This window comes from Bacillus sp. CDB3 (assembly GCF_002081505.1).
Lineage (GTDB): Bacteria > Bacillota > Bacilli > Bacillales > Bacillaceae_G > Bacillus_A > Bacillus_A cereus_AT.
This window is the reverse complement of the sequence record NZ_ALBR01000091.1, coordinates 57,672-104,943: the sequence shown is the minus strand read 5'-3', so window position 1 is coordinate 104,943 and position 47,272 is coordinate 57,672. Positions and strand designations below refer to the sequence as shown.

Here is a 47,272-nt window from a genome sequence, read left to right as displayed (position 1 = left end):
AAATGTATGTTCTTTGAAAACTAGATAACAGTGTAGCTCATATTTTTTAATTTTAGTTTGGTTAAGTTAGAAAGGGCGCACGGTGGATGCCTTGACACTAGGAGTCGATGAAGGACGGGACTAACGCCGATATGCTTCGGGGAGCTGTAAGTAAGCTTTGATCCGAAGATTTCCGAATGGGGAAACCCACTATACGTAATGGTATGGTATCCTTACCTGAATACATAGGGTATGGAAGACAGACCCAGGGAACTGAAACATCTAAGTACCTGGAGGAAGAGAAAGCAAATGCGATTTCCTGAGTAGCGGCGAGCGAAACGGAATCTAGCCCAAACCAAGAGGCTTGCCTCTTGGGGTTGTAGGACATTCTATACGGAGTTACAAAGGAACGAGGTAGACGAAGCGACCTGGAAAGGTCCGTCGTAGAGGGTAACAACCCCGTAGTCGAAACTTCGTTCTCTCTTGAATGTATCCTGAGTACGGCGGAACACGTGAAATTCCGTCGGAATCTGGGAGGACCATCTCCCAAGGCTAAATACTCCCTAGTGATCGATAGTGAACCAGTACCGTGAGGGAAAGGTGAAAAGCACCCCGGAAGGGGAGTGAAAGAGATCCTGAAACCGTGTGCCTACAAATAGTCAGAGCCCGTTAATGGGTGATGGCGTGCCTTTTGTAGAATGAACCGGCGAGTTACGATCCCGTGCGAGGTTAAGTTGAAGAGACGGAGCCGCAGCGAAAGCGAGTCTGAATAGGGCGTTTAGTACGTGGTCGTAGACCCGAAACCAGGTGATCTACCCATGTCCAGGGTGAAGTTCAGGTAACACTGAATGGAGGCCCGAACCCACGCACGTTGAAAAGTGCGGGGATGAGGTGTGGGTAGCGGAGAAATTCCAATCGAACCTGGAGATAGCTGGTTCTCCCCGAAATAGCTTTAGGGCTAGCCTTAAGTGTAAGAGTCTTGGAGGTAGAGCACTGATTGAACTAGGGGTCCTCATCGGATTACCGAATTCAGTCAAACTCCGAATGCCAATGACTTATCCTTAGGAGTCAGACTGCGAGTGATAAGATCCGTAGTCAAGAGGGAAACAGCCCAGATCGCCAGCTAAGGTCCCAAAGTGTGTATTAAGTGGAAAAGGATGTGGAGTTGCTTAGACAACTAGGATGTTGGCTTAGAAGCAGCCACCATTTAAAGAGTGCGTAATAGCTCACTAGTCGAGTGACTCTGCGCCGAAAATGTACCGGGGCTAAATACACCACCGAAGCTGCGAATTGATACCAATGGTATCAGTGGTAGGGGAGCGTTCTAAGTGCAGTGAAGTCAGACCGGAAGGACTGGTGGAGCGCTTAGAAGTGAGAATGCCGGTATGAGTAGCGAAAGACGGGTGAGAATCCCGTCCACCGAATGCCTAAGGTTTCCTGAGGAAGGCTCGTCCGCTCAGGGTTAGTCAGGACCTAAGCCGAGGCCGACAGGCGTAGGCGATGGACAACAGGTTGATATTCCTGTACCACCTCTTTATCGTTTGAGCAATGGAGGGACGCAGAAGGATAGAAGAAGCGTGCGATTGGTTGTGCACGTCCAAGCAGTTAGGCTGATAAGTAGGCAAATCCGCTTATCGTGAAGGCTGAGCTGTGATGGGGAAGCTCCTTATGGAGCGAAGTCTTTGATTCCCCGCTGCCAAGAAAAGCTTCTAGCGAGATAAAAGGTGCCTGTACCGCAAACCGACACAGGTAGGCGAGGAGAGAATCCTAAGGTGTGCGAGAGAACTCTGGTTAAGGAACTCGGCAAAATGACCCCGTAACTTCGGGAGAAGGGGTGCTTTCTTAACGGAAAGCCGCAGTGAATAGGCCCAAGCGACTGTTTAGCAAAAACACAGGTCTCTGCGAAGCCGTAAGGCGAAGTATAGGGGCTGACACCTGCCCGGTGCTGGAAGGTTAAGGAGAGGGGTTAGCGTAAGCGAAGCTCTGAACTGAAGCCCCAGTAAACGGCGGCCGTAACTATAACGGTCCTAAGGTAGCGAAATTCCTTGTCGGGTAAGTTCCGACCCGCACGAAAGGTGTAACGATTTGGGCACTGTCTCAACCAGAGACTCGGTGAAATTATAGTACCTGTGAAGATGCAGGTTACCCGCGACAGGACGGAAAGACCCCGTGGAGCTTTACTGTAGCCTGATATTGAATTTTGGTACAGTTTGTACAGGATAGGCGGGAGCCATTGAAACCGGAGCGCTAGCTTCGGTGGAGGCGCTGGTGGGATACCGCCCTGACTGTATTGAAATTCTAACCTACGGGTCTTATCGACCCGGGAGACAGTGTCAGGTGGGCAGTTTGACTGGGGCGGTCGCCTCCTAAAGTGTAACGGAGGCGCCCAAAGGTTCCCTCAGGAATGGTTGGAAATCATTCGTAGAGTGCAAAGGCATAAGGGAGCTTGACTGCGAGACCTACAAGTCGAGCAGGGACGAAAGTCGGGCTTAGTGATCCGGTGGTTCCGCATGGAAGGGCCATCGCTCAACGGATAAAAGCTACCCCGGGGATAACAGGCTTATCTCCCCCAAGAGTCCACATCGACGGGGAGGTTTGGCACCTCGATGTCGGCTCATCGCATCCTGGGGCTGTAGTCGGTCCCAAGGGTTGGGCTGTTCGCCCATTAAAGCGGTACGCGAGCTGGGTTCAGAACGTCGTGAGACAGTTCGGTCCCTATCCGTCGTGGGCGAGGAAATTTGAGAGGAGCTGTCCTTAGTACGAGAGGACCGGGATGGACGCACCGCTGGTGTACCAGTTGTTCTGCCAAGGGCATAGCTGGGTAGCTATGTGCGGAAGGGATAAGTGCTGAAAGCATCTAAGCATGAAGCCCCCCTCAAGATGAGATTTCCCATAGCGTAAGCTAGTAAGATCCCTGAAAGATGATCAGGTTGATAGGTTCGAGGTGGAAGCATGGTGACATGTGGAGCTGACGAATACTAATAGATCGAGGACTTAACCATATAATATGTAGCAATGTTATCTAGTTTTGAGAGAACATAAAAAACTTGTTGACTTTTAAAGTGAATAAGTTATAATAATGATTGTCTCAAAAGAATAATGTCTGGTAATGATGGCAGAGAGGTCACACCCGTTCCCATACCGAACACGGAAGTTAAGCTCTCTAGCGCCGATGGTAGTTGGGACCTTGTCCCTGTGAGAGTAGGACGTTGCCAGGCAATATTATTCCGCAGTAGCTCAGCGGTAGAGCTATCGGCTGTTAACCGATCGGTCGTAGGTTCGATTCCTACCTGCGGAGCCATTGGAGAGCTGTCCGAGTTGGCCGAAGGAGCACGATTGGAAATCGTGTATACGTCACAAGCGTATCAAGGGTTCGAATCCCTTGCTCTCCGCCATAGGATTTATAATATTTGGCCCGTTGGTCAAGTGGTTAAGACACCGCCCTTTCACGGCGGTAACACGGGTTCGAATCCCGTACGGGTCACCACTTTGGAGGATTAGCTCAGCTGGGAGAGCACCTGCCTTACAAGCAGGGGGTCGGCGGTTCGATCCCGTCATCCTCCACCATATAAATTTTTATATGAATAGTATTATCGCGGGGTGGAGCAGCACGGTAGCTCGTCGGGCTCATAACCCGAAGGTCGCAGGTTCAAATCCTGTCCCCGCAACCAAATGGTCCCGTGGTGTAGTGGTTAACATGCCTGCCTGTCACGCAGGAGATCGCCGGTTCGACCCCGGTCGGGACCGCCATTTTTAATAAGGCTCGGTAGCTCAGTCGGTAGAGCAGAGGACTGAAAATCCTCGTGTCGGCGGTTCGATTCCGTCCCGAGCCACCATTTATCTTAATAAAATACGCCGGCTTAGCTCAATTGGTAGAGCAACTGACTTGTAATCAGTAGGTTGGGGGTTCAAGTCCTCTAGCCGGCACCATGTAAGTTTCGGAGGGGTAGCGAAGTGGCTAAACGCGGCGGACTGTAAATCCGCTCCTTCGGGTTCGGCAGTTCGAATCTGCCCCCCTCCACCATTTACATAGGGGCATAGTTTAAAGGTAGAACTGAGGTCTCCAAAACCTCCAGTGTGGGTTCGATTCCTACTGCCCCTGCCAAATATATTTACACAACATGGCGGTTGTGGCGAAGTGGTTAACGCACCGGATTGTGGCTCCGGCATTCGTGGGTTCGATTCCCATCAGTCGCCCCATTTTTATTTTTAAAATTACAAATAATCTAATTGATACTTACATATAATTAAGTAAGAAATCGATGGGCTATAGCCAAGCGGTAAGGCAACGGACTTTGACTCCGTCATGCGCTGGTTCGAATCCAGCTAGCCCAGCCATTTTTGCGGAAGTAGTTCAGTGGTAGAATACAACCTTGCCAAGGTTGGGGTCGCGGGTTCGAATCCCGTCTTCCGCTCCATTTTAACTTAATATGGCGGCATAGCCAAGTGGTAAGGCAGAGGTCTGCAAAACCTTTACCACCGGTTCAAATCCGGTTGCCGCCTTTCTTTTATGCCGATGTGGCGGAATTGGCAGACGCGCACGACTCAAAATCGTGTTCCTTCGGGAGTGTCGGTTCGACCCCGACCATCGGTATCATGAACGGCGTAACATCAAGGCTCTATACGACTAGTATAGAGTTTTTTTGTGTTTTCATCGCACGACAAAATAAGCACAAATAGTGTGCGGGAGGTCGTGTGCTGGTGAGTAAACGTAGAACATTATTATCGGAAGCCGAATTAAAAATTGCAACAAAATCCACGTATGTAACCACTGATGAAGAAGCATTAAATTTATTTTATACAGATTGCCAACTTCGAAATTTAAGACCTTATACAATAAAATATTACCGTGAGAGTTTACAAACAAAAATCAAACCGTTGGTTCTCATGACGGAAGATGACATCAAAAATATGATTATGGAAATGCAACGTCGAGGACTAAAGGTAACCACCATAAACACCAAATTGCGAGCATTCAAGAGTTTCTATAATTTCTTACACAAACATAAACACATCAAAAAAAATCCGATAGCGGACATAAAACTGTTGAAACAACGTAAGGAAGTTGTGCCTACGCTGAGCAAAGATCAAATCAAATTATTATTATCGTTATGTGACCGTAAAACGTTCGTAGGCGTTCGTGATTACACGATAATGATGTTAATGCTTGATACTGCCATAAGAGTGAATGAATTGGCAAATATCGACGTAGCGGACGTTAAGCATAATGAAATCGTGATAAGAGAAACGAAAACATTCTTCGAGCGTATTGTGCCAATGAGTAAAAAATTAAAAGAACAAATGGAAATTTATATTAAGATTCGTGGATATGCGGAATCGGACAAGTTGTTTCTCAATCAGGACGGAAACGAATTGAAAAAGCGTAGTATACAAACGAGGATTGAATACTATGGGAAATTAAGCGGAATTAAAGATGTACGTGTGAGTGCTCATACATTCCGCCACACATCAGCGAAATTGTTCATACAAAACGGAGGAAACGCTTTTCATTTGCAACAATTGTTAGGACATACTTCATTGGAAATCACAAAGAAATACGTGAACTTGTGGTCTACTGATATTGCTGAAAGTCACAAGAAATACGGGGCGTTAAATAATATCATTTAGAGATTTAGAAATATATTGCCATATGTTAATATAGAAAAGTTTACAAAATAAAAAACGAACGGATTATAGAGTTGGCGCTCTACCGCTCGTTTACCCATGATACAACAATCCCAAAGGACTATTGTGCTCTTATTTTAGCATGATTGTTCCTTTGAATCAAAGGAGAATAATGTATGTGTATTAAAAATGAAATCAACCACATTCAAAAACGTTTGCTTGAACGACTAAACGTTAAAAATCGATCCACCTTATTTACTATTATCGAGGCAATTTCTCAACAAGCGTACGCAAAATCCTCGTTTGTAGTATCACAAAAGAATTCTACATTAGCAATTAAATGTGATGTTACCGCTTCTACAATTTCACGCAACCTAAAGAAAATCAAAGACAAGTGCTCTGATTTAATTCAGATTGAACAAAATCGCAATGTATCAGAACAATTTGCTTCACTAGTATTTACGCTGATTCCACAAGCCAATTCCGACAAAATGTCGGAAATAAATGATGAATGTCAAACGGTAGTGACAAACGGTGAACAAACGGAGCAAGTCAATGATGATGCGGAATTTCATGATATTGCTGAATCGCCTTCTAGAAGTTTTTCTACTCATTCCTTAGTTTATATTTCTACTCATAATAATAATTTAAATACTAGTATTGTTAACAAAAAGGACGTTGAACAAAATAATATTATTCATGACGAATATGTATTTGCACGTAAAAACGGAATCAGCAAAAAGATGTTCTTTAAGGTCATTGATGAAATCAAAAATAAAAATAACATCAGCAATTTGAAAGCATATATCCGTGGAGCAATTAAAAATGTAATACACCATATATCATTTCGTGACGGTACAAAAGCATATGACAATCCCATGAACCAAATTTTTTATAAATGGCTGCATGAGTGAGATGTGAGCAAAATTGTGCAAATCTAGCGATATTCAAGGATATTTTATTGAATATTAATATTCAACGAACAGTCGTTTGAATGACAATTTTTCCTGTATGTGGTAAAAATTTAGACAAGCCATATAAGGGAGTTGATATGTATGTTAACTGAAGTAGAATATGATAATATGACCATTGCTGAGGGATTGGAAGAGTACAGTAAATTAATGAAGATGTTTAAAAAGCGTGGAGCGATACGCACAAATAATTTTGTGGGAGATATGGGTGAAACCATTGCAATTGAGCATTATAATCAATCGTCAACGTTGCCTAATTTACATGCGGTAAAAGTGGGCGAGAAAAATATTGATGCCATTAACGATAATAATGAACGCTACAGTATTAAATCGTCGAGAACTGGCATGACAGGAGTATTTCATGGATTAAATGACCCTGATTCCGATGTGCCACAAGAACAGTTATTTGAATACGTAATTGTTACAGTTCTTAACGATGATGTAACGCCAAAAGCGATATATCAATTGAATTGGGAAGCATTTATATCATTGAAAAAGTGGAATAGTTCAAAGCGTACATGGTATTTATCAATCACTAAAGAATTAAAGCGCAAGTCCCAAATAATATATGAACAGTAACCAAAAAAAAATGACCACTCATCAAATAAATGATGGGTGGTCGTTAGAACATTGACATAGACTTCGCTATATAACCGAAAAGAGCAAGTAACAGAAATGGAAGGTTTAAGTTACTTATAATACTATTATAGGGAATGGATCGGGTTTGTAAGGAAGCCAAATAAAAAAAATAGAACTTTTTTCATATGTTTGCTTTACAACTCAAATGTTTACACTATAATAGCATTGTGAAACAAAATAGCACTTTGAGAATCTAATAAAATGATGATTTTACTCATAAAAAAAAATAGGAGCCGATTCCTCGACTCCTAATGTATTACTTCATTTTTAAGCATACGATGGCATCTTTATTTAATACTTTTCCATCCATATATGCGTCTAATACAATTGTGTTTGTACCACGTAGAGCATTTGCAGTATCGTTGTCAATGTACTTTAAAGTTTGTCCTTTTTTAGTCATTGTAGCATAACCTTCACCAAGGTTTGCAAATACTACTGCACGTTGACCAGTTGCCATGTTTGGCATTACTTCACTGATTAAAACAGGCTGTCCAAACAATCTGTATGTTACACCAGTTTCAGCAACATCTTTGACTAAGTGATAGTGACCCATACCGTCTTTCATTTTTGCAATTTCGTTGAATACTTGACGGTTTACAATGAATACGGCATCTTTAACATAGTCAGGGTGAATTGAATTGTTTAGTGTTAATAATTCGTCAAGCGTGATACCAGTAGATGAAACAGTAGTGATATCTTGAACTGTTACATCATTTAAGATACCTTCGAATTCGCCTTTTGTTTTGTCGCCAATTAAAATCGCTGCATCAACAGTGATTCCTAAACGACGTGTTAGTAATTTTGTAGAATATCCAACTACATCAATACCAGAGTCGTTGATTAATTGCTGAGATAATTCAATTGCTGTACCAACACGTTTTTGTTCAAGCGTGATTTTGTCCATTGTGTAATCAGATAATTTAATATCTTGACCTTCACCGAACCAACCAGCTGTACCGAGTGATTTTTCACGTAAAACTTCTAATTTCCCTGAAACGGGTGAAAAATTTTGTGTGCGACCGAATAGAGGTGCAAATTCGGCTAATTTTTCTACAATGTAATCTGAAATTGTTGATGGAATTGTCAAACTACCAGGAGTTGCATTAGTTGTGATTGAGCGACGCTCTTCGCCATCTTCACGACGTAAGAATTGTTCCAGTCCTCGTTTTTCTGTTTCAAAAGCATTTTGTTTGTTTGTCATAATAATTTCCTCTTTTCTTTGTGATAGGTTTCTTGATTCAACAGAATTGATCTTGTCGTTAATTTTTTGAACTTCGCTTAAAATCGCTTCTTGACGTAATTGTTCAGAAGGAGTGAATGAACGTTGTTCGGTTACTTTTGATTGCTCGATTTCGTTCGCTTCGAAAAGTAATTCTTGCTTACGCTCTTCGAGTTGTTTGAGATTCATATTTTCAAATTGCATAATTGGTTGATTCCTTTCTGTTAGATTTGGGATTTCAACGTCTTGACGAATATCGTTTGAACGTGCCTCAATAGCACTGTCTTCATACGCTGGGTCTGAAACAATGGAACATTCGTATAATGCTAAATCAGTGATGGAACGCTGATTAACGCCTTTTTCCTTCGTCCATACATCATCAAGAACTACCATTCCAAATGACATATTGCTCAAGGTTCCACGTTTGATGGAAGAGTGAATATGTTCCGAATGTGTACTTGGAACAAGATTTGCTTCCATTTCCAAACCTTTTGATGTTTCTGTAAGTTTCAAAGTTTCATCTTTCGTACGAGCAAGTAACATGTTTTTGTCATGTTCGAGCAAGAGTTTTACATCATTGCCACGTTTCAGTGCTTTTTCAAATACGTTTGGCATTACACGTTCGATAAATGGTTTGCCGTGTTTGTCGTATAATTTTTGTGACCAAGCACCGCTTTTATTGACTAAACCACGCACAAAAAACCCATCAGATGATTCACTAACCTCTGACAGGCTGAAACTTCTTTTTTCAATTTTTTCATTCATGTGTTATGTCATTTCCTTTCTCTTGATTTGATGTGCCACCGTCTGTATTAGGAACTGTCATTTCTTTTGTTTTAGGGTTGTATAAAACATGATTTAATCCCCACATGAACACATCATCATCAATTTTTGGTAAATCCAATTTTGCACGTGCTTCATTAATTGTTAATAATCCCTTTTCAAGTCCTAAAGCAATTGATTCTGTACGTTCCTTTTCAGTAGCACGTAACAATTCGCTTGTGTCAAAACGGAAATAATAACCTTGTGATTTTTCTTTTTCCGTTAACAATTCCTTATTAAGCACTTTTTCAATATCAACTAAAATAGGAGCAATCGTATGCTTTAAGAAGTGCAAACTGTTTTGTCCTACAGTGTTGTATTTATTGGCCTTTGTACTAATTAGGGATTCTGGAACACCGAATAGAGTACATATTTTTGAATCCGTTCTACTCATCGTTTCATTCATTTGAATTTCATTAGGATTCATTGAAATCTTGTCAAAAGACATACCTTCTTCGAGAATGACGGTTTTTGCCGAGTTTTTAACGCCACCGTAAAGTTTAGCCCACGCTTCACGTAATCGTTCAATTGCAGTTTGAGATAAACGAGCGGTTGTTCTTAAAATACCAAGTGGTAATGCTCCACGTTCGTAAATGCCATTTGTGTATTCGATTTCTGCAAGTGCTTGTTTGAATAATTTATCCCCATGTTTCAGAAGACCTTCGCCTTCAAAATCGTTAACTGGAATGTTTATTACACGTAATAGTTCATCAGGATGAAATGTTTTGCGCTCATTCGCTCCAACATGTTGACCTGTAAAAGTTGTCAATTGATATTCCGCATGTGTGTATTTGATACCATCGTGATATTTGTTTACAATCGCTACATCTTTTGCTGATAAATAATTCAATTCTTTTAGTGATTTCATCGGTTCACCAAGAACTGTTTTTACGTCATAACGTTTGTATAAGAATGCCTGTCCATATAACAAATAATCCTTAACCAAACCTTTCATAAACGTTTCATTTTCATCATTTAACAGAAATACACGCTTATCTTCTAAAACTTTTTCAATTGATCCATCTGCATTTTCCTTATGTAAATTAATCGGTAGACCTGAAACGGTTTTTACGGTTAAATCTAAACACGCTGAAGCGGTTGGAATTTGTGTTACTGTTTTTTCATTAACGACCATTCCACCAAATGAATTGTTCGGTGTAATTTCCACGCCACCAATAGTTGTTTTTTCTTCGGTACTACGTTTTTCAAATAGGTTTAAAAGTCCCATCATTTCAATTCCTTTCGTATAAAATAAAAAAAGACGTAACACTCGGTTACGCCTACGTTAAATATTTAAATGCTTTATAATGCCAACAAATGGAGTTGTTGACACTAAAAACATATAAGAGTTGGTACGTGCAAATGTGAAGAAGTTACATTTACACAATCCGAAAAACAGTAACAGAAATGGAAATAACGGTTACTGTAAATATGATGCAATTTCCGTTGCACCAGTTATCACCGCAAGAAAGGACACTGCAAGGGTATATAATAAACGGTGATAATTGCTACAACGGAAATCAATCAAACTTGTTCCACCAACCTTTAATCCATGACAATGTAAACGGTGGTTGGTCATCTTTTGCTAACATTTCATTAATCATGTCTAATGCTTGTACTTGCTTTAATTCTTTTTCTCTTTCTTGTATTTCTTCTAATTCCAATATTGCAAGAATCCTATAATATTCTTTTTCGCCAACTATTTTAATTAACGACTTATCTAAAACTGCCATGTAGTCACCATCTTTCATAAAAAATATCCCGCCTTTTTCCGATAAGACGGGACAAAAAATAAAACCTAAAGAGAATGCTTATGTCAAAAGCATTAATTTAAAGGTCGTGCTCAGCGACCCTCATAATATATATACAGTCCTCGATGATGGATAAAGAGCAAAATGCAAAAAACGAAAGGTTTTTTTATATTTATTCTTTGACGAATACATCCCAATATTCTTGAATATCTTCGAGTCCTTTTGGATTCTTTTTCAATTTGCAAAACATCGCTTTAACATACAAGTATCTTTCGTAAGACACGCCTGTATGTGGTTCATAATCCAGCAAATATTTCAGTGGCTCATAAACTTTTGGGAAAAAGATTGTTTTAATGAAGTTATCAATTTTTAATTCATGATAATCATAGGTTTTGAGAAATTCTTCGGTCAAATATGGTTTCAACTGTTTCAAAATCTTTTCATCTTGTGGTGTCATGATAAATCCAATTCTTCATTAGTCGTTGATTCTTGGAGCATACGTCTCGTTGATGCTGAAAGATTCAATTCTTTCATTAATTCGATAGATTTTTGTGTTGCGGTTGCCCATAATTTATACGCTGGATTTTCTTTCCTACCATGTAACCCATCAACAAATGTTCCATGTTCATCAATTTCCAACTGACATTCCTTGATGGTTCCCAATGCAAATGCTAGATTGGTTAAATGTGCTTCATCGAATGTATTTGATGTACCAAGTTTTTGTAACTCTTCTACGATTATTTTGTAGTATTTCTTTGCATGTTTATTTAAGTGCTTTGGTGGAATTACTTTAATTGGTTCAAATGTATCATTGAAATCTAAAGTATCATCCATCAATGCTGCCAATTTTAATGGTGTTCTTTCATTACGTGCTGTTGTTCGTGGGTCTTGCATTATGATCTTCTCCTTTTACATTAATTTCAAGAAAAACAATTTCGGAAAATGTGAGTCGTCGTGTGAATTAAGCCTCACCTGTTCTCCTAATCCCCTCAGGATTTTTTAGAATTTGCATAAGGGGGTATCTATATAACAACTAATTCTGTAGTTGTTTTAATTTCCTGTGTTTATATGAATGTTTCATATTTTCGCTATGTGTTACCCATTCAAGATTATCTACATTATTATTAATTCTGTTTAAATCAATATGATTAACAAATGGTTTGTTATACACATTTGGTATATATGCTTGAGCAACTAACCTGTTAACACGATATGATTTATTGTTGACGGTGTAATAATGATAACCATCTTTATCAAGATATAATTTCATATGTCGTTCAATACCAGTAACAGTGCTTATTGATTTAACATTGCCTTGTGGTGATATATAATATTTCCGTTTAGCACTTTGACCAAACTGTTTCCATTGTTCATTCATAATAAATGCTCCTTATAATAAAAATAAAAAGAGCCACCGATTTTCGGTGACTCATTATAAAATCATGATGTTAGAACTAAATTGTTTTGGTTTACATATTGTGTGTTCTTCAACAGGTATTCCGTTAATCAGTATTTTTCCATCGTCAAAAGACATAATTGATTCCATCGTTAAAATTGGTTTGGGTTCGTTAAGTTCTTTGTCGATGAATTTAACAATATCTTCAGTGTTTTGACTTGCATGAAGCAATTTATTTTCATCAAATTCGAATACCAAATATGTATTGGATTCATCGTGTAATTTGATTTCCAAACGATAATCAACAATCAATTTATAAGGCGTTAATTCATAATCACCATTTTTTACGATTTCACTTTTGATAATATCAATCAATAATTTTTCTAATTTTTTCATGATTCATTTCCTCCATGTGTATTTGATTTAAAATCCGATTTTGTTTTTACGTTGAATGGTTTGCTCAAGTGATTCATTGATTTCTTCCAGTGAATTAATGTAAAAACATAAACTTGCAAATGCAAAATCCATAAGCACTTCTGAAAAAGAACTCCAATTTTTTGTAACGAACATGTTCGCAATATCTACGAGAGCAAACACTGACCACAACCAACCTGAAAATTTATAAAACTTAAATTTTTTCATTGTAAATCATTTCTCCTTTTTGAATATTAATATTCAATTTGTTTATCTTCATATTTATCTTTACGGATTAAACTTTGAACATAAACACTGAATGAATATCCCAATTTATCCGATTTAAAATCTGCCCATTCTTTATCTTCATCCAACAAATGAACAGTTCTTGGTTTTTTCTTATTTTCTTTTTTCATTTTTAAACCTCCTAAAAGTTGTCCTACTATATATGTACATAGCGACATAGAATCTAAAGTCATTTCGAAATCTTTTTCAATTTTTTTTGATGTCATTCGAAAGGTAATACTATTATATTGATGTTTTTGAAATTGTAAGGTGCCAATTGATATTTTGTTGAAATTATTTTCTTTTCATTATATAGAACCCCAAAACAACAGTGTAATTTTTACGCCAGTAAAAATTAACGTGAAAAAGCGTAAGCTTTTTGCGTTGTGTTTTCAAGGTATCTAGTTTATATAGTATTAATATAGGAATGATATATGTAATGATTTCTAATAGATATAAAATGTATATAGTATTTATATAAGTCACTTGAAAACAAGATGATTCAGGCTTTGCCTTCATCATCACATTCATTTCGCAAGCTCATGAATGTACACTGTTTGTTGTTGTTTTACGCTCTCACAAATATACTATATTTACTTATAAGGAAAACTCAGCAAACCGTTGGTACTAATGGTTCTTTGGTCAACGTCCTCACACTTTTGCCATCATTTTGTGCTAACGTACATTATTTAAAGTTTCTGCCCGATCCATCCTTACAAATTTGAAATAGTCAATATAATACTATTATCAACTTTTAGGAGGAATCAGAGACAATGAATAATGATGAAACAAAAATCAAAGTAATAGATGCCATCTGTGGTGCTGGTAAAACATCATGGGCAATTCAAATGATAAACGACTCCGAAAAGGTAAACGGATTCGGTGAAACATCGGATAAAAAATACATATACGTGACACCATTTCTTAATGAAGTAGAGCGTGTTAGCAATTCGACTAAAGCGGATTTCTTTCAACCGAATGCACAACAAGGTAAAGGTTCTAAAATCGAACATTTCAAAATGCTCGTGGAACTGGGGAAATCTATTGTTACTACTCATGAATTATTCAAACGATTAGATGCGGATACTTTAGATGAAATAGAACAAGAAGGATATATATTAATAATGGATGAAGTAGCGAATGTTCTTGAAGCAATCAATATCAGTCATAAAGAGATTGGGTATTTATTGAAACTCAACGTTATTGAAGTAGATGAATTAGGAAAAGTTACTTGGTTAGATGAGGAATATGGACAAGATAAAAATGATGATAGATTTCGTGATATTAAAATCATTGCGGAAAATGAAAACTTGTTCATTTTGCAAGAAAAAGCATTCTATTGGACAATGAATATAAAAGCGTTTGAATCGTTCGATGAAGTATACATTTTGACATATCTATTCGACGGACAAGATCAGCGAAATTATTATGACATGCACAATGTTAAATATGAAAAGTTCAGTGTGAGTAAAATTGAAAATAGATATTCAATTATTCCATACGACAAAATGAAAGAACCAAGACAAGAAATGTATGATTTATTAAATGTATATGAAGATTATCAAAATGGTAAATCCATCAGTAAAATGAACACCAATTATGATTCTCGAGAAAAATTAACAAGCAAACAAAAGCGTAATCAATTATCATCTACTTGGTTTAAGAATGCTTCGGGAGATGATTTGAAGCAACTTAAAAATAATGCCAATAATTATTTACGCAACATTTGTTCAACCGATAATAACAAGGTCTTTTGGACAACCATAAAGAAATACGCTCCAGTGTTAAAAAATCCTAAATGCAAATACAATAAAAAAGATGACCGTTCTAAAGATAATTTCGTGTCATTCAATGCTAGAGCAACAAATAATTATGCTGAATGTGAATCAATGGTATACATGTATAATCGCTTTATGAATCCGAATGATAAACAATTTTTTACAACGAGAAATGTTGATGTAGATGAAGATTTGTTAGCGGTAAGTGATTTAATTCAATTTATGTTCCGTGGCTGTATTCGTAAAGGAAAACCGATGAATTGTTATATTCCATCTGAGCGAATGCGTGAACTGTTAAAAGATTGGGCGGAATATAAAATTTAAATGAAGGCGAACCATATTATTGGTTCGTTTTTTTGTTATGCAATCATTTTGTATACAGGATTATTTCCTCTTGTCAGTAGGTTTAGAAGAGTCATATAATGAAATTAACATTTTACCAATATATGGTATATAGGAGATGGAATAAATGAAAAGACAAAATGTTCACAGTGCAATAGGAGCACTTACGACAATATTCTATGTACATCGTGATACCTATTTGGGGATTGCCACGATGGAAACATATGTAGAAATGGGACTTTTAAATGATGCTAGATTACTAGCGCAAATATTCGAAGAAACACAGTGTAGCGATTTATTGAATGTAATAAAATTGTTTGATATGGTGGCTGCGGAACAAATTGAAGATATCTTGCGAGGTGCTTAATCCAACATCGTGCGCTACGATGTTAAAATCATTGCCAATGATTTCGGTTTAGTCTCGCAATTTTGCGGGGCTAATTCTATTTATAAAAGGAGCGATATCATGAATGACGTATACATATTACAAAAGTTTGATAAACGAGAATTTGCTCGTACAGAAATTTTGGTCACTTCCGAAGCGATTGAGATATTGGGTATCAGTCGTTCACGTATGAATATGCTATTGAAAAAAGGTCAACTAGAACCAATCAAACGTACGGTAGGCGTTAATATATTTCTACGTGAAGACATTATAAAGAAAAGGGACGAACTCATCAGGAAACGGAAGCAATACGGTTATACGAATGATTGACCTGCATGAGATACTATCTCACTCAGACCGCCACAAAATTGTGGAGATGTCTTCAGACAACCAATTGCCAATAGGAGGTTTATAATATGGGAATCAAAATGATATACAAAAAGACACTCGCTATGGATTTGATAAAAGCGGGTCATGATTTGGAATATACGACACGTAATAGGAAGAATAGAAAATACCAATGTTACGCTTTTGAAGATTCAGTTGAATTAAGAAAGAGCATTGCACAAATAAACAATCAAGAATACACAGGACATTCAACAGGCGATGAAACGGAATAAGAAAATTCGAATATCGGAACGAACAAAGACGATCTTGTTATTTCTGTCAGTAATACTATTGATGATGTTGTTTATATATCAAGTGTGGAATAATCTATTTGCCAAAAGCGATGAGACAATACGGATTGAACGAGAACGGGAAGAAAGACGGATTGAGCGTGAACAGTGGGTGAAGGATATGAAATAAAAAGAAGGAATTTACCATTATTTGTCGAAGTATGTAAGTTGGAAGGTGGTGACAACATGAAATTAGCACTTAAATTTAACGATGGTGTAAAAGTGACAGTAGAGAACTTCAGCGATTTAACACGAAGTATTGACTTAGAACCAGGTAAAGATGTCTACGATATGTGGCAATTGATGAAAGATGAAGACAAAGACATCAGAATCAGTGGTGAAAATGGTGAGACATTCCATAGAACGGGCAAAGATTTAGTCGCAGTGGAATTAATATTGAATTAAAGAACACTCCTACGGGGGTGTTTTTTTATTTCAATAACATAAAATTGAATATTAATATTCAGAAAATTTCTCTTTACATGGTTAACATTTGTTGATACTATAGAAATACAGCGAATATGACAATATTCGACAAATTACATAATGACCTCCAATTACTAATGAAACATTATAAACAAATGGAGGAATTAACATGACTACAATAACAAATCAACACAGTAAAGCAATGACAACTAAGGAAGCGATTGAAACATTCGCTAGTTTTGAACAAGCACAAAAATATGGACAAGCGTATGTTCACATTTTTAATGTAGCTAGAGCATATGCAAAAAAAGAGAAAAAACACATTTTCCAATGTAGTAAAAAAAGTAAACAAGACATGGCTTTAAATTCGGTGGAACAATTGGTAACTATTATACCGCCTGAACCAATGGATAGTATTGCTTCTGCAAAAACAATGGATTATGTTATAAATTTCATCGAGTTACATGATGAAAGAATTGTGTTATTACCAGAAATCGTTGATATGATGATTGACGAACTTATTAAATATTTTGATGAAATGCACAGAACCACCAACGAGGAACAGTATTTCTCTTACAAAGAAAGTGCTGAAACGCAAAAATGGATGTGGGAAGGCATGAAAGAAATTCGTCATGCAACAATAACGCCTACTACTGATGGGTTTAAAGTGGTTTAATAATATAAATTGAATAAATGGATCGAAGCCAATACATATTGTATTGGTTTTTTTGTTGTATATATATGAAGAAATTCGACTTAGAAAAATAATTTTAAAAAAGTTTCACATTTTGCTTTCCAAAATGAAAAACATCAATATAATGAGCGTGTAATAAAAAACGAACACCTAAACGATACATTATATGAAAGAAAAAATAAAAAGAAGAAAGTTTATATGGCTGCCTTACATATCGTACGACATCAATATAATAGTCGTATAAACAACGACATCAAAAAAACGTCGTAATAAAAATCAAACAACTAAAGGGGAAATTAAAAATGAAAAACACATACTTTGATAAATTAGAAAAAATAAATGAAATGCAAACAATGGAGGACGTTTTAAAAGTATTAGAAGAAGAAACCGATACAACATGTCCATTTGAAGAATTGCCATATCTTAAACAAGAAGAAGTTGCCCATAAAGTGGAATTGCTTGATGAAATCGAAAGTGGAATTATTACAGATTTGGACAAAGCAAAAAGATGGTTGGAACTAATTGAATTAGTAAATGAATGGGCACACGATGAAAGTGAAAATTTCGTACACACATTGGCATTTGATGAAGGAACTGTCCAAATCTTTAGCACTTATGGGGAATATCAAGACCAATTTGACGTTGATTTCGTAGATGGAAAATTACTTTTAAACGATGAACCTTTGAAATCGTTCGAATTTATTGAGGGTGAAGATGTAAATTCAATTGTAACTCTTATGAACATGATTGAATTTAACATCACAATAAACGCTTAATTAAAAATACATGACCGTTGACTCTATGAGTTGACGGTTATCCTCTTGTATAATTAAAGAAGTTTATATACATAAAAAGAGGAGGAACATCAAATTGTCGTTTGAAACTAAATATTTGATTAGATGGGGTATCCCAGGTTGGGTTTTAATATTTTGGATATTGTATCAAGTTGTATTTTTAAAAGGAATTGATTTTTGGAAGTTTGATGCGATGCAAATGAACAAAGGATTTGCATTTTTAATTTCTTTAGCGGCAATAGGAGTGCCATTGGGATATATTTTACATCAAATATATTTTGGCGTTGCTTGGGTGTTTGATAAAAAAATAGATTTTAATAAAATCGTCGATCAAATTGGTGAGAAATTTCCAAAGCACGAAGAATGGGGTGATAATAAAAACGAAGATTATTATCAATTTGAATATGTATGGCATATGGTTTTGATTAAACAAGATACAGAAACAAGGGCATACATAGAAAGTAGATACAGACATCTACTGGGAACTATACACGGTTTGGGTTCATTATCGGTTAGTTCGGGAATATCCCTTTTCATAACAATAGCACTTATTATTACTCACTCATCTGGCACTATGGACTATTTTTATTTTGGGTTAGGAGTTGTTTTTCAAATATCAATACTGACGTTTTCGATATTTAATTATAAATATTATTCAGCAAATCTTAACGCATTCCAAAAGAAAATGTTTCAAACATATTTAAAAAACAAGTGATATTCATCAAACGATTCAGACGGACAAGCATTGAGTTTTACTGTATTCACGATAAATAACATTAATGTGTTTTTAAAAGGCGATACAGACGAAACTGAACGTCCGAATTATCGGAGGTTTGACATGAAAAGTAAAAATCACCCATTATTTTACACGTGGGTTGGAATGATGTATAGATGTTATAAATCGTATCATTCACACTATAAATATTACGGTGCAAAAGGAATAACCGTTGCTGAGCGATGGCATGATTTTGATAACTTTGTATACGATATTGATAATCACATGCCTAACGGTTATTTACTGTATCAAGACGAATATAAATTAGACAAAGATATGAACGGTGGAATGTTATACAGTTTGAAAACATGTGTTGTTATGTTGAAAGAGGAAAATGAACAACTAAGTCGCATTAAACAACAAAAAAAATTGTCGCATTCAATGATACTATCGAAATAAATTTTGAATCGTTGAGTGCTGCGGAATGCCAATTGGACATAAAACGACAGACACTTATCAGTTGTTTGAAGCGTGGAAACGTCCATCGGAAAACTGGATACCGCTTTAAATATATTTCATAATTGATTGACTAATTTCACACCACAACGTAAAATGATAATAATCGTGTGAATGAAAAAATAACAACTAGTCATTTGACTTTGATAATATTGCTTTTCGAGACGATGGATTTAATGGCACGACTCAAAATCGTGTTCCTTCGGGAGTGTCGGTTCGACCCCGACCATCGGTATCACGAACGGCGTAATAAAAAGACTCTACATTAAATGTGTAGAGTCTTTTTATGTTTTCATCGCACTACAAAATAGGCACTGATAGTGTGTACGAGCTAGTGTGTTGGTGAAATAGTTATAAATGAATAAGATAAGTATAAAATTTTTCTCTATCAAAGCCCATGCTATACAGTTGAAGCAAACTGTGAAACACTAAAGGGATAAAAATGAACATTCATTTTTATCCCTTTATATAATTCCATTTTATAGAGAATCTCTCCACCCTGGTGACATGAAGTTAAATCCGACACCACCAGTAGATATTAGCACATTATCAACTGTTAACTTTGTAATTTCTAAAAACTTCTTTTCAAACTTTTCTCTGTTGTACTTGTACATAGTTGAGTGGCACGACCACATGTGCGTTGAAGTACTCAACCAGTCCCCTAATTCCTTTAATTCAGGAAACGACTCAAATTGAATTGGTTTATCTAATTTCATGAATCTCACTTGATAGATAGTGGGGTTTAGCTTTTCTCCTATCCCTTTAATCCCATGTGCTTTTTTTTCATTTGAATGTGTCATAATTCTCCCCCATCCTTCCTTCAAATCTTTGAATTCCAAAAATTATTTTCCTGTTTTAATTATACAGCAATAGGAAGTAATTAGGGGAATATCATGGTAACTTTTTCCTTTTTGTTGTTTAGCGAGAAATAAAGTAATAAATGAAATATAATAAATTTACTCAAGGGAGAAATGAAAGTAAAAAGTATCAGTTATTTATTGTGATTCCATTTTGGCTCCGTTTCATTTTAATTTATCATGTTTAAAGAAGCTCAAAATTTTTTAAATGCTTTAAAATAAAGGATTTTAAGGGGAGCACTCTATATAACTATATAAATGTCACCTAAAAAGACTCAAAATCGTGTTCCTTCGGGAGTGTCGGTTCGATCCCGACCATCGGTATCGGCGATGTAAAAAGACTCTAACAGAAATGTTAGAGCTTTTTTATTAAATTATACTATGTGCTTCTAAAATTCGTAATAAACGTAGGAATTCATGTATAATATAACTTGTCGAAAGAACAAAATGATAGTGATTTATATTATGTCTGTAATATGAATCAAAAATGAACTTTTTATATTTCTTTTAAAAATGTGTTGAATACACATTATATTTTATATTAATATTTTTATGTAGATTTAAAACGGGAAAGAGAGTGGAAAGTATGGGCCGTAAATGGAACAATATTAAAGATAAAAAAGCATCAAAAGATGCAAATACAAGCCGTATATACGCAAAATTTGGACGTGAAATTTATGTGGCAGCAAAACAAGGCGAGCCAGATCCTGAATCAAACCAAACGTTAAGAGTTGTATTAGAGCGCGCGAAAACATACAATGTACCAAGAACAATTATTGATCGTGCAATTGAAAAGGCAAAAGGCGGTTCAGAAGAAAACTATGACGAGCTTCGTTATGAAGGCTTTGGACCAAATGGATCTATGGTGATTGTAGATACACTTACAAATAACGTAAACCGTACTGCAGCAGATGTACGAGCTGCATTTAGCAAAAACAGTGGTAACATGGGCGTAAACGGTTCTGTAGCTTACATGTTTGATGCGACAGCTGTTATCGGTCTTGAAGGTAAAACATCAGATGAAGTTCTTGAAATTTTAATGGAAGCAGATGTAGATGCACGTGACATTCTAGAAGAAGAAGATTCTGTTATCGTGTATGCTGAACCTGATCAATTCCATTCAGTACAATCTGCACTTAAAGATGCTGGTGTTGAAGAATTTACAGTTGCAGAATTAACAATGCTTGCACAAAATGATGTAGAACTTCCTGAAGATGCTCAAGCACAATTTGAAAAAATGGTTGATGCATTAGAAGATTTAGAAGATGTACAACAAGTTTACCACAACGTAGACTTAGGAGAATAATAAGATAGAAGATCCTTTCGTTTAACGAATAGGGTCTTTTTTTGTGAAGTTAATTAAGATGCTGAATTATTAAAGGTGTTTTGTTGTAGGTAGGGAATATGGTTATAGATTGTACATGAAATAATTGTATTTCTAGGAGGCATTTTTATGGCGCATAAAACACCAAAACATATTGTTGCCGTATCAGGTTATTTAACAAATGAAAAGAATGAAGTACTTTTAGCAAAAGTGCACTGGCGAGCTGATACGTGGGAAATGCCTGGAGGACAGGTAGAAGAAGGAGAAGCCCTCGATCAAGCTGTTTGTAGAGAAATAATGGAGGAAACGGGCTTAACGGTGAAGCCAATTGGAATTACAGGAGTGTATTATAACGCTTCTATGCATATTTTAGCTGTTGTCTTTAAAGTAGCATATGTTAGTGGCGAAATAAAAATTCAACCTGAAGAAATAAAAGAAGCCAAATTTGTTGCTTTAAACGAAGAGAACATTGATGAGTATATAACGCGTCCACATATGAAATCAAGGACACTTGATGCGATGAAAGCGACGCAGTTCATTCCATACGAAACATGGGAAGTTCAGCCATATAATCTTATAGGAAGGCTGTAACGTTTAGGTTAGTTATTTGAGGACACCTCAAATTGCTAACCTTTTCTTTATGTATACTGTTTCAGAAAAAGGTCACAATAATAAAGTGTAGGCTATTAATGAGTGGGAGAAGTTGTATTGTCAGCCAATAGTGAGACAGTATGATAGCTAGTATTGATTTCAGGAACGTTTGTTCTGTATAATAGTGATATATCATATATACTTAGATTGCTAGATGTTTAAAAGTATAAATTTATAAATGATATAATAAAAGAATAAAGTTAAATTAAGCTTTTTTATGAAGATAGTTATGGAGATCTTAATTCTTTTTCTGTTACTAATTATTAAGGAGAGTCCTACTGCCTATAAATAATGTATATTCAACATTTCATATGAATAGTAGATAAAAAAGGACTGTGATACAATACATTTTTACACCTTACAATGTTGTAAGGTACATGTAAGAGAAATCGATGGGATATTCTTTTACAACAATGTATTCTTGAGTTAAGAGTTATATATGCTGTGTGGAAAAGAGGTGTTCAAGATGAAAGAACGAGTATTATCTAGAGTGAACTATCATCAAAAAGTTGCATTAAATCCATTAACTAAATTTTTTTATAAAGCCATTATATTATTATTATTGTTAAGTTTTGCATTATTATTCGTTGGAAATGTAATGATTGAGCGAAGTGATATTAGTAAATTACATGTACCTGCTAATTTAGAGGTGCCAGAATCATTAACACACGCATTTATTGCGACGGAAGATAAAAGATTTTATCATCATAACGGTTTAGACTATATAGCGATTATCAGGGCGTCTATTGAGAATATAAAAGCTGGTGGTGTTGTGCAAGGAGGAAGCACGATTACACAGCAGTTATCTAAAAATGCTTTCTTATCTAATGAACGTACATTTTCTCGGAAGTGGAAAGAAATTTTTTATACGAAAAAGATTGAACGTACATTCACAAAGGATGAGATATTAAAATTGTATGTAAGTAATATTTACTACGGAGAAGGCGCATGGGGGATTGAAAAAGCAGCAAACCTTTACTTCGGTAAAAAAGTGGATCAATTAACACTGGCTGAAAGTGCAATGATGGCTGCTGTAGTAAAAGCACCGGCTTATTACTCACCTGCACAAAATTATGATAAAGCAGTTGAGAGACGGAATGTAGTTTTAAGGTTAATGGAGAAAGAAGGGTATATAAATCATGATGAATATGTGCAAGCAGTTAGTGAGAAACTAGTAATTCGTCATGATATAAAAACAGAGCAATCCATGTTAAAAAATGCCCGTGAAAAAGCAGTAAGTTAAAAGAAGTTCCTACATAGGAGCTTCTTTTTTTTTGAATAATTTGTGACAAAAGACGACACAATATTGTCACAAATGTTGTATTTTTGTAATTTATGTGAGCGTGTTCATTGCGTGACGTATATAAGTGTTGATATTATGTGTATTGTGTACAATGCTGTATACAGAATATGAATTTAAAGAGGAATGTATATGAAATCAAATAAACTCATGGTTCTTGGTGTAGTTTTTTCTATCGCAGTATTGATTGTAATCGGAACAATTGCGTATAGCATCATAAATGACAAGAAAGATAAAGGGAATGAGATGTTTGCGTATTCTACGCAACAATCTCTAGGGAAAGATGATGCTCCAGTTAAGGTAGTTGAGTTTGGAGACTTTAAATGTCCAGCTTGTCGTACTTGGGATGTAACAGTATTACCACGATTAAAAGAAGAGTATATTGATAAAGGTAAAGTGCAGTTATATTTTATTAACTTCCCGTTTATCGGAAAAGACTCTGATTTAGGTGCAGCCGCTGGTGAAGCGATTTATAAACAAGATCAAGATTCATTCTGGATTTTCTATGATGAGATTTATCAAAATCAAAAGAAAGATACGGAAGAATGGATTACAGAAGAATTACTTCTTAATATTGTGAAAGAAAAGCTTCCGAAAATTAATGTAGAACAGTTTAAAAAAGATTTACACAGTAAAGAAATGAAAGACAAAGTACGTAAAGATTCAGATCGTGCTCAAAAATTAAAAGTTCAAGGTGCTCCTTCAGTATATGTAAATGGAAATCTTGCAAACCCTGATTTCGATAGTATGAAGAAGGCAATTGATAAAGAATTGAAAAAGTGATGAGTTATCTCATCACTTTTTCGACTTTTTTCGATAAAATTCTTGCTTCGTATTTTTTTACATGCTATACTACTTTACATAAGTTATTTTAATATCTTATATTTATTTCATATTTGCGGGTGTAGTTTAGTGGTAAAACAAGAGCCTTCCAAGCTCTGGTCGAGAGTTCGATTCTCTTCACCCGCTCCAAATTTTATTTAATGTTTTTCTAATAAATTGTGATCAACGCAGTGTTTCGTTTCTAAGATAAACGAGGCATTGCGTTTTTTAGTGTTTGAAAAGCGTAATTGTATGCGAAAATAGAAGTAAAGAATAGTATTCCAAAAGTGAATTACTAACCAATATAGTCGTTACATAAGGGATGGATTCATCGGAGGAGGCGATAAAGAATGGATTTTGAACAATTAAAGCAAGAAGTAATTGCGTATAGTAAAACGATTGGTATAGATAAAATAGGGTTTGCTAGTGCATCACCATTTGAGGAATTAAAGCAACGATTAATCCAGCAGCAACAATTAAATTATCAGTCTGGATTCGAAGAGCCTGATATAGAGAAGAGAACGAATCCACAGCTTTTACTACCTGGTGCAAAATCAATCATTGCGATTGCTTTAGCGTACCCTTCAAAATTAAAAAATGCACCATTAAGTAAGCGTGGAGAGCGCCGCGGGATTTTTTGTCGTGCTTCGTGGGGACAAGATTATCATCTCGTTTTACGAGATCGTTTACAAAAGTTAGAGGCGTATTTAATCGAGAAACTTCCGGATATAGAAGTGAAATCAATGGTCGATACAGGTGAACTAAGTGATCGAGCTGTATCAGAACGTGCCGGTATTGGATGGAGTGGTAAGAACTGCGCTATTATTACGCCGGAATTTGGTTCGTATGTATACTTAGGAGAAATGATTACGAACGTCCCATTCCCTCCGGATCAGCCAATAGAAGATCAATGTGGAAGTTGTACGAAATGTATTGATATTTGTCCTACAGGTGCTTTAGTACAGGGCGGACAGTTAGACTCGAAGAAATGTATCGCATTTTTAACACAGACAAAAGGGTTTCTGCCTGAAGAATATCGCGATAAAATAGGAAATCGTATATACGGATGTGATACATGCCAGACTGTTTGTCCGAAAAATAAAGGAATGGATTTCCACAACCATCCTGAGATGGAGCCTAATCCTGAGTTAGTTAAACCGTTATTAACACCACTTTTAACAATTAGTAATCGTGATTTTAAAGAGAAGTATGGAATTATGTCTGGTTCATGGAGAGGTAAAAAGCCATTGCAACGAAATGCTATTTTAGCACTTGCGCATTTTAAAGAAACAGCAGCAATTCCTGATTTAATCGGTGTTATGAAAGATGACCCAAGGCCAGTACTTCGCGGAACAGCAGCATGGGCACTTGGGAAAATTGGCGGAGATGGAGTAGGCGAAGCAATTGAAAAAGCGATGGAACGTGAGAAAGATGAAGAGGTTCTTCATGAAATGAATCGTGGACTTGAATTGTTAGCGCAGAAAAAAGAGTAGATAATATTTCCCTTTTTCATATTGTAATATGGGAGGGAGACGAAATGATTGTAAAAGCGAATATTGAAAAGCAAGTACAACAGTTTTTAGCATATATCACAGAGAAACGAACTGATGTGGATGGTATTGCTGAAGATTTATTACGAATGGTACAGAGAAAGAAACAATTGTTTCAAAAACGTAGTGCAGATATAGTGAAAGCAACTGCGGATATTTCTTTCATTAGACAATTAAATAGTAGTGAGCATCAAGAAATTGATTATCAAGTACACTTGAAATATTTAATTAAGCATAAAGAATTATTTTATATCGAAGAGGAACAATTAAAACGACGAGTTTGTTTAAAAAATAGTCGTATAATAGATGATTATGCTCTTGAGGTGTCAGAAGAAATAGGGATAGGTGAAAAGTTAGAACGAGAAGTCACGAAAGAAAAATACGGTTCATATCAATATAATCGTTTAGAGGCAGTGAAATATGCAGAGCGTTGGTGGGATGATCGCAATCCTGCATACCGTAATTTCCCTGATAATTGTACAAATTTCATTTCACAATGTCTGCACACTGGAGAAGTGCCAATGAACGGACATCCTAATATTCGTAAAGGGTGGTGGCAAAGGGGAAACCAATGGAGTTGGAGCTGGGCTGTAGCACACTCTTTTTATTGGTATTTGTCAGGTGCTACAACAGGGCTTCGGGCAGAAGCGGTAGAAAAGCCAGAAGACCTAATTCTTGGCGATGTAATTGCGTATGATTTTGAGGATGATGGTAGGTGGAATCATACGACAATTGTAGTAGCAAAAGACGCAGATGGTATGCCGCTTGTAAATGCACATTCAGCGAATAGCCGTCGGCGTTATTGGAATTATGAAGACTCTAGTAAATATACACCGCAAATGAAATATAAATTCTTTCATATCATTAATGGGTAGAGATTTTTCGTTCAAGTGGTATAATACGTAGTAGACAAAAAATAGAGGTGAATATCGCGTGGGAGTACATGTTGTTTTATATCAACCAGAAATTCCAGCAAATACAGGAAATATTGCACGTACTTGTGCAGCAACTGGAACAGAATTACATTTGATTAGACCGCTTGGATTTTCAACGGATGACAAAATGTTAAAGCGTGCAGGATTAGATTATTGGCAGCACGTAAAAGTTACGTATTATGATTCAATCGAAGAATTTTATGAGAAAAATAAAGATGGTGAATTCTTCTATTTAACAAAGTATGGCGAGAAAGCTCATACAGCATTTGATTATAGCAAACGTGAGAAGGATTACTATTTCGTGTTTGGAAGAGAAACAAATGGATTACCAGCTAATGTAATTGAAGAAAACTTCGATCATTGTTTACGTATTCCAATGACGGATAAAGTACGTTCATTAAATTTATCTAATACAGCAGCAATTTTAATTTATGAAGCGTTCCGTCAACAAAATTATCCAGGATTAGATTTAGAAATCGTTTATTAAAAGTCGCTATTTGGCGACTTTTTTATTTTTTTTAGAAAATATGTAATCATACATTTTAAAAAAGGTACATATTCATATAGAATGAGGTATATGAATAAAAATAGATAAGACGGGTTGAGATAAATATGAAGGAACAATATAATAATCAAAATACCTTTTTAAGTATGATAGATATGGATTTAGTAAGACAGGGACTGCTACATGCTATTCAAGATTTAGTTTTTATTGTGAAAGTTATTGATGATGAAACTTTTAAATATATTTATGTAAATAAAATAGGAATGGATCATGCCAGGCTAGGAACAGAATGTTATGGAAAAACTTTTGCAGAAGTATTACCAGAAGATACGGCAAGGGTATTACAAAGGCAATATGCAAAAGTAATGAGAGAAGCGAGAGCAAATACATTTTGTGATGTAATTAGTTTGCCAACTGGTAATATACATTATGAATCTTTACTTAATCCAGTATGTGATGTAAATGGAATATGTCAGTTTATTATTTGTATTACTAGGGATATTACAGCACAGGTTAAGGAAAAAGTGGAAATAGAAGAAAAACAAATGTTATTTAAGTCATTACTAGAATATAATAATGACTCCATTGTATCTGTAAATTCTATTGGTAGAATTACATATGCAAATCCAGCAACATATGAAATATTTGGATATCGATATGAAGAACTAAGTAATCAATTTGTTTTTCAGTTTATAAATAAGGAATATGAACAAGCTTTTCAAACTATATTTAAGGAGGCTTTACAGGGAAGAGCAAAACAAATTGTTGCAAAGAAATATATTCATAAAGAAGGATATGAACTTTATATTTCCGTTAGGACAATCCCCATTATTGTGAATAGTGAAATCGTCGGGGTGTACATAGTTACGAGGGATGTTACAAGGCAAGTATTAAATGAGATGAAAACAGAATATTTGGCTTACTTCGATCAGTTAACGGGGTTAATGAATAGAATATCATGTACAAATAAACTAAATGAATTTTTAGCTGAGAATAAAAAATTCGCATTGGTTTTTATAGATTTGGATGAATTTCACCTTATTAATGATACATTTGGTCATAAAGAAGGAGATCAAGTCTTAAAAAAAGTTACTGAATGCTTACGGGACGTAAAAATAGAAGATATGCATTTATTTAGAGAACATGATGATCAATTTGTTATGTTAATAGAAAATATAACGAGAGAATGCGTAGAGGAAGTTGCACAAACAATACTAAAAAAAATTAGTGGGCATTTTGTACTAGAAGAAGAGGATGTTTATTTGAGTGCATCAATTGGGATTGTAATGGCCCCAGAAGATGGAATGGATGAAAAAATACTTTTCCAAAGAGTCGACGCAGCTTTGGAAAAAGCCAAGGAAAAAGGAAAAGGGTATTATCATTTCTATTGTAGTGGATTAGATTGTGAACGTGAACAAAGGTTTATAATAGAAAATCAGTTACATCGTGCTATAGAGAAAGATGAATTTTTCCTATATTATCAACCTCAAATTAATATTGAAACGGGAAAGATATCCAGTATGGAAGCATTAATAAGGTGGGAGAATAAGGAGCTAGGATTGGTCTCGCCAAATCAATTTATCCCACTTGCTGAAAGAACAGGATTTATTATTAAACTTGATGAATGGGTAGTACATCAAGTGTGTAAACAAATACGTGAATGGTTAAATAAAGGATATGCAGTTGTACCAATTGCAGTTAATATTTCAGCTAGACATTTTCGTTCTATTACATTGATAGAGATGATTACACGCGCTTTAAACAAGTACAATGTACCCCCTCATTTATTAGCAATAGAAGTTACAGAAGGGGCTCTTATACATAAAGATGTATCGAAAAGAGTGCTATTGCAGTTAAAAGAACAAAATTTAAAGATTCATTTAGATGACTTCGGAACGGGATATTCATCTTTAAGTTATTTAAAAACATATCCGATTGATACATTAAAAATTGATCGTTCTTTTATGGAAGGTATATATATAGATGAAAGAGATACGAATATTACAGCTGCAATTATTCATTTAGCACATACTCTAGGATTAAATGTAATTGCAGAAGGAGTAGAAAAAGCGGAACAAATACAATTTTTAAAGGAAAAGAATGTGAAACTCGTACAAGGTTATTTCTATAATCGTCCTTTATCGATATACGATGTGGAAAATATTTATTTTAAATAGTTTATAAAAACAAGAAAAAAAGTGATGTGCTAAAGAGCACATCACTTTTTATGTGTACCTGGTTTATCGTTATAACCAGATGTGAAAATAGCTGTAAGAAATGTGAGTGATACACCTAAAATTAATAATAACTTCATACTAATTTCCTCCTTACTTTTTCGGTTTACGAATCCTATTTGTGAATCGAAATGTATGTAAGGTTCCTAGAAGAAAAGAATTTATTTACAATGAATAGTAGCGTGAAAACGTTAATACCCTTATTATACAGAATTTTCTTTGAATTTTGGAGAGAATTTTATAGAGCTATTATATATTTCGTTTTGATTTAAAGAATGTTTAAGGACATCCTAGCATACCTTTTATAATAATCCGATTGAACAAGGAGATGGGGGAGGAGCTATAATGGATATTCTAAAAAAGATTGAACAGCATCGAGCAGCAGAAGAACGTTTACAATGGGAAGGTACGTTTGCGGAGTATTTGGAGCTTGTGAAAGAAAGACCATGGGTGGCTCAAACAGCACACTCTCGCATTTACAATATGATAAAAGATGCCGGAATTGAAGAAGTTGATGGTAGAAGAAAATATAATTTCTTTAGTAATCAGCTGTTTGGATTAGAGGATGCATTAGAACGCCTTGTAGAAGAATATTTTCATCCATCTGCAAAACGATTAGATGTTAGAAAACGTATTTTATTATTAATGGGTCCTGTTAGTGGTGGTAAATCAACTTTAGTTACGATGTTGAAACGAGGATTAGAAACATATTCACGTACAGATCGTGGAGCTATTTTTGCGATTAAAGGCTGCCCAATGCATGAAGATCCATTGCATTTAATTCCGCACCATTTACGTGATGACTTCTTTGATGAGTATGGAGTAAGAATTGAAGGGAATTTATCACCATTAAATGTGATGCGTTTAGAGCAAGAATATGGATCAAGAATTGAGGATGTAGTTGTAGAGCGTATTTTCTTCTCTGAAGATCGCCGTACAGGGATTGGTACATTTAGTCCGTCTGATCCAAAATCACAAGATATTGCCGATTTAACAGGTAGTCTGGACTTTTCTACGATTGCAGAATATGGTTCAGAATCAGATCCACGTGCGTATCGATTTGATGGAGAATTAAATAAGGCGAACCGCGGCATGATGGAATTCCAGGAAATGTTAAAATGTGACGAGAAATTTTTATGGCATTTATTATCGCTTACGCAAGAAGGGAATTTCAAAGCAGGAAGATTTGCGCTTATTTCAGCAGATGAATTAATTGTAGCTCATACGAATGAAACAGAGTATCGTTCCTTCATAGCAAATAAGAAAAATGAAGCATTGCACTCAAGAATTATTGTAATGCCAGTTCCTTATAACTTACGAGTTAGTGAAGAAGAACATATTTATGAAAAAATGATTCGTGAAAGTGACGTGTCCAATGTTCACATTGCACCGCATACACTTCGAGTTGCAGCAATGTTTACTATTCTAACTCGTTTAAAAGATCCGAAGCGTCCGGATATTGATTCAATTAAAAAGATGCGTTTATATGATGGAGAAACGGTAGAAGGTTATAATGCGATTGATGTAGAAGAATTGCAACGCGAATATCAAGATGAAGGTATGAAGGGTATTGATCCTCGTTATGTTATTAACCGAATTTCTTCTACAATTATTCGAAAAGAGGTACCATCTATTAACGCACTAGATGTACTTAGATCGCTAAAAGATGGATTGGATCAGCATCCATCGATTAGTAATGAAGACCGAGAGCGTTATATGAATTTCATCTCATTAGCGAGAAAAGAGTACGATGAAATTGCTAAGAAAGAAGTACAAAAAGCGTTTGTTTATTCATACGAAGAATCAGCTAAGACACTCATGGATAACTACTTAGATAACGTTGAAGCGTATTGTAATAAATCAAAATTACGTGATCCGTTAACGGGAGAGGAAATGAGCCCGGATGAAAAACTTATGCGTTCGATTGAAGAGCAAATTGGAATTTCAGAAAATGCTAAGAAAGCATTCCGTGAAGAAATTTTAATTCGAATTTCTGCTTATGCCCGTAAAGGAAAGCGCTTTGATTATAATTCACATGAACGTCTTCGTGAAGCGATTCAGAAAAAACTATTTGCTGATTTAAAAGATATAGTGAAAATTACAACATCAACGAAAACGCCAGACGAAAATCAGCTTAAGAAAATCAATGATGTTGTTGCGCGCTTAATTGATGAGCATGGATATAATTCTTCATCTGCGAATGAATTGTTACGCTATGTAGGTAGTTTGTTAAATCGATAGTTTGATAACAAAACGCTGTCTCTTGTTCTTGGGACGGCGTTTTGTTATCTATTGATACTTGTAAAAAGTGTCATACCTTGTCCAAATATAATAAATTAAGATGCAATTTCATGAATTTATTGTCAATTATTTTTACAATATGCATATGATAGAGTAACCAACCATTCATACGAAAAAAGCCAACACAATACAATATGTTGCAAAGTGAAAATGTGTGCAACAATGCATTGTGTTTCTTTCTTATCAACGGCTGAATATTTCTTTCTAGTATGTGAGTGGCAAAATTTTGTTTAGGATGCTCGGAGTATTGTATGAAAAACGCTATATATGTTTATGGGATGATTTTCAATGGGCAGTTACCTTTCAAATATTCTAGCTTGGCATATTACAGAACAAAATTTATAGATTGCTGTTCATAGAGGAAGACAATTACAGTAAGGAGGGAAAGGAATGGGCGAAGAAAACCAACCAAATTATACGATTTCACAGGAAAACTGGTCCCTCCATCGCAAAGGATATGACGACCAACAACGCCATCAAGAAAAAGTGCAGGAGGCAATCAAAAATAATTTACCAGACCTTGTAACAGAAGAAAGTATAGTTATGTCTAATGGCAAGGATGTTGTGAAAATACCGATTCGTTCTTTAGATGAATATAAAATTAGATACAATTATGATAAAAATAAACATGTTGGGCAAGGAAACGGTGACAGCAAAGTTGGTGATGTCGTTGCGAGGGATGGATCAGGTGGTCAAAAGCAAAAAGGACCAGGAAAAGGGCAAGGGGCAGGAGATTCAGCTGGGGAAGATTATTATGAAGCAGAAGTCTCAATTTTAGAATTAGAGCAAGCGTTTTTCAAAGAATTAGAGCTGCCGAATTTAAAGAGGAAAGAAATGGATGAAAACAGGATTGAGCACATTGAATTTAATGATATTAGAAAAACAGGATTATGGGGAAACATTGATAAGAAACGAACGATGATATCAGCGTATAAACGAAATGCGATGCGTGGTAAAGCATCCTTCCATCCAATTCACCAAGAAGATTTAAAGTTTCGTACTTGGAATGAAGTGTTAAAACCAGATTCAAAGGCTGTTGTATTAGCGATGATGGATACGAGTGGATCGATGGGAATATGGGAGAAGTATATGGCACGTAGCTTCTTTTTCTGGATGACAAGATTTTTACGCACGAAGTATGAAACTGTGGACATTGAGTTTATTGCTCACCATACGGAAGCGAAAGTCGTCACAGAAGAAGAGTTTTTCTCAAAAGGAGAAAGTGGTGGAACGATATGTTCTTCCGTATACAAAAAAGCACTTGAGCTAATCGATAATAAATATTCACCAGACCGTTATAATATTTATCCATTCCATTTTTCAGACGGTGATAATTTAACTTCGGATAATGCTAGATGTGTAAAGCTTGTTGAAGAGCTGATGAAAAAATGTAATATGTTTGGGTATGGGGAAGTGAATCAATACAACCGCCACAGTACACTCATGTCAGCATATAAAAATATTAAAGATGAAAACTTCCGATACTATATTTTAAAACAAAAAGCAGATGTATTTCATGCGATGAAGAGCTTTTTTAAAGAAGAATCAGGAGAAAAAATGGCATAACCCCTTTTGGAAGGGGTTATTTTTTGTAAACTTTTTATTATTTTAGTTGACAATGATAATGAAAATCATTATCATTTATTCGAGAAATGATTACATTTTGAATTATATATTTCGGAGGAGATGTAAAGTTGAAAAAAAATAAAAGAAAACATATAAATGCGATGGTTATAGCGGCGGCGTTATCACTTCCGTTTGCTGTGTATTCAACACCTGCTTTAGCAGCCGTAGCAATTGAGGCGAACAAAACGGGACATGCTTTAGAAGATGGTACATATGATGCTATTATTAAAGCGTATAAAGATAAAACGAATGAAGAGTCCATGGCAGCTGTTTATATAAAGGATCCGAAATTAACAATTGAGAATGGAAAGAAAATTGTAACGGCGACGTTAAGTGATAGTGATTTCTTTCAATATTTGAAAACAGAGGATATTCATACTCCTGGTGTGTTCCATGATGTGAAAGTAATATCAGAAGATAAAAAGAAAAATGGAACGAAAGTGATTCAGTTTGAAGTAGGGGAATTAGGAAAGAGGTATAATATGCAAATGCATATTTATATTCCGACAATGGCTTATGACAATAAGTATCAAGTACAGTTTGAAGTAAATGCATTCAATTTAGACCATAATGTTCCAGAAGAACAAAAGGAAAATAAAGAAGAACAAAAAGAAGAAGCAAAAAATATAGTAGTGGATAAAAAGTTACAACAATACATTAATAAAAATGCTTTAGGTCGAAAAGATATAGATGCACCAATAACGAAAGCCGATGTATTACAAATTAAAGAACTAGTGGTATATGGTGGGAAAGGGATTAATAATTTAGCCGGTTTAGAGCATATGGTAAATTTGGAAACTATCAGATTGAATGAGTCTGAAGTGAGTGATTTATCGCCAATTGCTAATTTAAATAATTTGAAGTTTTTAGATCTTTCCTCTAATCAAATTGAAAATATTGAGCCAATTACTGGGCTGAATAAAATTCAAGATCTTTCTTTAAGAGATAATAAAATTATTGATTTGAAGCCATTAAGTAACTTGAAAAAAGTTAGAGTATTAGATTTAGTCGGTAATAAAATTGAAAACATTAAGCCGCTATTTACAATGCCAACTCTAGGTAAGTTGTATGTAGCTAATAATAATATTAGTGATATAACAGGAATTGAACAGTTAAATAAGGTAAAGGAATTATGGATTGGAAATAATAATATTACTAATCTTGAATCTATTAGTAAAATGGAGAGTCTTATTAAACTGGAAGTAAGAGACGCAGAAATTAGAGATATTACACCGCTAGCTAAAATGAAAAACTTACAATCACTTGATTTAGAGGAAAATTATATTTCTGATGTATCAGCACTTAGTGAACTAACTAATTTATACGAACTTAATTTAAATACAAATGAAATTTCTGATGTAAGACCTATTCAAGATTTTGGAAAGCGTTTTGTAGTGAAAGTTCATAGACAAAAAGTCTTTTTAAGTGAAGGAACAGCAAATGAAGATATCAAGATGCCTATATACGATTTAAATGGCAAACCTCTTCAAAATATTAAATGGGTAAGTGAGGGTGGAACATATAATAATGGTTTTGTAAAATGGAACAGTCCTGGAGAGAAAGCATACGAGTTCAATTTAGAAACAGGTTCTTCAGAAAATAAAGTACGTTTTAATGGAACAGTTATTCAAAAAATAGTTGCAGGGCAAACAGATTTAAGTGTTATTCCTGATAAAAAACTACGAGAGCATATTAATAAACATAGTTTAGGTAGAACGGATTTGAGTACACCTATTACGAAAGGAGATTTATTAAAGGTTAAAACATTAAAGATTACTGATGGAGGGAAGAGTGGAATAAAAGATTTATCTGGATTAGAGTATATGGAAAATTTAGAGAATCTGAATTTGGAAAAATTCGGGTTGAAAAACATAGATTTTATCTCGAATTTGAAAAACTTGAAGTCCGTTAATTTAGCAAATAATAAAATAGAAAATTTAGAGCCATTAGCTAAGTTAGGAAAGGTTGAGACATTAAATATAAGCAACAATAATATCCAAAATATAAAACCATTATTTACATTAAATTCGCTGAAAAAGTTAAATGCTTCAGCTAATAAAATTAATAATGAATCTCTTCAAGGAATTCAAGAATTCAAAAATTTAGGGATACTAATAATAAACAATAATGACATTAGTAGCTTGGAAGCTATTAGTGAAATAACTAAAATGGATGAATTAGAAATTAAAGGTAATAAAATAGTAGATCTAACTCCTTTAACTAAAGCAAAAGAATTAAGATTTTTAGATTTATCAGATAACCTAATTAAGGATATAACGATTTTTAGTTCCATCAAAGAGTTACATAAATTAAAGCTGGCGGGAAATGAAATTCGTGATATAAAACCAATTATTCAACTATCTCCGTTTGTGACAATCGATCTTAGAAGACAAAGAATTATGTTAGAAGATGCTCAAGTGAATCAAACGGTGAAAATTCCTGTTTATGATGTGGAAGATAATCCACTTGAGGATATTAAACTGAAAAGTGAAGGCGGAATAATCAATGAAGAAGAGGGTACAATTGTATGGAGTACTCCTGGAGAGAAAAAATATGAGTTTGCTTTTGATGGAACGAAGTATTATGGGCTTGGTATATTGTTCAGTGGGGAAGTAATTCAAAATATTGTAGAAAAGCCAAAAGAAGACCCAAGTAAGCCAGAGTCGGAAGAAGAAAAGCCAAAAGAAGACCCAAGTAAGCCAGAGTCGGAAGTAGAGAAGCCAAAAGAAGACCCAAGTAAGCCAGAGGCAGAAGTAGAGAAGCCAAAAGAAGACCCAAGTAAGCCAGAGTCGGAAGAAGAAAAGCCAAAAGAAGAAGGAAGTAAATCAGAGACAGAAGTAGAAAAAGAAAAAACAAGTGAACCTGTAACAGAGATTGAAAATGGAAATGAGCCAGAAGCTAATGTTGAGAAACAAAAAGAGGGCTCAAATGAATTAGAAACGGCTACGGTTCAAAAGGGAAAAGCGGTACAAGCACAGGAAGTAGTGAATCAAGTAGCGAAAGAAAATGTGTCAGATAAACAAGTTAATAGTAAGAAAGAAGAAAGTAAGAAATCTTTAGCAGCAACGGGTGGACAAGAAAATAATGTATCTTTATTTGGTGGCCTGGCATTAGTTTTATCTGCACTTAGTATGTTTGTGTTTAGAAAAAATATATTTAAAAAATAAATAACGTTTTATCTTATTATATAATTTTAAGGGGATTCGCTAGAAGGATACGAATGGAAAAGTAGATATGCATTAGGGATAAATAAGTACTTTTCCAATGTATGTTTAACTTTACTTTTTGTGGAAAATAGTATATTATGTAGATATACAATATATCGGTTATTTACTAGGAGGAGCCTGTCACAATAGGTTTCTCCTGTTCTTTTTTAGAGACCTGTCTTACAGGTTTTTCTTTAAAAAGTAAATAACTGAAAATTAAGATTAATAATCTTTGAAAGAGGTGAGGCATACACATAACAAAAAAGGGATTGTTTAAGAAAGGGGGATAAAAATGATGTTGTTCGGTTATCCACTTGAAACAATTTATTTATACGGATTTATAATTGCAACTATACTTACTGTTATTTATATCTTTTTTGGAGATATTTTTGAATCAATATTTAGTGTTGGAGGCGGATCTGTATCCGTTGTAACGTTGCTACTTAGTTTTTTCGCCATGTTATGTGGACTTAGTTATATAGGAGAATATTTATACTCCTATAACAGTCTCGTTATTTTCGGGGCTTCATTTGCTATATCTTTTATCGGTGTTTTCATAATGAAAATACTAATTTTAAAACCAATTGCAGAAGCAGAACAAAACACGGTGCAACGTATGGATGAATTCATTGGTTGCAAGGGAGAAGTTATTACGACAATTCCTACAGAAGGATTTGGTGAAGTATTAATCTCCTCTAAATTTGGAAGTAATGCAATACCAGCGAAAACGATTGGGAAAAAAGATATTTCACAAGGAACCGAGGTCATTATTGAGGGAGTTCAAGATGGTGTTTTACTTGTACAAAAAATCGCTTATTCTTTAAAAAAACCAAAATTATAAGGGGGAATTTACATGACGATTCCATTAATTATCGGTGGAGTTTTACTCGCAATTTTAATTCTACTTATTTTAGTATTCATTACGAAGTATCGAACAGTTGGCCCGGATGAAGCATTAATTGTGACAGGGAACTGGCTTGGTGGTGGAAAGAATGTTGTTACTACTGATGACGGAAAGAAGATTAAGATTATCCGCGGGGGTGGTACTTTCGTAGTTCCAATTATGCAAAGAGGAGAGCCTCTTAGCTTATTAAACTACAAATTAGAAGTTGGAACACGTGATACGTATACGAAACAAGGTGTACCGATTACAGTAAACGGTGTTTCTATTATTAAAGTAGGATCGACAATTGAAGAAGTATCTACAGCAGCTGAACAATATTTAGGAAAAGAAACGGAAGAGTTAAAAATAGAAGCAAAAGAAGTGTTAGAAGGGCATCTACGTGCTATTTTATCTTCTATGACAGTAGAAGATGCTTATAGTAATAGAGAGCAATTCGCACAAAAGGTACATGAAGTAGCTTCTACTGATTTGAAGAAGATGGGTCTTCGCATCGTCTCCTTTACAATTAAAGAAATAATGGATAAAAATGGATACTTAGATGCGCTTGGTCAGCCACAAATTGCAATGGTTAAGCGTGATGCAACAGTTGCGAATGCAGAGCGTGAAAAAGAGGCACGAATTGAAAAAGCTCGTGCTGAGAAAGAAGCAAAAGAAGCAGAATATCAACGTGATGCACAAATCGCTGAAGCTGAAAAACATAAGGAATTAAAAGTACAATCTTATAAGAGGGACCAAGAACAAGCTCGTGCAGATGCGGATCTTTCTTACGAATTACAACAGGCGAAAGCGCAACAAGGTGTTACAGAAGAGCAAATGCGAGTTAAAATCATTGAGCGTGAGAAACAAATTGAATTAGAAGAAAAAGAGATTGCGCGTCGTGAAAAGCAATATGATGCAGAAGTGAAGAAAAAGGCAGATGCAGATCGCTATGCTGTTGAACAATCAGCAGAGGCTGAAAAAGTAAAACAAATGAAAAAGGCAGATGCAGATCAATATAAAATTGAAGCAGAAGCAAGAGCGCGTGCAGAAGAGGTACGTGTGGAAGGTTTAGCGAAAGCAGAAATTGAAAAAGCGCAAGGTCAAGCGAAAGCGGAAGTACAAAAGGCACAAGGTACAGCGGAAGCAGATGTTATCAGGTTAAAAGGTTTAGCAGAAGCAGAAGCGAAACAAAAAATTGCAGAGGCATTTGAATTATATGGTCAAGCGGCAATTATGGATATGGTTCTTAAAATGCTTCCAAGTTACGCGAAAGAAATTGCAAGTCCACTTAGCAATATTGATAAAATTACAGTTGTTGATACAGGCGGCGGTGGTAAGAATAGCGGTGCCGGGAAGGTTGCAGGATATGCGACTGATTTAATGGCAACAATGCAAGAAACATTAAAAGCTTCTTCTGGTATTGACTTAAAAGAACTATTAGAAGGATTTGCAGGGAAAGGTGCCGTGCAACAACTATCAAATGATAAACCTGTAGTATCAGTAGTAGAAGATGAGAAAAAAGCAGTAGAAAAAGATAAAGAATAGTAAGACGGAAAGAACCTCTAGTAAATGGCAGTAGAACTACAAGAAATGATTGATAAATTTAAAGTGTAATAACAATTATTAAGAAACGAGGTAGTAATTTTACTTCGTTTCTTTTTTTATGAAGATAAAGATAAAGAAATATATAGTAACCGTGTTATGATTAAACGTGATAATAAAAAACTGTATTTTCTTTAAATTCTATCTTTATTCATGTTAGGGGAATGGTTTTGACATTTAAAAAATTAAAGCTACAACCGAGAATTACATTAACTATTAGTACACTTATTCTTGTTGTACTGCTGTTAACAAGTTATTTATTTTACTATATATTATCTGAAACGGTAGAGGAACAAATTGGAAAAAGGGCATTACATGTTGCAAAAACAGTTGCTGCTATACCGGAAATCGGGGAAGCTTTTCAAAAAGAAAATCCAGCTTCTATTATTCAGCCAATTGCAGAAAAAATTCGAATCGAAACAGATGCCGACTTTATTGTAGTTGGAAATAAAGATGGTATTCGCTACGCACATCCTATGCGAGATAAAATAGGAGAGAGAATGGTTGGCGGAGATAACAAAGGGGTTCTATTAGAGGGGAAGTCTTACGTTTCGGAAGCAACGGGATCATTAGGGCCTTCATTACGAGGAAAAGCCCCAATTCGTAATCAGGATAATGAAATTATTGGCGTAGTTTCTGTTGGATTTTCAATGGATGATATTCATGGAGCGATAGAAGTATATGGAAAGCGTGTGTTTTGGATTACAATAATAGGTCTGTTAATTGGGATAATTGGCTCTATATATTTAGCAAGAAGTATAAAACGAATGATGTTTGGAATGGAGCCAGAGGAAATTTCATCTTTATATGAGGAGCATAGTACAGTTATTCAATCCGTACGTGAAGGGATTGTAGTAATCGATAAAAATGGAATGGTTAGTTTAGTAAATCAAGCAGCACATGACATTCTTTCTTTAGATAAACAACAAAATATAATGGGAGAATTTATTTTAAATGTTATTCCTAACTCATCGATACTGGATGTACTTCAAACTGGCGAAGAACAATTTGATCGTCAATTAAATATAAAGGGACAGGATGTTATTGCTAATCGCCTACCTATTAAAGTTAATAATAAAGTAACTGGTGTAGTATCCAGCTTGCGCTTGAAATCTGAGATGGATCAATTAACAGCGGAATTATCTCAAACACGGCAGTATACAGAGGCATTACGGGCGCAAACGCACGAATATAACAATTTATTGTATACGCTTTCGGGTCTTATTCAATTAGAGTCTTATGAAGATGCTTTAGAGCTTATTCATAAGGAAACGGCAGTATATCAAGAGTTCGTTCAATTTATTATGAAAAGAATTCAAAATCCATGGTTAGGTGGGATTTTAATTGGATTTTATAATAGGGCACGAGAGTTGAAGATTGATTTTATGCTAGATCGAGAAAGTAGTTTAGAAAATTTAAGTCCACATATTGAGAGTAACTACGTTGTTTCTATTTTAGGGAATTTGATCACGAATGCATTTGAAGCAATTGAAAGAAATCAAGATCATGATAAGAAAGTAAGAATGTTTGTAACAGACATTGGGGAAGAAATATTAATTGAAGTAGAAGATTCAGGACAAGGTGTTCATGATGAAATAATTACAAGTATATTCTATAAAGGTTTTTCGACGAAAGTGGGCGAAAAACGTGGATATGGATTAGCAAAAGTGAAAGAGTTAGTAGAAGATTTAAATGGGAGTATTGCGATTGAAAAAGGGGATTTAGGTGGTGCTTTATTTATCATTGCATTACCGAAAGAGAGAGGCGAATTGTAATGAATGAGGGGATTGAAGTATTGATTGTAGAAGATGATATTCGGATTGCGGAAATTCATCGTCGTTTTACTGAAAAAATTGAGGGGTTTAAAGTAATTGGAACAGCAACGACTGGAGAACAGGCGAAGGAATGGTTAGAATTTGTAAAGCCGCAGCTCGTTTTATTAGATGTATATTTACCTGATATGCAAGGGACTGAACTCGTCACATATATTAGGCATAATTTGCATGATACAGACATTATTATGATTACAGCTGCGTCAGAAGCAGATGTCGTACGTCATGCTTTACGAGGAGGAGTAACAGATTATATCGTAAAGCCACTTATGTTTGATCGATTTAAAACAAGTTTAGAAAATTATCAAAAGAAGATTATGCAGTTAAAGAGAAATGACCAATTATCACCAGAACAAATTGAACATCTCTGGTCCCAAAGAGGGGTGAAGGGCAACTCAATCGAATACGCCCCAAAAGGAATAGATCCTTTAACTTTAGCAAAAATAAAAAAGCATATGTTAACAGTTAATGAAGAAGGTATTACCGCAGAAGTGTTAAGCTCAATGGTCGGAGTGAGTCGATCAACAGCGAGGCGATATTTAGAGTATTTAATATCTGGAAAGAAAGTACATGCAGAGCTTATATATGGAAGTGTAGGCAGACCGGAGAGAAGGTATTTTCTTGTTTCTTCATAACAAAAAAACAGTAGAGGATTTTATTTTCTCTACTGTTTTTTACGTCTTATATTGGAATAATCCCAATTACAATTCCGGTAATTAGCATTACCATTGTCGTTCCAACAGCCCAAAGTAAAGTAAAGCGTTGATGTTCACCAAAATCAACTTTTGCCATACCAACTAATAAATAAGTAGAAGCAACGAGTGGGCTTAGTAAGTGAACAGGTTGCCCGAGTAATGAAGCGCGTCCCATTTCAGCTGCACTAATTCCGTAAGCAGCGGCAGCTTTTGTTAAAATAGGTAGTACACCGAAGTAAAAAGCATCATTGGACATGAAAAATGTGAACGGCATACTGAGAAGAGCTGTAATAATTGGTAGTTGTGGTCCAAGAGCATCTGGTATAAGAGTCACTACACTTTGAGCCATTGCATCTACCATTTTTGTCCCTGATAGAATACCGGTGAAAATTCCAGCGGCAAATACGAGAGAAACAACTGCTAATACGTTTCCAGCGTGAGAAGCAATACGTTCTTTTTGTTGTTCCAAGTTTGGATAATTAATCATAACCGCAATAGCAAAAGCGACTGTAAATAAAACAGGTAACGGCATAACTTCTAGTATGAGACAGACGAGTAGGGAAACAGTTAATAAAAAGTTAATCCATAGCAGTTTCGGGCGTTTATGTATTTCTGCTTCGACTGTCGCAGCTTGCTCATCCATTGTTTTCATGTGTTTTAAATATTGTACATCCATAATTCCTAAACGTTTTCTTTCTTTTTTTCCAAGATAGTAGGCAACGAAAACTACCCAAATTGCACCAGCAATCATTCCTGGTATAAGTGGTGTGAAGAGCTCTGATGCATCAAGTCCAAGAGCACTCATAACCCGAGCAGTTGGTCCACCCCAAGGTGTAAGATTTGTAACACCTGCCCCTAACATAACAACCCCAGCTAATATAAGCGGATTCATCCCAAGACGTTTATATAGTGGATACATTGCGGAAACTGTAATCATATATGTTGTTGTTCCGTCACCATCTAATGAAACGATAATAGTAAGAATAGCTGTACCAACAACAATTTTTAAAGGATCTCCTTTTACAAATTTTAAAATTTTACTAATGACAGGATCGAATAAACCGCTATCAATCATAATTCCGAAATATAAAATGGCGAACATAAGCATAATACCAGTAGGTGCTAGCTTTTGAATTCCTTCTAACATCATAGGGCCCATATTGGCATAAAAGCCACCAATTAATGCGAAAATAATTGGAACTAATATTAATGCTACTAGTGCAGACATACGTTTCGTCATAATCAAAAACATAAAGACAAATACCATTGTAAACCCGAGTAATGCTAACATGTAATCTCCCCCTCTAAAAAATGATTGCGCTTTCAGAATAAAATAAAAATTCAGATAAAAGGTTTTTTATTTATAATAAAAGGTTCAATTTGAATGGTAAATAATTTGAAAAATAACATCATTAGAAGCATAATCTTTATTTTGATCATTTTGTTCACAGGGTAATTTTGAATTTTTAAAAAGATAAATGCCTTCGTACAAGAATGGTAGAATAAGATGGAAATAGCGAAGCGTGAAGTAGGGAGTAGATTTTGAATGCAAACAAGAATAGAAGAAATTTATAGTTCGTGTAAAGGAAAAGTAGAAGAGATTTTTATTAATGAATCCTCTTACGTATATGAATGGGAAAAGTTAATGATGATCCGAAAAAATGACGGTGAGATTGAAAAAGTCGCAGTAGGGATCAGTGGGAATATAAGATTAGTAAATGTAGAAGTTGGACAAAACATTGATACGGATACATTATTAGTTAAGTTAGAAGATGATTTATTAATTACTGGTTGTGAATGATGAGAGATGTGTAGAAGTAACTGCACATCTCTTTTTTGTTCCATATATTACAAAAAGAACATTGTTTTTTCACAAATCTCACACAAGTTTTTGATATCCTCCTTGTGGAAGATACGGTTAGGGAGGAAATAAAATGAGAACAAAATATGTGATGCTTGCTATATGCTTATTCTTTGTCTTTACAATAGTAGGATGTGGTAAGAAACAAGCAGAGGCTGTGGCAATTGATGAGGAACATGATAAATGTGATATTTGCCAAATTGGGGTAATGGATAATCAATTTGCAACAGAAGTCATTTTAGAAAATGGAAAAGCGTTAAAGTTTGATGATATCGGTTGTATGTATAAATGGATGGAGATCAATTCAGGTGAAAAGACGAAAGAAAAATTTGTTCGAGATTATGATTCGAAAGATTGGGTTTCGTTAGAAGATGCTACTTACGTATATGATAAAACAATAACGACACCGATGGCTTATAGTGTCATTTCATTTGAAAATAAAAAGAATGCAGAGAATTTTGTGTCTAACTATAAAGGGAAAGTTCTTTCATATAAAGAGCTAGCAGAGCATAAATGGGAAATGAATAAAGAGATGATGGGGAACCCAAAAAAGGGAAATCACGGTGGGCATCATTAATAATAGAAAGAGACAACTATATAAGTTGTCTTTTTCTATTATTAATGAGATGAAAATAAGAGGAGAAAAGGTGTAAAATAATGAGCAGAACGGTTACAATGGAGTATAGTAACCTAGAGCGATGTTTATGTATGTTTTAGTACATGTATACAAATGCGGTAAAATCGTGCTAAACTAATTGCTTCATAATGTTAATGATGAGGCCATCAGGCGTATCATTCCAATAGGTTGAGAAACATAGTATAAGTTTAAGATAATCCGATTAAAGAAGGAATCTAAAGGGCTTATGGATAAATGTACTCAAGAAGAGTTATTGTATGTGATGGAGGAATGGTTAAGAAAACATTATCTTTCATAGGAGCTGTAGTTGTGAGAAAACAAAAAATTTTATTATGTATGTTATTAGGACTTTTAATGACGGTAGTGGCTTGCGATAAGCAAGAAGAACCAGAACCGAAACCGGTTCATGTGAAAAACGAAAAGAAAAAGGAAAAGCATAAAGAACAAGAAGAAGTTAAAGAAGAAAAAAGTATAAATTTAATGGACAAACAGTTGTTACTTTCAGCGACTCTTGGAGACACAGAGACAGCTATGAAGTTGATTCAGGATGGAGCGAATATAAACGTAGAAGGTGACAACGGAGAAACGCCTGTCCTTGCAGCAACGTATCAAAATCATGTAGAGACAGTTAAAGCATTAATTGGTGCAGGTGCTAATATTGAAAGTAAAGATGAGAAACAAAGTAATCCATTTCTTTATGCAAGTAGAGAAGGATATACAGACATTGTAAAGCTACTAATTAATGCAGGGGTTAATACAAAAGAGACTACTAAATCAGGTGGAACAGCACTCATTTCAGCATCTGAACGTGGCCATGTAGAGGTCGTAAAAGAATTATTAGAGCATACGGATATTGATGTGAATTATAGAAATGCTCGTGGTGGAACAGCTTTAGTAGAAGCAATCGTATTAGGAAATGGTAGTGAAAGCCATAAGAAAGTAATTCAAATGCTTATTGACCACGGGGCAGATGTAAATATGGCCAATAAGGAAAATATTACGCCGCTGCAATATGCTGAAAAAAGAGGTTTTAAAGATATTGCGAATATGTTGAGGATGGCTGGAGCGAATGAAGTAGTACAGCCGCAACCACAACTGACGGAATAACAAGCTGAAGAAATAAAAAGTACGAAATAATCCCATTTAGATAGACAGAATGAAGAAATCAGTTAGTATGATGGATTCAGTAATGTGTATTTGAATGGGATTTTTGTTTTGGGCATGAAAAATAGATTATGAATGGTATATGGAGTAACTAAGGAGGATATAAATGAGGCTCTCAGAACTTGATTTAATTGCAATTCAGGTAGAGGTTTTATTTGTTCATAATCAAGTAGGAAAAATGAAATATGTAAATGAACAAGGAAATCCGAAAGCACCACGCTTTTTTCTTGGCAGAACTCGTGAAGGGAGTATAACGAGATATCATTGTGATCTGGATGATGAAACGGTAGGTAAGATTGAGAAATTAATTCGTGAACCTTCAAATCATATAGAGATAGCAAAGATCATTGATGTATTAAATGAAGAAAGAACAGTAAAAAATATTTGGATGGGCCCTGCTTTCATGTTCTCTAATAATTTACATAAGCCAACTAGAACAATACAGATAACAGAGAAGAAAAAAGAGCTTTTGCGAGAAAATTTTCCTAATCTAATAGAACAGATGGAGTGGAGGCAACCTTACTTTGCAATTGTAAAAAATGAAAGGGTAGTTTCTATATGTTGCAGTGCTAGGAGTACGCCTGTAGCTGCTGAGGCGAGTGTGGAAACTTTAGCGGAGTTTCAAGGGAATGGATATGGTACTGATGTTGTTACAGCCTGGGCGATATCAATACAAGAAGAAAAACGTATTCCACTTTATAGTACTTCTTGGGATAATTATGCTTCACAAGCAGTTGCGAGAAAACTAAAACTGAGTAATTATGGAATGAATTTGCATATCACTTAAATTTTAAAAATAGTTGTTTGCTGTTGGGGTTCATTCGTATATCTAAATTAATATAAAGACAGCCGTATCCTTAAAAAGGATACGGCTGTCTTTATAAGGAGATAAGGGATCAAAAAAATGAAGAAGTCTTATCTCTTTTATATGAGTAAAGGGTCTAGAATGAATTTTGTCCTTTTCATTATTTGTTTAACTCCATTGCAACCTGTTTCCCATTTACAAAAACCTCTGCCACAGCTACTACAACTTCCATCACTTTTTTCATCTCTCATCTCTCCTTGTTTTTTGTTTCATTTCTTACTTTTAGTATAAGGAAATACAGTAATTGCAACCATCGAATTGGATGACAAGAGACTTACATTGTTGTAAGGATAATAGTTTTAGTTTGTAAAAAATGTGATTTTGGATCAGGATTCAGAAATTTCTGTTGTTTTGAACTATAATTAGAAAGAGGGGGGAGAATATGAAAAGAATTCTTGTTATTAGTGATATTCATGGAGAAATAGAAAAGTTCGAACAGTTATTGGAAGAAGCTCACTACGATGCAAAACAGGATCAACTAATTTTATTGGGGGATTATGTAGATCGTGGCCCGAATGCAAGTGCTGTCATTGAAAAGGTAAAAGAGTTAAAAGAAGAGGGAGCCTTCGTTTTAAAGGGAAATCATGAAGATATGATGATTAAGGCGTTAACGACAGATGAGGAGCGTCCATGGAGCCATTGGGTAAAAAGGAATGGTGGAGATAAAACGTTATATAGCTATGGATTTATAGAAGAAGACATTGCGGTTAATGAGGAAAACTTCCAAAAACCGATTTTACAATCTCATGTATTAGAGGAACATGTAACGTTTATTCAAGGATTAGATCATTACATTGAAACGGAAGAGTATATCTTTGTGCATGCTGGTGTTGAGCCAATGAAACGAGTTTCTGAATCTGAACCATACACGTTAATGTGGATCCGTAATGAATTTCATAATGGGTATAGTGGTGAAAAGGTTGTTGTATTTGGACATACGGAAACGAAGACGCTTCATGGTAATGATGATTGTGGAGTGTATTTTGGGGATAAT

The 47,272-nt window shown here is 35.2% G+C and carries 43 protein-coding genes, 16 tRNA genes and 2 rRNA genes (1 of these 61 running past the window's edge); 50 read left to right on the top strand and 11 right to left on the bottom strand.

What is annotated here, in order from left to right; all coding sequences use genetic code 11:
• The first annotated feature begins 59 nt into the window (after positions 1-59).
• The 20 genes from CDB3_RS22180 (at position 60) to CDB3_RS22085 (ending at position 7,154) form a co-directional block, all read left to right on the top strand.
• A 23S ribosomal RNA gene (locus tag CDB3_RS22180) occupies positions 60-2,981 on the top strand.
• 100 nt (positions 2,982-3,081) lie between these two features.
• A 5S ribosomal RNA gene (rrf, locus tag CDB3_RS22175) occupies positions 3,082-3,197 on the top strand.
• Positions 3,198-3,205: 8 nt separating this feature from the next.
• Positions 3,206-3,280, top strand: a tRNA-Asn gene (locus CDB3_RS22170).
• A gap of 2 nt (positions 3,281-3,282) precedes the next feature.
• A tRNA-Ser gene (locus tag CDB3_RS22165) sits at positions 3,283-3,374 on the top strand.
• A 17-nt stretch (positions 3,375-3,391) separates the two neighbouring features.
• A tRNA-Glu gene (locus CDB3_RS22160) sits at positions 3,392-3,466 on the top strand.
• Between the two features lie 4 nt (positions 3,467-3,470).
• A tRNA-Val gene (locus CDB3_RS22155) sits at positions 3,471-3,546 on the top strand.
• 27 nt (positions 3,547-3,573) lie between these two features.
• Positions 3,574-3,650, top strand: a tRNA-Met gene (locus CDB3_RS22150).
• Between the two features lie 3 nt (positions 3,651-3,653).
• Positions 3,654-3,729, top strand: a tRNA-Asp gene (locus CDB3_RS22145).
• Positions 3,730-3,739: 10 nt separating this feature from the next.
• Positions 3,740-3,815: transfer RNA gene (locus CDB3_RS22140), tRNA-Phe, on the top strand.
• An 18-nt stretch (positions 3,816-3,833) separates the two neighbouring features.
• A tRNA-Thr gene (locus CDB3_RS22135) sits at positions 3,834-3,909 on the top strand.
• A gap of 10 nt (positions 3,910-3,919) precedes the next feature.
• Positions 3,920-4,003 (top strand) — tRNA-Tyr (locus CDB3_RS22130).
• A 7-nt stretch (positions 4,004-4,010) separates the two neighbouring features.
• Positions 4,011-4,084 (top strand) — tRNA-Trp (locus tag CDB3_RS22125).
• A gap of 19 nt (positions 4,085-4,103) precedes the next feature.
• Positions 4,104-4,179: transfer RNA gene (locus CDB3_RS22120), tRNA-His, on the top strand.
• A gap of 63 nt (positions 4,180-4,242) precedes the next feature.
• A tRNA-Gln gene (locus CDB3_RS22115) sits at positions 4,243-4,317 on the top strand.
• Positions 4,318-4,322: 5 nt separating this feature from the next.
• Positions 4,323-4,397 (top strand) — tRNA-Gly (locus tag CDB3_RS22110).
• Positions 4,398-4,411: 14 nt separating this feature from the next.
• A tRNA-Cys gene (locus tag CDB3_RS22105) sits at positions 4,412-4,482 on the top strand.
• Positions 4,483-4,491: 9 nt separating this feature from the next.
• Positions 4,492-4,573: transfer RNA gene (locus CDB3_RS22100), tRNA-Leu, on the top strand.
• Positions 4,574-4,680: 107 nt separating this feature from the next.
• Positions 4,681-5,607, top strand: a complete 927-nt coding sequence (locus tag CDB3_RS22095; protein ID WP_128855971.1) for a tyrosine-type recombinase/integrase — start codon at positions 4,681-4,683, stop codon at positions 5,605-5,607.
• 173 nt (positions 5,608-5,780) lie between these two features.
• The gene (locus tag CDB3_RS22090; RefSeq protein WP_128855970.1) at positions 5,781-6,518 is read left to right on the top strand and encodes a hypothetical protein; all 738 of its coding nucleotides are present in this window, start codon (positions 5,781-5,783) and stop codon (positions 6,516-6,518) included.
• Positions 6,519-6,659: 141 nt separating this feature from the next.
• Positions 6,660-7,154 carry a hypothetical protein gene (locus CDB3_RS22085; protein ID WP_128855969.1) on the top strand — a complete coding sequence of 165 codons (495 nt, stop codon included), beginning with the start codon at positions 6,660-6,662 and terminating at the stop codon, positions 7,152-7,154.
• Positions 7,155-7,470: 316 nt separating this feature from the next.
• On the opposite strand, the gene CDB3_RS22080 is transcribed toward CDB3_RS22085, so the two are convergent.
• From CDB3_RS22080 to CDB3_RS31810, 9 genes are all read right to left on the bottom strand, one after another.
• Complete coding sequence (locus CDB3_RS22080; protein WP_128855968.1) at positions 7,471-9,198, bottom strand: phage major capsid protein; 1,728 nt, start codon at positions 9,196-9,198, stop codon at positions 7,471-7,473.
• Positions 9,191-10,525, bottom strand: a complete 1,335-nt coding sequence (locus CDB3_RS22075; protein ID WP_128855967.1) for a phage portal protein — start codon at positions 10,523-10,525, stop codon at positions 9,191-9,193. The genes CDB3_RS22080 and CDB3_RS22075 overlap by 8 nt, the downstream gene beginning before the upstream one ends.
• A 250-nt stretch (positions 10,526-10,775) precedes the next feature.
• Entirely contained in the window at positions 10,776-11,006 is a 231-nt protein-coding gene (locus tag CDB3_RS22070) for a hypothetical protein (RefSeq protein ID WP_256869581.1), read from the bottom strand.
• 172 nt (positions 11,007-11,178) lie between these two features.
• The gene (locus tag CDB3_RS22065) at positions 11,179-11,463 is read right to left on the bottom strand and encodes a hypothetical protein (protein WP_128855966.1); all 285 of its coding nucleotides are present in this window, start codon (positions 11,461-11,463) and stop codon (positions 11,179-11,181) included.
• Positions 11,460-11,900, bottom strand: a complete 441-nt coding sequence (locus CDB3_RS22060; protein WP_128855965.1) for a P27 family phage terminase small subunit — start codon at positions 11,898-11,900, stop codon at positions 11,460-11,462. Before CDB3_RS22060 ends, CDB3_RS22065 begins: the two co-directional genes overlap by 4 nt.
• 139 nt (positions 11,901-12,039) lie before the next feature.
• Positions 12,040-12,384 carry an HNH endonuclease gene (locus CDB3_RS22055; protein WP_128855964.1) on the bottom strand — a complete coding sequence of 115 codons (345 nt, stop codon included), beginning with the start codon at positions 12,382-12,384 and terminating at the stop codon, positions 12,040-12,042.
• Positions 12,385-12,438: 54 nt separating this feature from the next.
• A complete protein-coding gene (locus tag CDB3_RS22050) occupies positions 12,439-12,798 on the bottom strand; it encodes a hypothetical protein (RefSeq protein WP_128855963.1) in 360 nt (119 codons plus the stop codon).
• Between the two features lie 27 nt (positions 12,799-12,825).
• Positions 12,826-13,044 (bottom strand): hypothetical protein, encoded by a 219-nt coding sequence (locus CDB3_RS22045; RefSeq protein WP_128855962.1) that lies wholly within the window; start codon positions 13,042-13,044, stop codon positions 12,826-12,828.
• A gap of 26 nt (positions 13,045-13,070) precedes the next feature.
• Positions 13,071-13,232, bottom strand: coding sequence for a hypothetical protein (locus CDB3_RS31810; RefSeq protein WP_179139741.1), 162 nt, complete (start codon positions 13,230-13,232; stop codon positions 13,071-13,073).
• Positions 13,233-13,874: 642 nt separating this feature from the next.
• Here CDB3_RS31810 and CDB3_RS22035 point away from each other — a divergent pair.
• From CDB3_RS22035 to CDB3_RS21990, 9 genes are all read left to right on the top strand, one after another.
• On the top strand, positions 13,875-15,203 hold the full coding sequence (locus CDB3_RS22035; RefSeq protein ID WP_128855960.1) for a hypothetical protein: 1,329 nt from the start codon (positions 13,875-13,877) through the stop codon (positions 15,201-15,203).
• A gap of 145 nt (positions 15,204-15,348) precedes the next feature.
• Positions 15,349-15,588: a hypothetical protein gene (locus tag CDB3_RS22030; RefSeq protein ID WP_128855959.1), complete on the top strand. Its 240-nt coding sequence runs from the start codon at positions 15,349-15,351 to the stop codon at positions 15,586-15,588.
• A gap of 99 nt (positions 15,589-15,687) precedes the next feature.
• Positions 15,688-15,936, top strand: a complete 249-nt coding sequence (locus CDB3_RS22025) for a hypothetical protein (protein WP_128855958.1) — start codon at positions 15,688-15,690, stop codon at positions 15,934-15,936.
• Between the two features lie 86 nt (positions 15,937-16,022).
• The gene (locus CDB3_RS22020; RefSeq protein WP_128855957.1) at positions 16,023-16,226 is read left to right on the top strand and encodes a hypothetical protein; all 204 of its coding nucleotides are present in this window, start codon (positions 16,023-16,025) and stop codon (positions 16,224-16,226) included.
• Between the two features lie 243 nt (positions 16,227-16,469).
• Positions 16,470-16,688 (top strand): hypothetical protein, encoded by a 219-nt coding sequence (locus tag CDB3_RS22010; RefSeq protein WP_128855955.1) that lies wholly within the window; start codon positions 16,470-16,472, stop codon positions 16,686-16,688.
• A gap of 190 nt (positions 16,689-16,878) precedes the next feature.
• Positions 16,879-17,385, top strand: coding sequence for a hypothetical protein (locus tag CDB3_RS22005; protein WP_128855954.1), 507 nt, complete (start codon positions 16,879-16,881; stop codon positions 17,383-17,385).
• A gap of 320 nt (positions 17,386-17,705) precedes the next feature.
• Positions 17,706-18,179: a hypothetical protein gene (locus CDB3_RS22000; RefSeq protein WP_128855953.1), complete on the top strand. Its 474-nt coding sequence runs from the start codon at positions 17,706-17,708 to the stop codon at positions 18,177-18,179.
• Positions 18,180-18,273: 94 nt separating this feature from the next.
• Complete coding sequence (locus CDB3_RS21995) at positions 18,274-18,912, top strand: BA5345 family protein (RefSeq protein WP_128855952.1); 639 nt, start codon at positions 18,274-18,276, stop codon at positions 18,910-18,912.
• Positions 18,913-19,035: 123 nt separating this feature from the next.
• Positions 19,036-19,371, top strand: coding sequence for a hypothetical protein (locus tag CDB3_RS21990; RefSeq protein ID WP_256869920.1), 336 nt, complete (start codon positions 19,036-19,038; stop codon positions 19,369-19,371).
• Between the two features lie 536 nt (positions 19,372-19,907).
• On the opposite strand, the gene CDB3_RS21985 is transcribed toward CDB3_RS21990, so the two are convergent.
• Positions 19,908-20,228, bottom strand: a complete 321-nt coding sequence (locus CDB3_RS21985) for a DUF3884 family protein (protein ID WP_128855951.1) — start codon at positions 20,226-20,228, stop codon at positions 19,908-19,910.
• 643 nt (positions 20,229-20,871) lie between these two features.
• Between CDB3_RS21985 and CDB3_RS21980 the strand changes: the two genes are divergently transcribed.
• From CDB3_RS21980 to CDB3_RS21905, 16 genes are all read left to right on the top strand, one after another.
• Positions 20,872-21,591: a YebC/PmpR family DNA-binding transcriptional regulator gene (locus CDB3_RS21980; RefSeq protein WP_071743856.1), complete on the top strand. Its 720-nt coding sequence runs from the start codon at positions 20,872-20,874 to the stop codon at positions 21,589-21,591.
• 147 nt (positions 21,592-21,738) lie between these two features.
• Entirely contained in the window at positions 21,739-22,200 is a 462-nt protein-coding gene (locus tag CDB3_RS21975; RefSeq protein ID WP_071772132.1) for an NUDIX hydrolase, read from the top strand.
• A 526-nt stretch (positions 22,201-22,726) separates the two neighbouring features.
• A complete protein-coding gene (locus CDB3_RS21970; protein ID WP_071743854.1) occupies positions 22,727-23,503 on the top strand; it encodes a transglycosylase domain-containing protein in 777 nt (258 codons plus the stop codon).
• 189 nt (positions 23,504-23,692) lie between these two features.
• Positions 23,693-24,343, top strand: coding sequence for a DsbA family protein (locus CDB3_RS21965; protein ID WP_128855950.1), 651 nt, complete (start codon positions 23,693-23,695; stop codon positions 24,341-24,343).
• Between the two features lie 115 nt (positions 24,344-24,458).
• Positions 24,459-24,532, top strand: a tRNA-Gly gene (locus CDB3_RS21960).
• Between the two features lie 200 nt (positions 24,533-24,732).
• Positions 24,733-25,875, top strand: coding sequence for a tRNA epoxyqueuosine(34) reductase QueG (gene queG / locus CDB3_RS21955; RefSeq protein ID WP_128855949.1), 1,143 nt, complete (start codon positions 24,733-24,735; stop codon positions 25,873-25,875).
• Positions 25,876-25,919: 44 nt separating this feature from the next.
• On the top strand, positions 25,920-26,807 hold the full coding sequence (locus tag CDB3_RS21950; RefSeq protein ID WP_097832524.1) for an amidase domain-containing protein: 888 nt from the start codon (positions 25,920-25,922) through the stop codon (positions 26,805-26,807).
• Between the two features lie 58 nt (positions 26,808-26,865).
• Positions 26,866-27,354 carry a tRNA (uridine(34)/cytosine(34)/5-carboxymethylaminomethyluridine(34)-2'-O)-methyltransferase TrmL gene (gene trmL, locus CDB3_RS21945; RefSeq protein WP_000538149.1) on the top strand — a complete coding sequence of 163 codons (489 nt, stop codon included), beginning with the start codon at positions 26,866-26,868 and terminating at the stop codon, positions 27,352-27,354.
• Positions 27,355-27,479: 125 nt separating this feature from the next.
• On the top strand, positions 27,480-29,549 hold the full coding sequence (locus CDB3_RS21940; protein ID WP_128855948.1) for a sensor domain-containing protein: 2,070 nt from the start codon (positions 27,480-27,482) through the stop codon (positions 29,547-29,549).
• Positions 29,550-29,951: 402 nt separating this feature from the next.
• Positions 29,952-31,847, top strand: coding sequence for a PrkA family serine protein kinase (locus CDB3_RS21935; RefSeq protein WP_098767959.1), 1,896 nt, complete (start codon positions 29,952-29,954; stop codon positions 31,845-31,847).
• Positions 31,848-32,297: 450 nt separating this feature from the next.
• Positions 32,298-33,473, top strand: a complete 1,176-nt coding sequence (gene yhbH, locus CDB3_RS21930; protein WP_098501682.1) for a sporulation protein YhbH — start codon at positions 32,298-32,300, stop codon at positions 33,471-33,473.
• 128 nt (positions 33,474-33,601) lie between these two features.
• Positions 33,602-36,700: a leucine-rich repeat domain-containing protein gene (locus CDB3_RS21925; protein WP_128855947.1), complete on the top strand. Its 3,099-nt coding sequence runs from the start codon at positions 33,602-33,604 to the stop codon at positions 36,698-36,700.
• A 331-nt stretch (positions 36,701-37,031) separates the two neighbouring features.
• Positions 37,032-37,580, top strand: a complete 549-nt coding sequence (locus CDB3_RS21920) for an NfeD family protein (RefSeq protein WP_128855946.1) — start codon at positions 37,032-37,034, stop codon at positions 37,578-37,580.
• Positions 37,581-37,592: 12 nt separating this feature from the next.
• On the top strand, positions 37,593-39,167 hold the full coding sequence (locus tag CDB3_RS21915) for a flotillin lipid rafts scaffold protein FloT (protein WP_097832253.1): 1,575 nt from the start codon (positions 37,593-37,595) through the stop codon (positions 39,165-39,167).
• Positions 39,168-39,388: 221 nt separating this feature from the next.
• On the top strand, positions 39,389-40,999 hold the full coding sequence (locus tag CDB3_RS21910) for an ATP-binding protein (protein ID WP_128855945.1): 1,611 nt from the start codon (positions 39,389-39,391) through the stop codon (positions 40,997-40,999).
• Positions 40,999-41,691, top strand: a complete 693-nt coding sequence (locus CDB3_RS21905) for a response regulator (RefSeq protein ID WP_128855944.1) — start codon at positions 40,999-41,001, stop codon at positions 41,689-41,691. The genes CDB3_RS21910 and CDB3_RS21905 overlap by 1 nt, the downstream gene beginning before the upstream one ends.
• 46 nt (positions 41,692-41,737) lie before the next feature.
• Here the strand turns inward: CDB3_RS21905 and CDB3_RS21900 are convergent, their stop codons facing one another.
• On the bottom strand, positions 41,738-43,042 hold the full coding sequence (locus CDB3_RS21900) for a CitMHS family transporter (protein ID WP_097832255.1): 1,305 nt from the start codon (positions 43,040-43,042) through the stop codon (positions 41,738-41,740).
• 255 nt (positions 43,043-43,297) lie between these two features.
• Between CDB3_RS21900 and CDB3_RS21895 the strand changes: the two genes are divergently transcribed.
• The 5 genes from CDB3_RS21895 to CDB3_RS21875 all read left to right on the top strand — a co-directional run.
• Positions 43,298-43,552: a hypothetical protein gene (locus CDB3_RS21895; RefSeq protein ID WP_097832256.1), complete on the top strand. Its 255-nt coding sequence runs from the start codon at positions 43,298-43,300 to the stop codon at positions 43,550-43,552.
• Positions 43,553-43,685: 133 nt separating this feature from the next.
• Positions 43,686-44,189 (top strand): nitrous oxide reductase accessory protein NosL, encoded by a 504-nt coding sequence (locus tag CDB3_RS21890; protein ID WP_128855943.1) that lies wholly within the window; start codon positions 43,686-43,688, stop codon positions 44,187-44,189.
• A 294-nt stretch (positions 44,190-44,483) separates the two neighbouring features.
• Positions 44,484-45,356, top strand: a complete 873-nt coding sequence (locus CDB3_RS21885; protein WP_128855942.1) for an ankyrin repeat domain-containing protein — start codon at positions 44,484-44,486, stop codon at positions 45,354-45,356.
• Positions 45,357-45,519: 163 nt separating this feature from the next.
• Positions 45,520-46,200 carry a GNAT family N-acetyltransferase gene (locus CDB3_RS21880; protein WP_128855941.1) on the top strand — a complete coding sequence of 227 codons (681 nt, stop codon included), beginning with the start codon at positions 45,520-45,522 and terminating at the stop codon, positions 46,198-46,200.
• Between the two features lie 460 nt (positions 46,201-46,660).
• Positions 46,661-47,272: the 5' portion of a metallophosphoesterase family protein gene (locus tag CDB3_RS21875; protein WP_128855940.1), read on the top strand. 93 nt of this gene lie beyond the right edge of the window; only the first 612 of its 705 coding nucleotides appear in the window; it begins with the start codon at positions 46,661-46,663; its stop codon lies beyond the right edge, outside the window.

Coding starts and splice junctions, on each gene's coding strand:
- CDB3_RS21920 (WP_128855946.1), top strand. CDS start 37,032: ATGATGTTGTTCGGTTATCCACTTGAAACAATTTATTTATACGGATTT.
- CDB3_RS22005 (WP_128855954.1), top strand. CDS start 16,879: ATGACTACAATAACAAATCAACACAGTAAAGCAATGACAACTAAGGAA.
- CDB3_RS22045 (WP_128855962.1), bottom strand. CDS start 13,044: ATGAAAAAATTTAAGTTTTATAAATTTTCAGGTTGGTTGTGGTCAGTG.
- CDB3_RS21910 (WP_128855945.1), top strand. CDS start 39,389: ATGGTTTTGACATTTAAAAAATTAAAGCTACAACCGAGAATTACATTA.
- CDB3_RS21965 (WP_128855950.1), top strand. CDS start 23,693: ATGAAATCAAATAAACTCATGGTTCTTGGTGTAGTTTTTTCTATCGCA.
- CDB3_RS21890 (WP_128855943.1), top strand. CDS start 43,686: ATGAGAACAAAATATGTGATGCTTGCTATATGCTTATTCTTTGTCTTT.
- queG (WP_128855949.1), top strand. CDS start 24,733: ATGGATTTTGAACAATTAAAGCAAGAAGTAATTGCGTATAGTAAAACG.
- CDB3_RS22060 (WP_128855965.1), bottom strand. CDS start 11,900: ATGCAAGACCCACGAACAACAGCACGTAATGAAAGAACACCATTAAAA.
- CDB3_RS21985 (WP_128855951.1), bottom strand. CDS start 20,228: ATGACACATTCAAATGAAAAAAAAGCACATGGGATTAAAGGGATAGGA.
- CDB3_RS21980 (WP_071743856.1), top strand. CDS start 20,872: ATGGGCCGTAAATGGAACAATATTAAAGATAAAAAAGCATCAAAAGAT.
- CDB3_RS21970 (WP_071743854.1), top strand. CDS start 22,727: ATGAAAGAACGAGTATTATCTAGAGTGAACTATCATCAAAAAGTTGCA.
- CDB3_RS21905 (WP_128855944.1), top strand. CDS start 40,999: ATGAATGAGGGGATTGAAGTATTGATTGTAGAAGATGATATTCGGATT.
- CDB3_RS22050 (WP_128855963.1), bottom strand. CDS start 12,798: ATGAAAAAATTAGAAAAATTATTGATTGATATTATCAAAAGTGAAATC.
- CDB3_RS22030 (WP_128855959.1), top strand. CDS start 15,349: ATGAAAAGACAAAATGTTCACAGTGCAATAGGAGCACTTACGACAATA.
- yhbH (WP_098501682.1), top strand. CDS start 32,298: ATGGGCGAAGAAAACCAACCAAATTATACGATTTCACAGGAAAACTGG.
- CDB3_RS21940 (WP_128855948.1), top strand. CDS start 27,480: ATGAAGGAACAATATAATAATCAAAATACCTTTTTAAGTATGATAGAT.
- CDB3_RS21885 (WP_128855942.1), top strand. CDS start 44,484: ATGTACTCAAGAAGAGTTATTGTATGTGATGGAGGAATGGTTAAGAAA.
- CDB3_RS21950 (WP_097832524.1), top strand. CDS start 25,920: ATGATTGTAAAAGCGAATATTGAAAAGCAAGTACAACAGTTTTTAGCA.
- CDB3_RS22090 (WP_128855970.1), top strand. CDS start 5,781: ATGTGTATTAAAAATGAAATCAACCACATTCAAAAACGTTTGCTTGAA.
- CDB3_RS22010 (WP_128855955.1), top strand. CDS start 16,470: ATGAAATTAGCACTTAAATTTAACGATGGTGTAAAAGTGACAGTAGAG.
- CDB3_RS21900 (WP_097832255.1), bottom strand. CDS start 43,042: ATGTTAGCATTACTCGGGTTTACAATGGTATTTGTCTTTATGTTTTTG.
- CDB3_RS22035 (WP_128855960.1), top strand. CDS start 13,875: ATGAATAATGATGAAACAAAAATCAAAGTAATAGATGCCATCTGTGGT.
- CDB3_RS22070 (WP_256869581.1), bottom strand. CDS start 11,006: ATGAAAGATGGTGACTACATGGCAGTTTTAGATAAGTCGTTAATTAAA.
- CDB3_RS22085 (WP_128855969.1), top strand. CDS start 6,660: ATGTTAACTGAAGTAGAATATGATAATATGACCATTGCTGAGGGATTG.
- CDB3_RS22025 (WP_128855958.1), top strand. CDS start 15,688: ATGAATGACGTATACATATTACAAAAGTTTGATAAACGAGAATTTGCT.
- CDB3_RS22080 (WP_128855968.1), bottom strand. CDS start 9,198: ATGAATGAAAAAATTGAAAAAAGAAGTTTCAGCCTGTCAGAGGTTAGT.
- CDB3_RS21935 (WP_098767959.1), top strand. CDS start 29,952: ATGGATATTCTAAAAAAGATTGAACAGCATCGAGCAGCAGAAGAACGT.
- CDB3_RS22065 (WP_128855966.1), bottom strand. CDS start 11,463: ATGACACCACAAGATGAAAAGATTTTGAAACAGTTGAAACCATATTTG.
- CDB3_RS21880 (WP_128855941.1), top strand. CDS start 45,520: ATGAGGCTCTCAGAACTTGATTTAATTGCAATTCAGGTAGAGGTTTTA.
- CDB3_RS21915 (WP_097832253.1), top strand. CDS start 37,593: ATGACGATTCCATTAATTATCGGTGGAGTTTTACTCGCAATTTTAATT.
- CDB3_RS21895 (WP_097832256.1), top strand. CDS start 43,298: ATGCAAACAAGAATAGAAGAAATTTATAGTTCGTGTAAAGGAAAAGTA.
- CDB3_RS31810 (WP_179139741.1), bottom strand. CDS start 13,232: ATGAAAAAAGAAAATAAGAAAAAACCAAGAACTGTTCATTTGTTGGAT.
- CDB3_RS22020 (WP_128855957.1), top strand. CDS start 16,023: ATGGGAATCAAAATGATATACAAAAAGACACTCGCTATGGATTTGATA.
- CDB3_RS22055 (WP_128855964.1), bottom strand. CDS start 12,384: ATGAATGAACAATGGAAACAGTTTGGTCAAAGTGCTAAACGGAAATAT.
- CDB3_RS21975 (WP_071772132.1), top strand. CDS start 21,739: ATGGCGCATAAAACACCAAAACATATTGTTGCCGTATCAGGTTATTTA.
- CDB3_RS21990 (WP_256869920.1), top strand. CDS start 19,036: ATGAAAAGTAAAAATCACCCATTATTTTACACGTGGGTTGGAATGATG.
- CDB3_RS22000 (WP_128855953.1), top strand. CDS start 17,706: ATGAAAAACACATACTTTGATAAATTAGAAAAAATAAATGAAATGCAA.